The sequence below is a fragment of the Embleya sp. NPDC059213 genome (assembly GCF_042754445.1).
Taxonomy (GTDB): Bacteria; Actinomycetota; Actinomycetes; order Streptomycetales; family Streptomycetaceae; genus Embleya.
This window is the reverse complement of record NZ_JBHZAV010000051.1, coordinates 1-56,408: the sequence shown is the minus strand read 5'-3', so window position 1 is coordinate 56,408 and position 56,408 is coordinate 1. Positions and strand designations below refer to the sequence as shown.

General features: G+C 71.7%; 44 protein-coding genes. 25 read left to right on the top strand and 19 right to left on the bottom strand.

Going from position 1 to position 56,408, the window contains the following annotated elements:
• The first annotated feature begins 1,400 nt into the window (after positions 1-1,400).
• Positions 1,401-2,675, top strand: coding sequence for a hypothetical protein (locus ACFXMF_RS20510; protein ID WP_379988237.1), 1,275 nt, complete (start codon positions 1,401-1,403; stop codon positions 2,673-2,675).
• Positions 2,676-3,123: 448 nt separating this feature from the next.
• Here ACFXMF_RS20510 and ACFXMF_RS20505 read toward each other — a convergent pair whose 3' ends face one another.
• Both ACFXMF_RS20505 and ACFXMF_RS20500 read right to left on the bottom strand, forming a co-directional pair.
• On the bottom strand, positions 3,124-4,485 hold the full coding sequence (locus ACFXMF_RS20505) for a HAMP domain-containing protein (RefSeq protein ID WP_360309591.1): 1,362 nt from the start codon (positions 4,483-4,485) through the stop codon (positions 3,124-3,126).
• A 164-nt stretch (positions 4,486-4,649) separates the two neighbouring features.
• Positions 4,650-5,327, bottom strand: a complete 678-nt coding sequence (locus tag ACFXMF_RS20500) for a response regulator transcription factor (protein ID WP_360309589.1) — start codon at positions 5,325-5,327, stop codon at positions 4,650-4,652.
• A gap of 85 nt (positions 5,328-5,412) precedes the next feature.
• Here ACFXMF_RS20500 and ACFXMF_RS20495 point away from each other — a divergent pair, with 85 nt between their 5' ends.
• Positions 5,413-6,000 carry a hypothetical protein gene (locus ACFXMF_RS20495; protein ID WP_360309587.1) on the top strand — a complete coding sequence of 196 codons (588 nt, stop codon included), beginning with the start codon at positions 5,413-5,415 and terminating at the stop codon, positions 5,998-6,000.
• A gap of 32 nt (positions 6,001-6,032) precedes the next feature.
• Here ACFXMF_RS20495 and ACFXMF_RS20490 read toward each other — a convergent pair whose 3' ends face one another.
• From ACFXMF_RS20490 to ACFXMF_RS20475, 4 genes are read right to left on the bottom strand one after another with little or no spacing between them, the layout of a single operon-like run.
• Positions 6,033-6,707: a hypothetical protein gene (locus ACFXMF_RS20490; RefSeq protein WP_360309585.1), complete on the bottom strand. Its 675-nt coding sequence runs from the start codon at positions 6,705-6,707 to the stop codon at positions 6,033-6,035.
• A 55-nt stretch (positions 6,708-6,762) separates the two neighbouring features.
• Positions 6,763-7,452, bottom strand: a complete 690-nt coding sequence (locus tag ACFXMF_RS20485; RefSeq protein ID WP_379988238.1) for a lactate utilization protein C — start codon at positions 7,450-7,452, stop codon at positions 6,763-6,765.
• Positions 7,449-8,993 (bottom strand): lactate utilization protein B, encoded by a 1,545-nt coding sequence (locus ACFXMF_RS20480; RefSeq protein ID WP_379988239.1) that lies wholly within the window; start codon positions 8,991-8,993, stop codon positions 7,449-7,451. The genes ACFXMF_RS20485 and ACFXMF_RS20480 overlap by 4 nt, the downstream gene beginning before the upstream one ends.
• Positions 8,990-9,730: a (Fe-S)-binding protein gene (locus ACFXMF_RS20475; RefSeq protein WP_360309579.1), complete on the bottom strand. Its 741-nt coding sequence runs from the start codon at positions 9,728-9,730 to the stop codon at positions 8,990-8,992. The genes ACFXMF_RS20480 and ACFXMF_RS20475 overlap by 4 nt, the downstream gene beginning before the upstream one ends.
• A gap of 199 nt (positions 9,731-9,929) precedes the next feature.
• On the opposite strand from ACFXMF_RS20475, the gene ACFXMF_RS20470 reads away from it, so the two are divergent.
• Positions 9,930-10,649, top strand: coding sequence for a FadR/GntR family transcriptional regulator (locus tag ACFXMF_RS20470; protein ID WP_360309577.1), 720 nt, complete (start codon positions 9,930-9,932; stop codon positions 10,647-10,649).
• A gap of 188 nt (positions 10,650-10,837) precedes the next feature.
• Positions 10,838-12,025, top strand: a complete 1,188-nt coding sequence (locus tag ACFXMF_RS20465; protein WP_360309575.1) for a phytanoyl-CoA dioxygenase family protein — start codon at positions 10,838-10,840, stop codon at positions 12,023-12,025.
• 30 nt (positions 12,026-12,055) lie between these two features.
• Here the strand turns inward: ACFXMF_RS20465 and ACFXMF_RS20460 are convergent, their stop codons facing one another.
• Positions 12,056-12,460 carry an STAS domain-containing protein gene (locus ACFXMF_RS20460; protein ID WP_360309573.1) on the bottom strand — a complete coding sequence of 135 codons (405 nt, stop codon included), beginning with the start codon at positions 12,458-12,460 and terminating at the stop codon, positions 12,056-12,058.
• A gap of 281 nt (positions 12,461-12,741) precedes the next feature.
• Here ACFXMF_RS20460 and ACFXMF_RS20455 point away from each other — a divergent pair, with 281 nt between their 5' ends.
• On the top strand, positions 12,742-14,475 hold the full coding sequence (locus tag ACFXMF_RS20455; RefSeq protein ID WP_379988240.1) for a SpoIIE family protein phosphatase: 1,734 nt from the start codon (positions 12,742-12,744) through the stop codon (positions 14,473-14,475).
• Positions 14,472-15,467: a cobalamin-dependent protein gene (locus ACFXMF_RS20450; protein ID WP_360309569.1), complete on the top strand. Its 996-nt coding sequence runs from the start codon at positions 14,472-14,474 to the stop codon at positions 15,465-15,467. Before ACFXMF_RS20455 ends, ACFXMF_RS20450 begins: the two co-directional genes overlap by 4 nt.
• 26 nt (positions 15,468-15,493) lie before the next feature.
• Here ACFXMF_RS20450 and ACFXMF_RS20445 read toward each other — a convergent pair whose 3' ends face one another.
• Both ACFXMF_RS20445 and ACFXMF_RS20440 read right to left on the bottom strand, forming a co-directional pair.
• The gene (locus ACFXMF_RS20445) at positions 15,494-16,756 is read right to left on the bottom strand and encodes a phytanoyl-CoA dioxygenase family protein (protein WP_360309567.1); all 1,263 of its coding nucleotides are present in this window, start codon (positions 16,754-16,756) and stop codon (positions 15,494-15,496) included.
• Positions 16,757-16,868: 112 nt separating this feature from the next.
• Positions 16,869-20,369, bottom strand: coding sequence for a BTAD domain-containing putative transcriptional regulator (locus tag ACFXMF_RS20440; protein ID WP_360309565.1), 3,501 nt, complete (start codon positions 20,367-20,369; stop codon positions 16,869-16,871).
• A gap of 326 nt (positions 20,370-20,695) precedes the next feature.
• On the opposite strand from ACFXMF_RS20440, the gene ACFXMF_RS20435 reads away from it, so the two are divergent.
• The 3 genes from ACFXMF_RS20435 (at position 20,696) to ACFXMF_RS20425 (ending at position 22,988) form a co-directional block, all read left to right on the top strand.
• Positions 20,696-21,574 (top strand): alpha/beta hydrolase, encoded by an 879-nt coding sequence (locus tag ACFXMF_RS20435; RefSeq protein WP_379988241.1) that lies wholly within the window; start codon positions 20,696-20,698, stop codon positions 21,572-21,574.
• A gap of 63 nt (positions 21,575-21,637) precedes the next feature.
• Positions 21,638-22,312: a peptidyl-tRNA hydrolase gene (locus ACFXMF_RS20430; protein ID WP_379988243.1), complete on the top strand. Its 675-nt coding sequence runs from the start codon at positions 21,638-21,640 to the stop codon at positions 22,310-22,312.
• Between the two features lie 295 nt (positions 22,313-22,607).
• Positions 22,608-22,988, top strand: coding sequence for an STAS domain-containing protein (locus ACFXMF_RS20425; protein ID WP_360309559.1), 381 nt, complete (start codon positions 22,608-22,610; stop codon positions 22,986-22,988).
• A gap of 41 nt (positions 22,989-23,029) precedes the next feature.
• Here ACFXMF_RS20425 and ACFXMF_RS20420 read toward each other — a convergent pair whose 3' ends face one another.
• Together ACFXMF_RS20420 and ACFXMF_RS20415 are read right to left on the bottom strand one after the other, a co-directional pair.
• Complete coding sequence (locus tag ACFXMF_RS20420; RefSeq protein ID WP_360309557.1) at positions 23,030-24,127, bottom strand: hypothetical protein; 1,098 nt, start codon at positions 24,125-24,127, stop codon at positions 23,030-23,032.
• A 106-nt stretch (positions 24,128-24,233) separates the two neighbouring features.
• A complete protein-coding gene (locus ACFXMF_RS20415) occupies positions 24,234-24,722 on the bottom strand; it encodes a hypothetical protein (RefSeq protein WP_379988244.1) in 489 nt (162 codons plus the stop codon).
• Positions 24,723-24,833: 111 nt separating this feature from the next.
• Between ACFXMF_RS20415 and ACFXMF_RS20410 the strand changes: the two genes are divergently transcribed.
• The 4 genes from ACFXMF_RS20410 to pssA all read left to right on the top strand — a co-directional run bounded on the left by ACFXMF_RS20410 (position 24,834) and on the right by pssA (position 28,807).
• Complete coding sequence (locus ACFXMF_RS20410; protein WP_379988246.1) at positions 24,834-24,992, top strand: hypothetical protein; 159 nt, start codon at positions 24,834-24,836, stop codon at positions 24,990-24,992.
• A 218-nt stretch (positions 24,993-25,210) separates the two neighbouring features.
• Positions 25,211-26,911 carry an amidohydrolase family protein gene (locus tag ACFXMF_RS20405; protein ID WP_379988247.1) on the top strand — a complete coding sequence of 567 codons (1,701 nt, stop codon included), beginning with the start codon at positions 25,211-25,213 and terminating at the stop codon, positions 26,909-26,911.
• A gap of 395 nt (positions 26,912-27,306) precedes the next feature.
• The gene (locus ACFXMF_RS20400; protein ID WP_360309602.1) at positions 27,307-27,972 is read left to right on the top strand and encodes a phosphatidylserine decarboxylase; all 666 of its coding nucleotides are present in this window, start codon (positions 27,307-27,309) and stop codon (positions 27,970-27,972) included.
• Positions 27,959-28,807, top strand: a complete 849-nt coding sequence (gene pssA, locus ACFXMF_RS20395) for a CDP-diacylglycerol--serine O-phosphatidyltransferase (protein WP_360309551.1) — start codon at positions 27,959-27,961, stop codon at positions 28,805-28,807. Before ACFXMF_RS20400 ends, pssA begins: the two co-directional genes overlap by 14 nt.
• Positions 28,808-28,886: 79 nt before the next feature.
• Here pssA and ACFXMF_RS20390 read toward each other — a convergent pair whose 3' ends face one another.
• Positions 28,887-31,142, bottom strand: a complete 2,256-nt coding sequence (locus ACFXMF_RS20390; protein WP_379988248.1) for an ATP-dependent RecD-like DNA helicase — start codon at positions 31,140-31,142, stop codon at positions 28,887-28,889.
• 161 nt (positions 31,143-31,303) lie between these two features.
• On the opposite strand from ACFXMF_RS20390, the gene ACFXMF_RS20385 reads away from it, so the two are divergent.
• From ACFXMF_RS20385 to ACFXMF_RS20375, 3 genes are all read left to right on the top strand, one after another.
• Positions 31,304-31,732: an SRPBCC family protein gene (locus ACFXMF_RS20385; protein ID WP_360309549.1), complete on the top strand. Its 429-nt coding sequence runs from the start codon at positions 31,304-31,306 to the stop codon at positions 31,730-31,732.
• A gap of 184 nt (positions 31,733-31,916) precedes the next feature.
• A complete protein-coding gene (locus ACFXMF_RS20380; RefSeq protein WP_360309547.1) occupies positions 31,917-33,254 on the top strand; it encodes a pitrilysin family protein in 1,338 nt (445 codons plus the stop codon).
• Positions 33,251-34,618, top strand: a complete 1,368-nt coding sequence (locus tag ACFXMF_RS20375; protein ID WP_360309545.1) for a pitrilysin family protein — start codon at positions 33,251-33,253, stop codon at positions 34,616-34,618. The genes ACFXMF_RS20380 and ACFXMF_RS20375 overlap by 4 nt, the downstream gene beginning before the upstream one ends.
• A gap of 22 nt (positions 34,619-34,640) precedes the next feature.
• Here the strand turns inward: ACFXMF_RS20375 and ACFXMF_RS20370 are convergent, their stop codons facing one another.
• Together ACFXMF_RS20370 and ACFXMF_RS20365 are read right to left on the bottom strand one after the other, a co-directional pair.
• Entirely contained in the window at positions 34,641-35,309 is a 669-nt protein-coding gene (locus ACFXMF_RS20370) for a hypothetical protein (RefSeq protein ID WP_360309543.1), read from the bottom strand.
• Positions 35,310-35,386: 77 nt separating this feature from the next.
• A complete protein-coding gene (locus tag ACFXMF_RS20365) occupies positions 35,387-35,812 on the bottom strand; it encodes an ankyrin repeat domain-containing protein (RefSeq protein ID WP_360309541.1) in 426 nt (141 codons plus the stop codon).
• A gap of 167 nt (positions 35,813-35,979) precedes the next feature.
• Here ACFXMF_RS20365 and ACFXMF_RS20360 point away from each other — a divergent pair, with 167 nt between their 5' ends.
• Both ACFXMF_RS20360 and ACFXMF_RS20355 read left to right on the top strand, forming a co-directional pair.
• Positions 35,980-36,852: an arylamine N-acetyltransferase gene (locus ACFXMF_RS20360; RefSeq protein ID WP_379988249.1), complete on the top strand. Its 873-nt coding sequence runs from the start codon at positions 35,980-35,982 to the stop codon at positions 36,850-36,852.
• Between the two features lie 3 nt (positions 36,853-36,855).
• The gene (locus ACFXMF_RS20355) at positions 36,856-37,527 is read left to right on the top strand and encodes an O-methyltransferase (protein ID WP_360309537.1); all 672 of its coding nucleotides are present in this window, start codon (positions 36,856-36,858) and stop codon (positions 37,525-37,527) included.
• A 63-nt stretch (positions 37,528-37,590) separates the two neighbouring features.
• Here ACFXMF_RS20355 and ACFXMF_RS20350 read toward each other — a convergent pair whose 3' ends face one another.
• Both ACFXMF_RS20350 and ACFXMF_RS20345 read right to left on the bottom strand, forming a co-directional pair.
• Positions 37,591-40,386: a DUF6493 family protein gene (locus ACFXMF_RS20350; protein ID WP_379988250.1), complete on the bottom strand. Its 2,796-nt coding sequence runs from the start codon at positions 40,384-40,386 to the stop codon at positions 37,591-37,593.
• Entirely contained in the window at positions 40,383-41,780 is a 1,398-nt protein-coding gene (locus tag ACFXMF_RS20345) for an SWIM zinc finger family protein (RefSeq protein ID WP_360309533.1), read from the bottom strand. Before ACFXMF_RS20345 ends, ACFXMF_RS20350 begins: the two co-directional genes overlap by 4 nt.
• 485 nt (positions 41,781-42,265) lie before the next feature.
• On the opposite strand from ACFXMF_RS20345, the gene ACFXMF_RS20340 reads away from it, so the two are divergent.
• Entirely contained in the window at positions 42,266-43,132 is an 867-nt protein-coding gene (locus ACFXMF_RS20340; RefSeq protein ID WP_360309531.1) for a helix-turn-helix transcriptional regulator, read from the top strand.
• Between the two features lie 51 nt (positions 43,133-43,183).
• On the opposite strand, the gene ACFXMF_RS20335 is transcribed toward ACFXMF_RS20340, so the two are convergent.
• The 3 genes from ACFXMF_RS20335 to ACFXMF_RS20325 form a co-directional block, all read right to left on the bottom strand.
• Positions 43,184-43,420 (bottom strand): DUF397 domain-containing protein, encoded by a 237-nt coding sequence (locus ACFXMF_RS20335; RefSeq protein ID WP_360309529.1) that lies wholly within the window; start codon positions 43,418-43,420, stop codon positions 43,184-43,186.
• A gap of 418 nt (positions 43,421-43,838) precedes the next feature.
• Positions 43,839-44,273, bottom strand: a complete 435-nt coding sequence (locus tag ACFXMF_RS20330) for an ATP-binding protein (RefSeq protein ID WP_360309527.1) — start codon at positions 44,271-44,273, stop codon at positions 43,839-43,841.
• Between the two features lie 406 nt (positions 44,274-44,679).
• Complete coding sequence (locus ACFXMF_RS20325; RefSeq protein ID WP_379988252.1) at positions 44,680-45,750, bottom strand: hypothetical protein; 1,071 nt, start codon at positions 45,748-45,750, stop codon at positions 44,680-44,682.
• A gap of 211 nt (positions 45,751-45,961) precedes the next feature.
• On the opposite strand from ACFXMF_RS20325, the gene ACFXMF_RS20320 reads away from it, so the two are divergent.
• The 6 genes from ACFXMF_RS20320 to ACFXMF_RS20295 all read left to right on the top strand — a co-directional run bounded on the left by ACFXMF_RS20320 (position 45,962) and on the right by ACFXMF_RS20295 (position 56,384).
• Complete coding sequence (locus ACFXMF_RS20320) at positions 45,962-47,059, top strand: acyl-CoA dehydrogenase family protein (protein WP_360309523.1); 1,098 nt, start codon at positions 45,962-45,964, stop codon at positions 47,057-47,059.
• Entirely contained in the window at positions 47,059-48,216 is a 1,158-nt protein-coding gene (locus ACFXMF_RS20315; RefSeq protein ID WP_360309521.1) for an acyl-CoA dehydrogenase family protein, read from the top strand. Before ACFXMF_RS20320 ends, ACFXMF_RS20315 begins: the two co-directional genes overlap by 1 nt.
• Before the next feature lie 159 nt (positions 48,217-48,375).
• Positions 48,376-50,838, top strand: coding sequence for a serine/threonine-protein kinase (locus ACFXMF_RS20310; RefSeq protein ID WP_380020708.1), 2,463 nt, complete (start codon positions 48,376-48,378; stop codon positions 50,836-50,838).
• Between the two features lie 190 nt (positions 50,839-51,028).
• Positions 51,029-52,624, top strand: a complete 1,596-nt coding sequence (locus ACFXMF_RS20305; RefSeq protein WP_379992360.1) for an ABC transporter substrate-binding protein — start codon at positions 51,029-51,031, stop codon at positions 52,622-52,624.
• Between the two features lie 230 nt (positions 52,625-52,854).
• Positions 52,855-54,018, top strand: coding sequence for an FAD-binding oxidoreductase (locus ACFXMF_RS20300; RefSeq protein ID WP_379992361.1), 1,164 nt, complete (start codon positions 52,855-52,857; stop codon positions 54,016-54,018).
• An 89-nt stretch (positions 54,019-54,107) separates the two neighbouring features.
• Positions 54,108-56,384, top strand: coding sequence for an FdhF/YdeP family oxidoreductase (locus ACFXMF_RS20295; RefSeq protein ID WP_379992362.1), 2,277 nt, complete (start codon positions 54,108-54,110; stop codon positions 56,382-56,384).
• The last annotated feature ends 24 nt before the right edge of the window (positions 56,385-56,408 follow it).

Sequence of the window (56,408 nt, the reverse complement as noted above, 5' to 3'; positions counted from 1 at the left end):
ACGAAGTCACGAGCGAGGGGCCACTTTTTTGTGGAGGAGCCTGCGACGGAACAAAAAAGTGGTGCCTCGCGAGCCGGCGCCGAAGGCGCCCAATAAAAAGCAGCGCTGCATCGCCGAAAGCCCCCCACCCGCTCACTCAGCTCACGACCCCGGCCGTCCCCCTGTTCCGCTCACGACCCCGGGCCGCCGTGCTCGCTGCGCTCGCGACCCGCGCCGTCCCGCCGGTTCGATTCGCGACCCAGGCCACCATGCTCGCTGCGCTCGCGACCCAGGCCGTCCCACCGGTTCCGTGCGCAACCGGGTCGCCGTGCTCGCTGCGCTCACGACCCAGGCCAACTCCACCGCCGCCCCCGCAACCCCAGCCACCCGGACCCGCCACCCCCGCGACCCGCCGAAAGCCCAAGCACCGCCCCGCGCCGGCGCCCGTGCCGCAGCCGCATTCGGCCCATAAAAAAGCCCGACCCGAGAGTTTTCGCTCTCGGGTCGGGATGCCGTCGTGCCCCGGGTGGGGGTGGGGACACGAGCGGCCGGGGATGCGAGATCCCCGAACGGCTACAGACCCTGGGGGGGATTGGGCTGCGCCTGGGCCATTCGGAAAGGGGGGAGTCCCGTTGGTTCCGAATGGACCGTCGTTCTGAAGGCTAGTGAAAACCGTGGCCGAAGAACACCTGTCGACCCGACCGGATTGGCCCCGAGACAAGGGTTTAAGGCCCACTTAAGGGTTGATCAAGGTCCACGTGTCCGGCGGCACACGAACAACTACTCACAGTGAGAAGATCCCTCGTCCAAGTGTCCGCCCCCACCCCGAGCCAACCGCGCATCGCAACGCATCCCACAACGCAACCCCACTCCAAACCAAACAACGAACCAGTCGTCAGCCCCCCAAACCGCCCCACACCCCTGCGCGTATTCCCATGCGGTTGATGAAGCAACTTCCGGGTGGTCGACCCATGAGACCGGTGCGTCCGGACCTGACGCTCGCCCCCGCCGTTGCGATGCGGCCGATCCGGCTGTGTCCAATAGCACCCGAAATCCCCTCCCCCACACAGACGTTGCGCCCGCCGTGAGACCGGCCGCAGAGACCGTTATCGGCCAGGAGACGCCAGGACACGCCAGGACACGCCACACGACAATGCCGCATCACCCGAAGTCGGCACGCACGCCGTTCCCAAACGCGATCCCCGCAAGGCAGGACTGATCCTCGCCCTCGCCACGGCGCCCGTCACAAAACGCCGGCGCCACCACCACGCGAACTCCCATTTCCCCCAAGCCGGTTCCTCCGCCGAAACAACCCCACCCAAACAGCCCACCGGACCTCGCCCCCAGGACAGAACCGAAGGACTGAAGCAGGGCAAATATCACGCGACAGCCAAGCCCCTCATCCGGCAGGGTTCCGCCCGATGAGCGACAACAAGAACAACGACAAGGACAACGAGGGCAACGACAAGAACGACAACAACGACAACAAGAACAACGAAATGTTCTACGCCCCCCACAAATCCCTCCAAGGGCTGCTGCAACGAGGACGGGGCCTGGGCGCCATACAGGCGCGGCAAAGCCCCTCGGCAGCCGCGCCGTTCGTGTGCGACGGGATCCGTCGGGACTGGGCCTGGGACGGACTCGTCGACGAACGTGCCCTGTACCTGGCGCGGTCGGTCCAAGAGCTGGAGTTGTCGCCGGCACCGATCGTGAAGCATCTCGCGGGTTCCGAGGACGAGTGCTCCCGGGCAGCCGATGTGTTGGTCCTGCTCGCTCTCGGCGGATCGCACGAGGCCCGGGAGGGACTGCGGGCCCACATCCGGGAAGGCGCCCACTGGGTACCCGTACTGGAGTCCGTCGCGGACCACTGGCCGGACACCTGGTGGGAGGACCTGGCCGAGGTCGCGCGAACCCGCATCGGCCGGGAACCGGAGCCGCCGTGGCGAACCGAGCCGTGGGCCGGGTTCGGAGTCGTGGTCCGGCGGCCCGATCCACGACCGGCTCCGCACGATCTCGGCGGACATACCGACGGCGAGCTGCTCGACCTGCTGACCCTCGCCCCGCCCGGGGACCGCATCCGGGTCGACGCCCTGCACGAACTGTGCCGCCGCGACCCGACGGAAGCCCTGATCCCCCTCGTACCCTCGCTCGCCACCCCGGACGGTCGCCGTCCCCTCCCGCAGCTCACCCGGGCCGTCGAACACCTCGGCGCCCTGGCCGTACCGGCGGCGCGCGACTGGGCGGGCGACGAGCGCGAATGGCTCGCCCGCCTCGGCCGTAACGTCCTCGCCGACCAGGCCGTCCCCGAGGCGCTGCCGGTCCTACTGGCCGAACTCGCGCAACAACGGCGGACCCACACCTGGTGCGGCCCCGAGGCCACGGCACGGCAACTGGCCCGCTTCGGGCCGGAAGCCGCCGAGGCGGTGGCCGACCTGCGCCGGCTCTGGCTGCACACCCCGCACTCCTACGCGCGGCCCGCCTACCTGGAAGCGCTCGCCGCCATCGACGCGAGCGGCTTGGAGCACGCCCACACCGAATCCCTCTGGGACTGCCAGGAACAGGCCCGACTCCTCGGCATCGCCCACGCACCCGACAACCCCACAACCCGAAAGCGCATCGCGGAACTACGCGACGACCCGATGGAAGCTCCCGAAGTCCGAGCCGCCGCCGCTGCGGCCCGGCCGGCCACTGCCTGAACCCGTCGCAGAAGCCTGTTTCGACAGGTGTCGGGTTCGTCTCGCGCAGCAGCGACGGTGCACGTCGAGGAGGTGGTTCCGATCGTCGTCCACGGGTCGGTCGAAGGTGAACGTGGTGCCGGAGGACTGCTCCTCGCGGGACTTCGAGAGCGCGACCATGGTCGTGAACGGATCGGGCACGGCATCGAGCTTGGCGAGCCTCCCCGCCCGGAACGTGTCATGGAGCGGTTCGACGAACGTGCCCGGATGACGGCGAGGGCGTCGTGGCGGCCCGGGTGTGGCAGCAACGCGCGGTACGCGGCGACCGGCATCAAAGGGTCCGCCGCAGGTGGTGTCGGGACAGCCCAGCGTCGATCAAATGCGCGTTGATAACAGCCACTCCCCCGTCCCGACCGTCGACGATCACCCCACCATCGACATGCTCCGCCCCCTCACCCCGCCCCGTCCGTCACCCCACCCCCAACCGTCGCCGGCCGCGTCCGCCCTTGCCCGCTCGGCGGCTGCGGCGCACGATCGCCTCCGTGCGGCCGGCGCCGAGTCGTACGCTGATCTCCGCGCCGCCCAGCACCGAGCGGCCCACGCCGACCTCGCCGCCGGTGGCCTCCGCGAGGCGTCGGACGATGTCCAGGCCCAGTCCCGTTGAGCCCTCGCCGCCGTGCCCGTGGCCGCGCCGCAGCGCGCTCTCCGGGTCGGCGATGCCCGGGCCGCCGTCGGCCACGAGCAGGATCACCGCGTCCCGACCCGAGTGCAGGGTGACCGAGAACGGCACGCCCTCCTCGGTGTGCCGGAAGACGTTGCCCAGCATCGCGTCGAGCCCGGCCGCCAGGTCGCCCCGGGGCACCGGGACCCGTACCGGCTGGTCCGCGCCCACCAGTTGCCACGGGCGCACCTCGTCCTCGGCCAGTGCCGACCAGAAGTCCATCCGGTCACGCACCACTTCGGCCGCGTCGCAACCCACCGCCTCGATGCTCGTGCTCGATCGCCGTGCCGTGCGGATCAGTTCGTCGACCTCACGCTCCAACTGCGCCACCGCGTTCCGGGTCTGTTCGGCCACCGGGTCCTCGCCCAGCGCCGCCGCGTTCAGCCGTAGCGCGGTCAGGGGCGTGCGCAGTCGATGCGACAGGTCGGCAGCCATCTCCCGCTCGTTGGCCAGCAGTTGCTCCACCCGATCGGCCATCGTGTTGAACGATGTGGCGGCCTCCTGGAGTTCGGACGGGCCCTGCGGCGCAATCCTGGCCGCCAGGTCGCCGGTCCCCAACGCGCGGGCCGCCGAAGCCAGGCCCCGCGCCGAGCGCACCACCTGCGCGCCGAGCCGGTCGGCGACCACCACGGAGCCGCCGACCAGGACCACCGCCACGCCGGTGAGCACCATCCACGCGGTATCGACGCCGTGCTCCAGGTCGCCGTCCGGCACGTACACCTCGATCACGGTGATCCGCCCCTGGTCCAGCAGCAGCGGCTGCAACAACGCCCAGCCGCCGCCCGCCCGGACCCGGAACGACCGGGCCGACCCGCGCGCGGTGGCCACGCTCTGCTCGCTCGCCCGCGGCCGCCCCAGCACCGAACCGTCCGGCAGGTGGATCGCGATCCGACCACTCGAACCGGCCGGCACACTCGCGATCGCCGGCTCCAGCGTCGCCCGATCGGTGGTGATCACCAGCGCCGGCTGCAGCGCGGCGGCCTGCCGCTCGGCGTCGGTGAAGGTACGGTCCGCGGCGATCTCCCGGATCACCAGGACCAGCGGGATCAAAAACGCCAGGGCAACCATCGTGGTGACCGCCAACGAGACCCGCACCAGCGTGCCGCGCACCCCCTTGGGCGCCCGCGGCCGCTTGCCGTCCCGGCCTGCCGAAGCCGGCGTCCGTCCCCCGGAAGCCTGCGCCCGACCCGCCGCACGCGGATCCGGCGCTCCGTCGCCACCCGTACCGCCTGCGCCCGACCCCTCCCCACCCGCCGCGGTCCCCGCGCCCGCCCTCACGCCGGCGGCTCCAGTTTCACCCCGACACCCCGCACCGTGTGCAGATACCTCGGCTCCCGCGCCTTCTCACCGAGCTTGCGCCGCAGCCAGGACAGGTGCACGTCGATGGTCTGGTCGTCACCGTACGACTGACCCCACACCTCGGCGAGGATCTCCCGCCGCGGCACCACCGTCCCGGCCCGCGCCGCCAGGAACGCCAGCAGGTCGAACTCGCGCCGGGTCAACTCCAACTCCCGGCCGTCCAGTTGTGCCTCCCGGCGCCTGGTGTCGATCAGCAGGCCGCCGACGGTGAACACCTCCGGCGTGGTCCGCCCGCGCGCACGGCGCAGCACCGCCGACATGCGCGCGCCCAGGTGTTCGCCGGAGAACGGCTTCGTCACGTAGTCGTCGGCCCCCGCGTTGAGCAGCCGGACCACCTCGGCCTCGTCGTCCCGGGCGGTCGCGATGATCACCGGGACGTCGGATATGCCGCGCAACATCTTCAACGCCTCGGAGCCGTCCAGATCCGGCAGACCGAGGTCCAGAATGACCACATCGAAAGGGTATTGGGCGACTTCGCGCAATGCTTCGAGAGCCGTTCCGACGCTCCGAACGGCGTGTGAGGACGACGTCAGATAGCGGATCAGCGCCGAACGTACGAATTGGTCGTCCTCGACCACGAGCACCTGTGCCATGGTTCGGAACCGTACCCGTACTCTTCGATCCGGCCGGCCCGGGAGGGGAACATCGGGCCGGATCAGCGGCTGGAGGCCAGAGCACGTGCGCAGAACCGTCACCTCGATCGCGGTATGGCTCGTGGTCAGCGCGATGGCCGTCGCGCTGGCCTGGTGGGGCGTGCGCAGCGTGTTGCGCGACACCGTGTTCGAGCCGCCTCGGGCTCCGACGCTGGCCGCCGGGGACGAACCGCCACCGGTGACGAGTTCTCGGCCACCGACGCCGCTCGCGCCGTCGACGCCGGTCGCGCCGCCGACGAGCGAGGCACCCGACCTGATCTCCGCGGTCAACCGCACGCCGGCGCCGACCACGGCGTCCGCGTCGGCGCCCGCGTCCTCCGCCCCGCCGACGCCGAAGAGCCCGCCGACGTCGGTGGTACCGCCGGCCCAGCTTCGGGAGGACCCGCCGGCTCCGGCCGTGCAGAGTTTCGAAGTACGGGGCGGGCGGGCGTCGTTCCGGTACTCGGCCACGAGCGCGACGCTGATCGCCGCAACCCCGAACCCCGGCTGGGCGGTGAAGGTGTGGCCCGGGGACAGGTGGATCCGGGTGGACTTCACCGCCAACCACCGCACCTCGTCGGTGTTCGTGGTCTGGAACGGACACCAGCCGATCGCGTCGACCTACGAGGACTGAGCGGGTCGCCGCCGGGCCCTCGACCCGAACGACTACAGGTCTTCCAGCACCTCGGCCGCCGTCGACCGCAGGCCCCGGGCGGCCCGGGTCGCGGTGTTGTACGCCTCGTCGCCGCGCCCGTCGGTGAACGCGTTGGCCGCCTGGATCAGGCCCTGGGCGCCCTTGAGCACGTCGACCGCCGCCGCGAGCAGCGCCTCGCCGCGTGCGTCCCGGCCGGCCTCGTCCGCCAGTTGGGCGAGTTGCCGGGTGAGCACGGTCAGCCGCATGTCCACCCCGCGGGCACCGGACAGCGGGGCCGGTCGCGGATCACGCACGCTCGGCAGGCCCTGACGCGAGGTCGGCGCACCGTCCGGCGTCCCGCACAGCGGACACGACTCGCCGAGCGCGAGCAGACCACGCTCGGGGTGCCGGGGGCACGGCGCCGAGCGCGGGCGCGCGTCCGCCGCGTCCCGGGCCCGGCCGCGCCGCCGCCGGTTCTCGCAGAACAGGCACTTGTCCCGGGCATCCTCGTCGACCGGGCCGTACGGGTGTTCGTTGCACAGCGTGGTCGGCGTGGGAGCGGCCAGCCGGCCCAGGATCACGCGCGTGTTCGCCAGTTGCTCGGCGATCGCGTCGTACGCCTCGGGCGGGCTGGTGTTGCTCAGGAGGTCGACCATCTCCATCAGGTTCTTGGTCGACAGGACGAGTGCCTTCGTATCGGGTGCCACGCCTATGGACTGTAAATGATCGGCGGGACATCACCACACCTGAACCGGTGCGGCATCACCGCACGATCAGCACCTCCAGGGTCCTCGGCCCGTGTACCCCCTCGACCCGGTTCAGCTCGATGTCGCTGGTCGCGGACGGGCCGGAGATCCAGGTCAGCGGCCGGCCGGGGAGCAGTCGCTCCAGTGCCTGCGGTACGGACGCGACCACGTCCCGGGCGCGGACCACGCACAGGTGCCAGTCCGGGACCAGGGTCAACGCCCGGCGCCCCTGTCCCGGTCCCGCGTCGAGCACGATCGTGCCGGTCTCGGCGATCGCGACGGCGGCGGCGGTGAGGACACCGTCGGCGGTGTCCAGCTCGGCGACGGTGAGGTGGGGGGCGGGCTGCTCCGGCCTGTTATTAGTAGGATCATCGGACGATTCGTCGATCGGCCCGTACACCCAGCCGTCCGGCACGCACGTCCCGGGCGCGAGCCCCGCGACCCACTCCGCCGGCAGCCCCGCCGGTGTCACCAGCCGACGTGCCCCGCGCCGTTCGACCGCCTGTGCGATCGCGTCCGCGAGTTCGCTCCCGGTGACCTCGTGCACGACGGCCCGATAGTCGCGCAGGTGTTCGGCGAACAGTTCGAGCACGCCCTCGACCACATGCGCCCGTGCGTAGTCGCGCGGAACCGGGAAGACCTCGTCGCGCGGCACGTCCGTCAGCGCCCGCCGTACCCGGTTCAGGATCACCTCGCGCGAATTCATCGGCTCTCCCCCTCGATCTCGTTCGCTTCGGTGCGCGCGGCCGCAGGCCCCGGATCCCCCGGGCCCATGTCCGCCTGCGGCGCACCCCCGGGCCCGCTGCGCTCCCGCACCCACCAGTCCCGGAACGACTCCGCCGGCACCGCCGGGATCGACCGACTGTCCGTCCAGGCCGCGCCCGGGCCCGGGGCCCGCTTGGGGATCAACTTGCGCGAGCGCGCCGCGACCCGCTGTACCCGGCGCAGTCGCCCGGGATCGTCGAGCACCCACTCGGCCGCCCGCATCGCCGTCCGCTCGGCCCGATGACCGCCGCCCTCGACCACCTGTTCGCGCAGATGCACCAGCACCTCGGGGATGTCGATCGCGACCGGGCACACCTCGTAGCACGCGCCGCACAGCGAGGAGGCGTACGGCAGCGACGCGGTCTGCGCGTCCACCTTCGCGGTCGCGATGCCGCCCAACTGCGGCACCAGGATCGCGCCGATCGGCCCGGGATACACCGACCCGTACGCGTGTCCGCCGGTGCGTTCGTACACCGGGCACACATTCAGACAGGCCGAGCAGCGGATGCAACGCAGCGCCTGCCGACCGGTACTGTCCGCCAGCACGTCGGTGCGGCCGTTGTCGAGCAGGATCAGGTGGAAGTCCTGCGGGCCGTCGCCGGGGGTGATGCCGGTCCACATCGAGGTGTAGGGGTTCATCCGCTCGCCGGTCGAACTGCGCGGCAGCAGTTGCAGGAACACCTCCAGGTCGGCCCAGGTCGGCACGACCTTCTCGATGCCGACCACCGAGATCAGCGTGTCCGGCAGGGTCAGGCACATCCGCCCGTTGCCCTCCGACTCGACCACCACGAGCGTGCCGGTCTCGGCGACCACGAAATTGGCGCCGGAGACCGCGACCTTCGCGGACAGGAAACGCTCGCGCAGGTGCCGACGCGCGGCCTCGGCCAGCGCGGCCGGCTCGTCGGTCAGACCGGCCGGTGCCGGCACGCCCCATTCGCCCATCTCGCGAACGAAGATCTCCCGGATCTCGGACCGGTTGCGGTGGATCGCGGGCACCAGGATGTGCGAGGGCAGATCCTCGCCCAACTGCACGATCAACTCGGCCAGGTCGGTCTCGTAGGCCCGGATGCCCTCGGCGGCGAGCGCCTCGTTGAGGCCGATCTCCTGGGTGACCATCGACTTGACCTTGACCACCTCGGTCTCGCCGGTGGCCCGGACCAGGTCCGCGACGATGCGATTCGCCTCGGCGGCGTCGGCGGCCCAGTGCACGGTGCCGCCGGCGGCGGTGACCGCGGCCTCGACCGCGAGCAGGTGTTCGTCGAGGCGGCGCAGCGTGCGGTCCTTGATCGCCGCGCCCGCCGCGCGCAGTTCGGCCCAGTCCGCGAGTTCGTCCACCACCAGGGCCCGCTTGTCCCGGATGGTGTGGGTGGCCTTGCGCAGGTTGTGCCGCAGTTGCGCGTCGCCGACGGCGGCCCGCGCGGCCTGCGGGAACGGGGGCATGCCGACGAAGGTGGCGCCGGTCGGCGGGACGGCCTTGCTCATGCCGGCTCCTTCTCGGTGGAGGCGAGGATTTCCGCGAGGTGCAGGACCCGCATCCCGGTGCGCTGACGGTCCATCAGGCCACCGATGTGCATCAGGCACGAGTTGTCCGCCGCGCACAACACCTCGGCGCCGGTGCCTGCGGCGTGCCGGACCTTGTCGGCGCCCATCGCGGTGGACACGTCCGGGTTCTTGACCGCGAAGGTGCCGCCGAAGCCGCAACACTCCTCCTCGCCGGGCAGGCCGAGCAGTTCCAGACCGCGCACCTCGCGCAGCAGTGCGGTCGGACGGTCGCCGAGCTTCATCAGGCGACGCGAGTGGCAGGTGGGGTGGTAGGCGACCTTGTGCGGGAAGTACGCGCCGACGTCGGTGACGCCGAGCACGTCGACGATGAACTCGGTGAGGTCGTACACCTTCGGGACCACCGCCGCGACGTCGGCCGCGAGGGTGGCGTCCCGGGCCCGGGCGGCGGCGCGCGGGTGGTTGTCGCGGATCATCGCGCCGCACGACCCGGAGGGGGTGACCACCGCGTCGTAGCCGGCGAAGGTGTCCGCGAACCGGCGCACCATCGGCTCGATCCGCGGGCCGTAGCCGGTGTTCCAGTGCATCTGTCCGCAGCAGGTCTGGGCGAGCGGGAAATCGACCTCGCAACCCAGGCGCTCCAGGAGGCGGACGACGGCCTGGCCGGTGCGGGGGTACAGGGTGTCGTTGAGGCAGGTGATGAACAGCCCGACGCGCATGCGGGCGGCCTCCTTGCGGTGGTGGGATCGGGGGTGGGGTTGATCGGGGGTCGCGGGGTGGGGTCGGGGCGGGTTGTGGGTGGTTCGAACTGGCATGCGTGTGGTCAGACCACAGTGTGGTCACACGGTATGGGCATGTCATGCTGTGCCACAAGACGTGGGTGTCGGCCCGCGACCTGGATCGCTCCGAGGAGCTTTTGTGAACGACGGCCCGGACTGGCGCCCGGTCAAGCGGGTGCGCGCCTTCGAGGAGGTCGTCGCGCAGATCGAGGAGCAGATCTCGACCGGCCGGCTGCGCGCGGGCGACAAGCTTCCGGGCGAGCGCGCTCTGGCCGCCGCACTCGGGGTCAGCCGCCCGTCGGTGCGCGAGGCGATGCGGGTCCTGGAGGCGATGGGCGTCCTGGTCGCGAACACCGGCAGCGGCCCCGAGGCGGGCGCCATCCTGGCCGGTTCGGCGGGGCCGGCGCTGACCGGTGTGCTGGGACTGCACCTGGGCCTGGCCAACTTCGCGGTGGACGACGTCGTGGAGACCCGGTTGTTGATCGAGTCCTGGGCGGTCGAGGCCGCCGCCCGGCACGCGAGCGAGGCCGACCTCGACCGGCTGCGCACGATCGTGGCCGCGATGGACGCGCCGGATCTGTCGGCGGAGCAATTCAACGAGCAGGACACCGAGTTCCACACCGCGATCGCGGAGTTGTCCGGCAACGCGCTGGTCGCCACGTTCATGCGCGCGCTGCGCGACACGGTACGTCGACACCAACAACGCGCGGTTGCCGAACTGGGACCGGACACCGGCGCGTTGCGTGCGGACCACCACGCGATCCTGGCGGCGATCGAGGCCCGAGACCCCGCCGCGGCAGCGGCGGCGGTGGTCGCACACCTGCGTCGGGCCTACCCGGGAGTGGGGCGGTTGGCGTGAGGGACGGGTCGCGGGGCCGCGCGGGTCGGGGTGTTGCCGCGCACCGGGGATGAAATTTCGCTGACGGGGCGTCATGTCGCTTGTGGGGCAAGGTGATCCGGGGTGGGGGAAACCTTGGGGCGGGGTGGTGACTCGGTGCGGTTGCGCGGCATACTGCGCGGCAACGTACAGCGCAGGAGGTCGCGAGGATGCTCGGGCACGACCGGATCGACGCGGAGACGTACCATCGGGACATCGTCCCTGGATTGCTCATCGGTGAGGCCGGGAAGCGGGCTGCGGCGGGGTTGGCGGGTCTCGAACCGCTCGGGCTGCGGGTCGGCGAGGGGGCGTGGACGTATCGGGCGCACGACTCGCGGTTGCGAGTCGTGGAGGGCGTCGATGCGGACGCCACGTGCGTGGTGCGGTTGTCCCCCGACGCGTGGACCGACCTGGTCACCCTGTTGCGGACCGCCGCCGCGCTCGCGATCGCGGGCGACGTGGCCACCGAACGAGGCGGTGTGCACGAACTGTTCCGCTGGGAGCCGGTGTTGCGGGCGCTCTATCAGGGGATCGAGATCTATCTGCCGCACGGCACACAGGTGTTCGACCGACACGGTCGATCGGTGGACACGGCCGCCGAACTGACGCTCGATCACTCGGATCGCGAACTCGCCGACCACTTCGAGGCGACCGGGGTGATGCGGGTGCGCGGAGTCTTCTCCGCCGCCGAGATCGCCGTGTTCGAAGCCGAGGTGGATCGACTGGCCGCCGAGGCGCGGCCGGACGACGACCGGTCCTGGTGGGCACAGCGCGAGAGCGGCGAGCAGGTGTTGTGCCGGATCGTCTACGCGAGCGAGCGGTCGGCGCCGATCGGTGCGCTGGCCCACGATCCGCGGCTGGTTCGACTGGCCACGTTGATCCACGAGGACCTCGCGGCGTCCACCGACCGGATGGAGGGCATCTCGGTCCTGCTCAAGCCGCCCGGTCGGCTCAAGGGCCTGGCCAACATCCCGTGGCACACCGACTGCGGGCTCGGCGGCCATCACATCATGTGCCCGTCGGTGGCGATCGGCATCCAACTCACCGGCTCCTGCGCGGAGAACGGCTACCTGGAGGCGATTCCGGGCTCCCAGGGCCGCACCTGCCCGCAGCCCGGCGCCGCCGACCTGGCCGAATTGCCGCACCTGACCGTGCCCACCGAGCCGGGCGACGTGACGGTGCACATGACCGACGTACTGCACGCCTCCCCCGCGCCCTCGGGCGAGGGCGGGCGCCGCACGATGTATGTCACCTTCCATCCACCGACCCTGTTCGAGCACGTCGGGCCGGGCGAGGCGATCAACGACCTGATCCGCAGTCGCAGCGCGAGTGAACTGGAGGCCGGGCTGGGGCGTTGAGCCCGACGGCCGGGGTCGGGGCGGCCCGCCTCAGCGCTGCGGCACGGCGGGAAGCGCGGCGGATTCCACGGATTCCACGCTGAGAATGCGGTCCAAATGGGTGATCCGCAGCACCCGCGCGGGCTGCGGTCCGACGCCGCACACCACGGTGTCGCCGTCGCGGTCGCGCAGGCGGCGGTAGCCGTAGACCAGACTGCCCAGGCCGGACGAGTCGATGAACGGCACGCCCGAGAGGTCGATCCGCAGGCTGCGCGCGCCCTCGTCGACGAGGCGGTCCACCGCCTGCCGGAACACCGGCGCCGCCGTCATGTCCATGTCCCCCTGCACGGAGACGATGCCGCCGAGGTCGGATTCCATCGTGGTGTGCACGACGCACGGCCTGGCGGAGAACGATGTGTGATCGACGTCGTCCGGTGGGAGATCGTCAAGGCTCATGTGGAGCACTCCACCTGGTCAAGTGTCGGCTCGGTCGCGCGCCGCGCGGCCGCTCGGTACGGTTCGCACGTCTCGGGATGAATCTCCACATCCCTCCCGGAAACGACAGGACCGCATCGGCACACTACTCGTCGCGTCGGCCCGTCGTGGACCGTCTTCCCCTATAGGTGTGATTCCCGCGGAACCCACACCCGGGCGACGTTCGCGGTCGTACCGTGAAGGTTGCGCGAGCGCCGGCCCGAGCCGGCTCGAAACGCACGGACGCAAGGGATTCCGTAGCCATGACCGGACAACGCCCCTCCGGCGACGAGCGGGGCAACAGCAACACCCGGGAGCCGGCCGCCGAGGGGCGGACCAATGGCTTCAAACCGCCACGTGTCCCGGACGAGCCCGCGCCGCCCACGTGGTCGCTCGGCGAGGTGCTCGACCAGAGCGACACCGGCGTGGTCGTCTTCACGCCCGAAGGCACCGTGTGCTACCTCAACGCGGCAGCCGCGCGGTTGCTGCCGGACTGCACCGTGGGCACGGCCGAACCGATGTTGCCCGCGACCGGGACCGGTTGGCAGGGCGAGGTCTTCGAGCGGCGCATGCGCGGCCGGCGGGCGGTGCTGGGCGGCGGCCACTACGTGTGGTACGTACAGGACACCACTCCCGAACGCCGGCGCGAGGACGCGCTGTTGGCCGAGCGCAGGCGCAAGGTCTTCCTCGCCGAGGCGGGCCGCCTGTTGTCCGCGACCACCCACCCGCGCCGGCTCACCGATCTGGTGATCACGCTGCCGGCCCGCGAACTGGCCGACTGGGTGGCGCTGTCGGTGCCGAGCATGGAGGACGGCCGGCTGCGCACCACCTACGCGCCCGCCACCGGCCGCCCGATCGGCCGGGTGACCAGCGGCCTGGGTGCCGCGTGGACCGCGCCGGCGGGCGTCGGCCGGGTGTTGCGCACCCGACGGCAGGAGTTGCACCCGCTGATGGACCGGGCGTTGCTCACCCGACTGGTGCCGGACGAGGCGGTCGCGGATCTGGTCGCGGTGGACGCCCGCTGCGCGCTGGTGGTTCCGGTACCCACCGACGACGACGCGCCCTCCGTACTGACGTTCGTGCGCTCGGCGACCTCGGACCCGTTCACCGAGGAGGAGATCGCGCTCGCCGTCGACTACGCCGAGCGGGTGGGGGTCGCGCTGCGCACCTCGCGGCTCTACGTCGAACAGGACCGGCGGACCATGCTGTTGGCCCAGGCGCTGGTGCCCGGTCCGCTGCCGGAGGTGCCCGGCGCGCGGATCGCCGCGCGCTACCGGCCCGTCTCGCTGACCGACGGCCTCGGCGGCGACTTCTACGCCGTGCACCCGACCCCCGTCGACGGCACCTGGGCGTTCTCGATCGGCGACGTGTGCGGACGCGGCACGCCGGTGGGCATGTTCAGTTCGCGGTCGCTGCTGATCCTGCGCACCGCGGCGAGCGCCGGCTGCGCCCCCGCGCATCGCATGGCGCTCCTGGACGCGGAGTTGACCCTGGGCGATCCCTCCCTCGTGCTCACCGCGATCACCGGTGACTGCTCCGTGCGTGCGGACGGTTCGGCGCTGGTCCGGCTGACCTGCGCCGGGCATCCGCCGCCGCTGTGGATGGATCCGGCGGGTCGGGTGCAGGCGATGGCGTTCACCGACCCGCTCGTCGCGGGCATCCCGGGCACCGTGTTCGGCGAACGGGAGTTGGCGCTGGCGCCGGGCTCGACGCTGCTCCTGTACAGCGACGGGGTCACCGAGGCGCGGGACGCGGACGGCGAGGCGTACGGCGTGCGGGCGTTGCGGCACGACCTGGCGTCCTGCGCGGGCATGCCCGTGGACGCGCTGGTGGCCCGCCTGGAGCAGCGGCTGATGGTGCACCTGGGCGACGCCCCGGTCGTGGACGACGTGGTCCTGCTGGCCATTCACATCCCGTACCGGGACGACGACGAGGCGCTGCCGATTCTGGTCGAGCCCGGCCGCCCGGTTTCCGACGAACACCCGGATGGCGCATGACGCACGTGGTCCCCGACGAACTCGACCTGTTCCTGGAACACATCGGACGGGCGGACGAGGTCGAGGCGCTGACCCTGGTCCGGAACCTGCTCGGCAAGGGGGTGCCCGGCGACCGGGTGTTGACCGACCTGGTGATCCCGGCGCTGCACACGGTGGGCGAGCGGTGGGCGACCGGCGAATGGACCGTGGCGCGCGAACACGGCGCCTCGCACGTCACCGGTCGGGTGGTGCACCTGATCGCGGACGCGACCCCGCAGCCGCGGGCGGCGGCCCGGGTCGTGGTGTGCTGCGCACAGGGCGACTGGCACGGGCTGGCGTCCACCATCCTGGCCGCGCTGTTGCGGGTGCGCGGCATCGAGGCGATGGTCCTGCCACCGGGCACCGGCGCCGGCGAACTGGCCCGCGTGTTGCCCGACGCGGAGGCGGATTCGGTCGCGATCGGCTGCATGGTCTCCACCGCGCTGCCGGGCGCGCGGGCGATGGTCGAGGTGGCCCGGCGGGTGGGCGTGCCGGTCCTGGTCGGCGGCCCGGGCTTCGGTCCGGACGGCCGGTGGGCGGGCGTGGTCGGCGCGAACGGCTGGGCCCGGGACGCCCGGGAGGCCGCCGACGTGCTGGCGGGCCCGGACTGGCCCACGATCACCACCCCGGCCCCTCGGCTGCGCCACCTCCCGGACGCCGGTTACGACGGCGTCGGTCTGCTGCGCGCCCCGCTGGTCGCGGCGGGCATGGCGGCGCTGGTCCCGATCGAGGGCGAGCACTCGGACACCACGATGCGGGACGGGCTGGTGAGCGCCGTCGACGCGCTCGCGGTCTCGCTCTTCCTGGACGACCAGGTGCTCTTCGACGACTTCACCCGCTGGTTCGCCGACGTGCTGGGTCACCGTCAGGTCTCCCGGGAGGCACTCGCCGCGGCCTACCGTGCCTTCGCCGCCCGCCTGACCCACGTCCCGCGAGCGGGCGCGACCCTGACGGCGGCGCGAGCGGCGCTTTGAGGCGCCCGGTGCGGGCCCCGCGTCGCCTACATGCGGGACATGGTCAGCAGATCCCCGCTGCCGTAGCCCGGGATCACCTGCTCGTAGGTTTCGTAGGGGTTGGTCACGTCGAAGATGCGGGGGTTGTCGAACTGCACGTAGAGCGTGCGGCGGCGGGACGGGCCGGACGCCGCCGGGCCCGCGTGCAGGCCGCAGCCCATGTGCACGGTCACATCGCCCGGTTCGGTGGTGATGCCGACCACCGGCAGTTCGGCCCACTGGGCCGGGGTGTACCGCTCGTGCGCGACCGTGCCCCACGAGCCGGCCAGCGCGTAGAGCTGGGAGCTGTCCTGGCTCACCGCGTCCAACCGGATCCCCACGTGCACGCGCGGACAGGTGACCGGACAACCGCCGAGGGCACAGTCCTTGTGCCAGGGCAGGTCCGGGATGGACAGCGGTTCGGGCGAGGTGCCGAACTCCTTGAGTACGGCGATCTGTCCGGAGTCGCGGTCGGTCACCGCGACCACGTCCTGACCGGCCAGCCCGCACAACATGCGCACGGTCGGGTCGTCGGCCAGCGCGGCGATCCGCGGCGAGCGCATGCCCAGGTAGGTCAACCGGTAGGGCGCGCGCAATCCGCCGGGGCCGTCCGCCCACAACGATCCCCGGTCGCCCTCGCGACACAGGCCCCGGATCCGGTCCACCTCGCCCGCCAACTCCTCGACCCGGTCCGCCTCCAAGACCTGACGCACCACCAGATAGCCGGTGGAGCGCAGGAAATGCGCCATTTCGTCGGGGTCGTCGTGGGTGGTGAAGTCACGATGCAGGTCGATCGGGCGATCCGCGAGGTCGCGCAGGTCCAGCGCCGCGGGGTGGTAGATCGGCGTGCCGGAGTACATGCAGCGGATCGCCGGCTCCCAGACGTCCCAGTCGGCGAACCCCCCGCGCACGAACCGCACCGCGTGCGACTCGACCAGGCCCCGGCTGGTGCGCAGTTCGTAGAGGTAGTCCTGCCAGGCACCGGATTCGAGCTCGACCACCAATTCGGCGTCCGCGGTGACCCCGGGCACGATCCGCACCTCGCCGCAGTCCTCGACATAGCTGTACGCCTGACCGTTGGGCATGCACAGCGCGATCGGGGCCCGGCCGGCCACGTCCCAGGCGACCCGTTCGCCCAGCCCGCCCTCCAGCCGACGCGGCAACTCCACCCGATGGAACGATTCGAAGCACACCACCGGCCAACCCAACACACTGAACGTGCCACGTTCGGCGTCGTGCGCCACCGCCGATCCGGCGCCCGCAATCCCCATTGCCCCGTCCTCCCCGTTCCGCACCCGATACACCGACCGGGTCGTCACCAACGGTAGGCAAACAGCGTCAGAACAGCGTCAGAGCAGCGCGAAAGCGCAAGGTGACAGCCAGTCAGCGAAGCGAGGAGACGCCGGTGTCCAGCGGCTCGCCGAGCAGACGCACAGCGTCCCCGAGCGTGCGCTCGGCGTGTCCGGGCAACCCCAACTCCAGACACCGGGCGTAGGCGGCCTCGAACTGCCCACGAGCCGCGGCCCCGTCGCCGACCAGCGCGGCCAGACCGCCGAGCACCCGGCGCACCGGGCCGAGCGAGGAGCCGGTCCAGTCCAGGTGGTCAGCGTACGGGGTCAGCGCCTCGCTCACGAGCAGACCGCGCTCCACATCGCCCAGTTCGATCGCGACCTCGCCCAGCCGCATCAGCGAGCCGGTCCACAGCAGGTCGACCGGGATCGTCGCGAAGCCCGGCACGCACAACGCGTGGAACTCCTCGCGCGCCGACTTGGGGTCCGTCGACGCGGAGGCCGTCCAGCACGCCTGAACCCGCCACCAGGACACGTCCCGCGACCAGTCCGCGGCCACCGCGGCGCGCCGCGCCATCATGCCCAACCGGCCCTGTTCCCAGCGCACCGCCAGGATCTGCGCCAGGTTGAACGAGCGCACCGCCTCGCGCGGCAGCCCCGATCGCCGGGCCAGCCGCAGCGCGTCGGCCAGGGCGTCCCCCGCACGCGCGGTCCGCCCGCGCAGCAGTTCCAGGCCGCAGCGGTAGATCAGCACCTCCCAGGTGAACCATGGATGCCGCAACCGCCGGGCCACCCGCTGCGCCTGCGCGTACTCGCGTTCGGCCGCCGGGATCGCGCCCTGTACCACCAGGTCGTATGCCTGGTTCAAGTGGCTGCGAAACAGCGACTCCTGATCACCGGTCAGCCCGGAGAGCACGGTCAGCTCGCTGCTCATCCGCAGTCGCTCGTCGACCAGATCCGGACCGGACGCGGCCAGGTGGTGCGCCTCCAGGCCCTGCGCCAGCGCATCGTGCGAGCCCGATTCACGGGCCGCGTCCAACGCCTCGTAGAGCATGGTCAGCCGCGCCTCGCGGTCGTGCCCGAAGGTCAGCGCCACCGCGAGCGCGGCCAGCAGCAGCGAGCGCAGCGCGATGTCCGCGGGCAGGGCCGAGGCGATCGGCAGCGCCGCCAGCGCCTCGCGCAACAGCGCGACCAACTCCAGGTCCACGCCCACCTGGTAGACCTGCCCCAGGCGCACCATGGCCAGGGCGACCCGGCCCAGCCGGCGCGAGTCGGACAACGCCCGGGCCTCCTCGGCGGCCCGGCGCAGCACCTCCCGGCAGCGCCGGTCGCCGCACCGGTCCAGCGCCGCACCACGGGAGAGCAGCAGGTCGCAGCGGGTCTCCGGGGCGGGGTCGGTCACCATCGGCAGCACCTCCAGGGCCTGCCGGTAGTGCTCGGCGGCGACCTCGAACGCGCCGCCGTCGCGCGCCTCGTCGCCCGCCCGCCAGGCGTAGTCCAGCGCGCGGCGCGCCTCGCCGAATCGGCAGGCCAAGCGGAAGTGGTGGGCCAGTTCCGGCAGATGCGCGTCCCGGTCGCCGCGTGCCTCCAGGGCCAGGCCGACCTTGCGGTGCAGTTGCAGCCGGCGGGCGGTGGGCAGTTCCTGGTAGAGCGTGGAGCGCACCAGCGCGTGGACGAAGGTGAAGCGGCCCGGGCGATCGGTCTCCTCGGCCCGCACCACATGGGCCCGCTCGGCGTCGTCGAGGGCGTCCACGACGGTGTCGAACCCGCCCGGGTGCACGGCGGCGACCAGGTCGATGTCGAAGGCGGGGCCGACCACGGCGGCCACGGTGAGCGCCTCCAGGGTGGACTGCGGCAGGCCCAGCAGCCGCTGGCGCAGCACGTTGCGCACCCGGCGCGGGACGTCCGCGGGCACGCTCTTGCCCAGTGCCGACCAGTCGCTGACGTCCGCCCACTGGCGCAGCAGTTCGGTGGCCAGCAGTGGATTGCCGTCGCTGAGTTCGCGCAGGACGTGCGCCCGGACGCCCTCCGCGCGCGGCGGCAGCGGGCCGGCCAGCACGTGCGCGAGTTCGACCAGGGCCGCCACATCCAGGCCGCCCAGCGGTACGTGCACCGGGTGCAGGTCGCGGTAGAGGTCGGCGATCAGTTTGGTCATCGGGTGCACCGAGCCGAGCGCGGTGTCGCGGTAGGCGATCACCAGCACCGCCCGGGTGCCGACCAGGGCCCGGGCCACGTGGCGCAACATCAGCATGGTCGAGGTCGAGGACCAGTGCACGTCGTCGAGCAGCAGGACCAGATCGCCCTTGCCGGCCGCGTGCCGAAACACCCCGGCCACCGCCTCGAACAGCCGGTAGCGCTCGGTGTTCGAGTCGGGTGGGCCCTGAGGCTGGGTCAGGCCGGCCGGTGTCAGGGGCAGTTCGGGCAGCAGGCGGTGCAACTCGCCGCCCAGGTCGCCGACCCGCTCGCGCAACTCGTCGGCCGCGACGTCGGCGAGATGCGCGCGCAGCATGGTCACGAAGGGTTGGAACGGTGCCGCCACACCCTCGTCGCTACGGCCGGTGAGCACCAGCGCGTCGCGGCCGGCGCGGGTGGCGAATTCGCTCAACAGGAAGGATTTGCCGATCCCGGCGTCGCCGCTGACCAGCACCACCCGCGAGCCGACCTCGGCCCCGGTGGATTCCTCCAGCAGGCGCAGTTCCGCCGAGCGCCCCACGATCGGACCGGGCGCGCCGTGCGGGAACACGTCGTGCGCCGAGCGGGTGGGTTCCGGGGCGGGCGGGGCGTCGCCGCCGGGTGCGGGCGAGGCGAAGCGCGCGGCGGGCGCGGGCACCGGCAGCGGTTGCGGGGTGGCGTCGCCGAGCAGGCGCAGGAAGGCGGATTCGGTCTCCGGGGAGGGGCCCACCCCCAACTCGGTGGCCAGCAGGCGCCGACAACGTTCGTACGCGCGCAGCGCCGCCGCCCGGTCGCCGCCGGCCGCGTGTGCGGTCATCAGCAGACGGTGGCTGCTCTCCCGGAACGGATCCAGGTCGACGAGTTGGCCCGCGCGAGTCACCGCCGCGTCGGCCCGGCCCAGGTGCAATTCGGTGGTCACCGACACGGCGAGGGCGCGCAGCCGGGCCGAGCGCCAGCGGGTGCGCCGCTCGTTGACCCAGTCGCCGTCCTGGCCGGGCAAAAACGGCAGGGCGAGGATCTCGTGCGCGTCGTGTGCCCGCGATCGGGCCTGGGCGAAGGCGCCGTGCACGGCGAGCGCCTCGGCCTCGATCAGCGCGCTCTCGGCCGCCTCCACGTCGACCTCGGTGCCCTCGGGCAGGGACAACACGTAACAGCCGGCCCGGTGTCGCAGCACCGAGGAGGCGTCGTATCCGGCCTGACCCAGGAAGCCGCGCACCCGACTGAGCACCCCGCGCAGCGCGCCCTCCCACGACTTGGGGGCCTGCTCGGGCCACAGCAGGGCGGCCAACTCCTCGCGCGGCACCGGATGCCTGCGCCCCAGCGCCAGCGCGGCGAACACGAGTTGGGCCTGCGGGCCGCCGAGGAGATCCTCCGCGGCGCGGCCCGCGGGGCCGTCTACGCAGACATGGCCGAGAACACGCACCCGGACCACCATGTGACGGACCCCCCTCCTGCTGTCGTCTTCGCGACAACCGATTCCCCGGCACCGGTCCGGGAGCGGTTCGAAGGACCCCGCGCGCCACATGGTACGAACCGAACGCTTCGACCGGCGGCCAATTGCGCCGGCCCCATGTCACAACCCGGCCAATCACTTGATCCCCACTCGGGTTTCCCGAAGGCTGTCGGCCGCGCCGCACCATCGGGTACGGACTCGGACGGCATCCCGTCACGGGCGTGGAGCACGCGCCGTCGGGGCAGCCGTCAGGTGGACATCGGGCGTGTGGGCACTCGGGGTTGGGAGGGGCACGGATGAGCCTGGATGGTTGGAATCTACCGCCGGTACGCGAGGGACGGGCCGCGTCGGACGAACTGGACGCGCGGCGGCGCGGCACCGCGGCGTATCGCCAGGAACCCGAACCCGGCGTGACGGTGCGTCAGGAGCTGGCGGGCGGTGTGCCGTGCACGTTCCTGGAGGTGCCGGACCCGGCGCTGACGCTGCTGTACCTGCACGGCGGCGGCTACCGGATGGGCGACGCCTCGGGCTGGTTGGGCATCGCTTCGCGGATCGCGCTGGCCGCGCGGGCCCGGGTGGTGGTGGCCGAATACCGCCTCGCGCCGGAGGCGCCGTATCCGGCCGCGCTGCACGACGTGGCGAACGTGTACAACACGATCGTGGCGGCGAGCGAGGACGCGGATCCGGCCCCGTTCGTGGGCGGCGACTCGGCCGGCGGCGGGCTGGCGGCGGCGCTGACGGTGGCGGCCCGCGGCGCCCGGGTGCCGTTGCCGTCCGGGTTGGTGCTGCTGTCGCCGTGGCTGGACCTGACCGTGACCAAGCCCACGTACGACTCGAACGCGGCCACCGACCAGCTGATCTCGAAGAAGTCGATGCGCGAGGCCGCCGAGATCTATCTGCAACTGCACGACCCGGGCGATCCGTTGGCGTCGCCGCTGTTCGCCGACCTGTCCGGCCTGCCGCCGGTGCTGCTGCTGGCCTCCTGCCACGAGGCCCTGCTCGGCGACGCCACCGCGTTCGCCGCCCGGGCCGCCGCGGCGGGGGTCGCGGTCCAGGCCCACCTGGTCCCCGACGTCCCGCACGCCTGGCCCGCGATCGACCCGACCATGCCCGAATCCCAGGAAGCCATCGGCGCGATCGCCCGCTTCCTGACCACCAACGCCCTGCCGGCCTAGAAACGAGCGCGGCCTCGGGGCGCCGCCACCCGACCCCCGAGGCCCCGCGGCCACGAACAAGGCATGATCGACCCCGTGAGCACCATCGAATACGTCCTCCCCCTCGTGGCGCACATCGAGAAGGACGACCCGCCGGCCCGCACCGACGCCCTGGAGGCCGCCGCGCGCGCGGTCCTGGTCCTGTTGGCCGACCCGAGGTCCACCGACCCCGAGGGGGAATGGCACGACGTCGTCGAGGCGTGGCAGGGCCACCGCATCCGCAAGGTGGTCCGGCGGGCCCGCGGCGGTGAGTGGCGGCGGGCGAACACCCTGCCGGGCATCACGGTGGCCCACCGCACGGCGGAGGTTCGGGTGTACCCGCCGATTCCGCTCGACGGATGGCCCAAGGACCTGGCCAAGTTGCAGGTCTCGGGCACCGACCTGCAGGAGCCGACCGCGCCGCCGGCCGCCGCGTCCGGTCAGCCCGTGTTGTGGCTGAACCCGACGCTGGAGATGACCGCCGGCAAGGCCATGGCACAGGTGGGGCACGGCAGTCACCTCGCCTGGCTGGGCATGGGCCCGGCCGGGCGCAAGGAGTGGGCGGAGCGTGACTTCGATCTCGCGGTCCGCGTCGCCGAACCCGCCGCGTGGCCCGCGTTGACCACGAGCGGTCGGCCGGTCGTGCGCGACGCGGGTTTCACCGAGGTCGCGCCGGGTTCGTGCACCGTGGTCGCGGATGTGCCGTGGGCGATCCGCTGAGCGGGTGACGTTGTGTCATCGCGTGGGTCGACGGGGCGGAACAGGCTACTCCGGGGCGGCTTTCGGCGATCCGTGTACGCTGCAAACGAGATCCGTACGTGACCGGATCGTCACTGCTCCGGTTCCCGGGGCCCACTACGGTAGGTCACAGGCCGGGCCCACCACCCGGCTCCCGAGCCACGTGTCCAGGGCCTCCCCGGATCCGTCGGCGCATCCGATGGGGGACGGGGCGCCGATCGTTGCGGGCATCCTGCGTCGGGGCTCAGGACACCATGGGCGAGGGGACTGCCGGCGCGTGACTCTTCAGGTGATCAAGGACGATCTCCAGGGCTGGACCGTGCTGCACGTGCTCGGGGAGGTCGACTACGCGGTCGTGCCCGAGCTGCGCGAACACGTCAGACGCGCGGTCGCCGACGGCGACCACCGGATCGTCCTCGAACTCACCGAGGTGGAATTCCTCGACTCCACCGGCATCGGCACCCTGGTCGCCGCCCGTCGCCTGCTCCGCTCCACCGGGGGCACGCTGCGCCTGGTCATGCCCAGCAACAACGATCACCACGTCAACCGCGTCTTCACCGCCCTGGGCCTGCGCCGCCTCTTCGACGTGCACCCGGACCTGACCGAGGCCCTGTGCGAGGACACCCCGACGGACGAGGACCTCGGCGCCACCGGTTGACCGGTGGGCGAGCCCCGCCGGACCACCCGAGCGTGCGAATCTCAGCGTGGGGTGCGCTTGGTGACCTTGCCCTGGGCGTCCGCTTCGAGGGTGGCTTTGCCCTGCGGGTCGGTGACGGTGACGCGGATGGTCAGGGTGGCGGTCTTGGCGTCGGGCTCGAAGGTGATCCGCCACGAGGTGGGGTCGGGGATGCCGAGCTTGGTTCGCGCCTCGCGCACGAGGGCGGGGAGCCGCTCGTAGGGGATGGCGTTCAGGTCGATCACCGCGCCGGGTTGCGGCGGGGTGCCCAGCACGCCGCGCACGGCCATCAGGTTTGCGTCGATGCTGAGTTCGCTGGCATTGCTCGTGTGCATCCCGGTGATCAGCGAATCGGCGGCGCGCCGCATCTCGCCGGCTTCGAGCATCGACCCCGTCGACGTCCCGGAGACCGTCGAGGTCGACGTGGTGCGACTCTCGGTGGTCGTCGTCGAGGACGACGAGGTGGCCGACTCGGTGGGGCGGTCGTCCTCGGTGAACAGGTCCGCGCGAAAGAGCAGGACCACGACCGCGCCGCCGAGCAGCAGGCCCAGCGTGGCGAGCAGGCAGAACGCGCCCTCGCCGTCCTTCGGACCGGTCAGCAGCGCGGACTCGGGGGCCGAGTCCACCGATTCGTTCGCCGCCCGGCGGGCCCACTCCTCGGTCGGCTTGGTGACGATGGTGACGTCCCACGGTGCGTCCGGGCGGTACTCGACCACGACCACGCCGCGCGGCCGATAGTCGGGTATGTCCACCAGGTTGATGTGCTGGTTGAACTCGACCCGGTATGCCGATCGCTCGTCCGGCGCCACGGTCAGCACGAACTCGACGGGGATGTCCGCCGATTCGCCGCCGATGGCGCGGCGGCTCTCGATCACGGCCAGCGCGAGCCGCGCCGGGACGCGCGGATTGCGCGCGCGACGAAAGCGCCCCGCGACGCCCACGACGACGACGTTGAGCACGAAGAGCCCGACGCCGATCGCGACCACGGACCAGCGTTCGAGGACGGCCCCGACCACGCAGCAGGCCAGCGAGACGCCGATCACGCCCCCGGACAGAAATCCGCCCACCGCGGCCTTGAACCGCACTGCGGCGGGGTTCCTGCGGGTTTCGATGATCGCCATGGCGGCGATTGTGCCGGGCCCGGATGGACGGCGAAAGGCGGCCGGGCGAAATGCGGATCCCGCTTCCCCGGACGTGGGGAGATCCCCCGAATCGGCCGTACTCGGGTCAGTGCCGGACCGCCTGGCCGATCTCGGCCTTGCTCGGGTCGGTCAGCTTGCGGTTGCTCTTCGCGGTGCCCTTGGCCTGCTTGCCCGCCTCGACCTTGTCGATGTTCAGCACGACCGTGTCCAGCAACTTGCCGCCGGCGTCGCGGAACTCGACCGAGAGCGTGTAATCGGCGGTCTTGGTGGTCTTGTTGTCGACGGTGACCTCGGCGGTGGTGCGATCGCCGTCGGCCCGGATCGGACCGACCGTCGCGTCGGCCGTCGCGTCGAGACCACCCTTGATCTCGGCCAGTTTCGAGGCCGCCGCCGCGCTCGCCGAGGACAGCGCGTCCTTCGCCTTCGCGCCGGCCGAGGACAGCGCCGACCCGATCGCCGTGGGCACCGAGTCCGCGTTGCCGCCGTCGTTGTCGTCGCCGCACGCCGCCGAGGTCAGCATCAGCGCGGCGGCGATCGACAACGCGCCGACGGTACGGCCGTACTTGCTCGCCATGTTCGTTGCTCCTCGCGTGGGGCCGCCGGGCGCGGCGGCGCCCGTGTACCACCAGCACCGCTGTCCGCGCGCCCGGTCGGCTAAACGCCCTGCTCGCCCGTTGGGCCGTCGGTGGGACCCCTGCGCCGGACGAGCCGCGACCAGGGCGTCGGCACCGACGTGATCGCCGCCGTACCGGCCCTGATCGACCGTCAGGTGGCGGCCGGGCAGGGCAGGGACGCCTTCGCCCGGATCTTCGAGAGCATCCGCCGCCCGGTCGACGCCGCCTGAACCCACGACCGCGACCGAGCCCGGTGCCGCCCCCGACCGTGCGCCGGGATCGGGCTTCGTCGCGTCCGAGGCGGCCCACCCCTTGAATAGTTCACCAGGTTAAGTTACAACACGTAACGTAAATCCCGAGGAGCGCACCCGGCCCCGAGACTCGCCGTCGGATCGCCCTGCCCGCGTCGGCATCCGCGATCCGGCACAAGTAATAGGGAGAACAGCCCATGGCCGACCTGCTGGTACGCGGAGGCACCGTCGTGGACGGAACGGGGGCGGCCCCGATCCGGGCCGACGTCCGGGTCAGGGACGGAGTGATCGTCGAGGTCGGCCCCGACCTGGCCCCCGACGGCGGCACGGAGCGGGTCGTCGAGGCCGCCGGCGCCTTTGTCGCCCCCGGCTTCATCGAGGCGCACACCCACGTCGACGGCGCCATGTGGTGGAACCCGGACCTGGACCCGCTGCCCGCCTACGGCACCACCACGGTCGTCTTCGGCAACTGCGGCATGTCGGTGGCGCCGCTGCAGGAGAGCGCGCGCGGACCGGTGCTCGACCTGTTCTGCTTCCTGGAGGACCTCCCGCTCACCGCGTTCCAGGACAAGGTGCCGTGGACGTGGGAGCGCTGGCCCGAGTACAGCAGCGCGGTCAAGGGTCAGGCCGTCTCGGTCAACGTGGCCGGCTTCGTCGGACACCTGACCCTGCGCACCACGGTAATGGGCGCGGAGGCGTCCTGGTCGCGCGCGGCGACGGCCGAGGAGATCGCCGAGATGGCCACGCTGCTCGACGAGTCGTTGACTCATGGAGCAATTGGTTTGTCGACCAATGTGTTCGACAAGGATCGTTACCTCAAGCCGGTGCCGACCCGGCTGGCCGAGGACGCCGAGTTCGAGGCGCTCGCCGACGTGCTCGCCCGGCACCCCGGCGCGACGCTCCAGATGATCACCCGGTTCAACGAGCCGGAGAGCATCGACGCCGATGTGGAGCGATTCGCCCGAATCTGCAAGCCGCGCGGCATCCGCGCCCAGTGGACCGCGATCCCGTCCACCGTGCGGGAGGACTACCTGCGCGAACAGACGATCGCCCTGCATCGGCGGCTGCGCGCGGACGGCGTCGACTTTTGGCCCAATGTCCCGCATAAGCCGCTGGAGCCGTTCTTCAACTTCGAGCGCGCCCTCACCTTCCAGCGGGTCGCCGCGTGGAACCACTGGATCAACGGTCCGGCCGAGACCAAGCTCGCCACGCTCGCCGATCCGCAGTGGCGGGCGCAGGCCCGCGAGGACTGGGACAACCGGGTCTCGTCGTCGACATCTCGACTGGATCGCCCCGAGTCGCTGATCTTCGCGATCTCCGAGACCGGTCACGGCCCACTGGACATCTCGCTCAAGGAATACGCGGACCGGGAGGGTCTGCACATCTCCGACGCGTTGGCCACCTGGATCGGCAACAACGGCATCCTGTCCTGCCTGCGCGGCATCCCGGACGAGTTCGACGAGCCGGTCGTGGCCGGTCTGTTCAACGAGCCGCACACACTGACCAACATCAACGACTCCGGCGCGCACCTGCAGTTGTTCTGCGGCTCGGGCGAGAACGTCTACCTGCTCACCCGCTACGTGCGCGACACCGGCCTGATGACGGTCGAGGAGGCCGTGCACAACCTGACCGGCAAACTGGCCGGCTTCTTCGGCCTCAACGACCGCGGTGTGATCGCCCCGGGCCGGGCGGGCGACCTGGTGGTGTTCGCGCTCGACGAGATCGAGGTGCGGCCCGAGGAGAAGCGGTACGACAACCCGGACGGCTCGTGGCGCTTCACCCGCGGCCCGGCCGGCGTCCGGGCCACCATCGTGCGCGGCGTGCCCACGGTGCTGGACACCGAGCCCACCGGGGAGCGGCCGGGCACCATGGTGGGTCTGGTTTCGTCGCAGGACTGACGGAACGTCACATAAGCGCGTTTACCCTTGGGGTACGGCGGTGGGTCGACCGACCTACCGCCGTGTCACGTTTTTGTGACGATCCACCATAGGCACCGCCAAGGGATGCGAGTCGAAGGGACGCTACGGCCAACGTGATCGATGCCACGGACCGCGTACGGGGAGCGGAACGTGCGGCCTCTTCACAGCAGGCATGCGCGGAGGGCAACCTGGTGGACACGGGCAACCGGTTCCACGGCCGAAATAGACTCGAACAGCGTCCGAATTGCGCCGGTTCGAGGGAGACCGGCCCGCCGTGAGCGATCACCGCCGGAAGCGCGATGGCCCTCCGTCTAGGTAGCATCCGCCGAGTGCCGCCCGTTACCGACGGGCACGCCCCCCGACAAAGGTTCTCGATGAGTGACGATTCCCCCTCGCCGGCATCGGCGGGGTTCGCGCCGAGGCAACAGCCACGCCTGGCCAAGGGAGCTTCTCCCTGGCTCGTGCCGACGGCTGTGACCGGCGCGTTGACCGGCTTGGCCGCACTGCGCAACCGGCGCTGGGCCTTCGCGGCCGTGCCGACGCTGGCGCTGACCGGTGGCATGTTGTGGTTCTTCCGTGACCCGGAGCGCACCATCCCCGCCGACGGCGTGATCGCCTCGGCCGATGGCGTGGTCCAAAGCATCGACGCCTGGCCCGACGGCCGCACCCGCATCGCGACCTTCATGAGCCCGTTGAACGTGCACGTGAACCGTGCGCCGCTCGACGGCGTCGTGAAGTCCGTGGAGCACAAAGCCGGCGGGTTCGTCCCGGCATTCAACAAGGAGAGCGAGCACAACGAGCGGGTTGTGTGGATCTTCGACACCGCGATCGGCGACGTGGAGCTGATCCAGATCGCCGGCACCGTGGCGCGGCGCATCGTGCCGTACCTGGAGCCGGGTACCGAGGTGGCCTGCGGTGACCGGATCGGCCTGATCCGGTTCGGTTCGCGCGTGGACGTGTACCTGCCGCCGGGCGTGGAGCCCGCGGTGACCGTGGGACAGCGGACGACGGCGGGAGAGACACGTCTTGACCGGGACTGATTACGACGATACGGCCGACCTGGACGCTTCCGAGCTGAACCTTCTGGGCACCCCCGTCGAGGACGATCCGCAGGCGGCCCTGTCCGCGCGGATCTCGGTGGCGGACGTGCTCACGCTGGGCAACGCGGCCAGCGGGTTCATGGCGATCTACTTCCTCGCCTGTTCGGTGATGGCCGCGCGCGGTGGCGACGTGGGCGTCTCGGCCGAGCGCGGCATGGCCGCGGCCGTGGTGCTGATGCTGATCGGCGCGATGTGCGACCTGTGTGACGGCATGGTGGCGCGCAAGCTGCGGATGTCCTCGCTGGGCGCGCAACTGGACAACCTCGCGGACGTGATCACCTTCGGCGTCGCACCGGCGTTCTTCGTGGTCACGTGGGCGGCGGTGCCGATGAACACCGGGCAGGCGCCCGCCGCCGTCCTGGTGGCGCTGTCGGTGCTGATCGGCGGCGTGTTGCGGCTGGCCAGATTCGCGACCACGCCCGGACGCCCGGGGGTGTTCCAGGGCATGCCCATTCCGATGGCCGCGATGACGGTGGTCTCGATCGTGCTGCTGGACCTGCCGTTCACTCCGGCGGCGGTGCTGATCGTGGCCGTCTCCGGACTGATGGTGAGCCGGATCGAATACCCGAAGCCGCAGGGCAACATGGCGATCCTGGTGATGGCCGGCATCGGCCTGAGCATGAGCTGCCTGATCGCCTGGGCGGCCGACGCGCCGGGCAGCGAGTGGATGCTCAACATGGGCGCCACCACCCAGGTCACCCTGGCGCTGCTGGTGCCCGCGATGGCGATGGCCCGCAAGGGCGTCGAGCGCATCGGCCTGCGGATGATCCGCTAGCCCGGGCGCACCCCGCGTACCGAAACGCCGTCACCCACCGGGTGGCGGCGTTTCGCGTGCTCCGGCCGGCGCGGGCCGGCTACCGGAGCCGGTGCGCCAGTCCGGTGAAGCGTTTGCCCGCCGAGACGGTGCGCACCGCCTGGCCCAGCGCGCGCCGCGAACCGACCAGCACCACCAGGCGCTTGGCGCGGGTGATCGCCGTGTAGAGCAGATTGCGCTGGAGCATCATCCAGGCACCGGTGGTGACCGGGACCACCACGGCCGGATACTCGCTGCCCTGCGAGCGGTGGATGGTGACCGCGTACGCATGCGAGAGCTCGTCGAGTTCGGCGAAGTCGTAGTCGACCTCCTCGTCCTCCTCGGTGCGCACGACCAGCTTCTGTTCTTCGGGAGAGAGCGCGATCACCACGCCGCCGGTGCCGTTGAAGACGCCGTTCGCGCCCTTGTCGTAGTTGTTGCGGATCTGGGTGACCTTGTCGCCGACCCGGAAGGTGCGCCCGCCGAAGCGCTTCTCCGGCAGTCCCTCGCGGCCGGGTGTGAGCGCCTGCTGAAGCAGCAGGTTGAGCGCGCCGGCGCCGGCTGGGCCGCGGTGCATCGGGGCCAGCACCTGGATATCGCGGCGCGGGTCCAGGCCGAATTTGCGCGGGATGCGGCGGGCGACCACGTCGACGGTGAGGGTGGCCGCGTCCTCGGTCTCCTCCGCGGGAAAGAGGAAGAAGTCGTTCAGGCCGTCGGTGATCGGCGGGCGGCCCGCGTTGATCCGGTGCGCGTTGGTGACCACGCCGGACTGTTGCGCCTGGCGGAAGATCTGGGTCAGCCGCACCCTGGGCACCCGCTCGGCCGCGAGCAGGTCGCGCAACACCTCGCCGGCGCCCACGCTGGGCAACTGGTCCACGTCGCCGACGAAGAGCACATGGGCACCCGCGGGTATCGCCTTGATCAGCTTGTTGGCCAACAACAGGTCGAGCATCGACGCCTCGTCGACGACGACCAGATCCGCGTCCAGCGGCTTGTCCTGGTCGTAGGCCGCGGTGCCGCCGGGCTGGAGCTGGAGCAGGCGGTGCACGGTGGCCGCCTCGCAGCCGGTCAGCTCGGCGAGCCGCTTGGCCGCGCGGCCGGTGGGCGCGGCCAGGATCACCTTGGCCTCGCGCGCGCGGGCGAGTTCCACCACGGAGCGCACCGTGAAGCTCTTGCCGCAGCCGGGGCCGCCGGTGAGCACCGCGACCTTGGCGGTCAGCGCCAGTCGTACGGCCTGCTCCTGCTCGGGGGCCAGCGCGGTGCCGGTGCGGGCGCGCAGCCAGCCCAGGGCCCGGGTCCAGTCCAGTTCGGCGAACGCGGCCAGTCGGTCCTCCCGGGCGCCCAGCAGGGCACGCACCCGGCCGGCGAGGGAGAGTTCGGCGCGATGGAAGGGCACCAGGTAGACGGCCTGGACCGGATCGCCCTGGGTGCCCGAGACGGTGACCGGGCCGGGCAGTTCCTCGCACACCACCCCCTCCTCGGCGACCAGTTCGTTCAGGCAGGTCACCACGAGTTCGGAGGACACCTCCAGGATCTCGACCGCCTCGGCCACCAGGACCTCGGCGGGCAGGTAGCAGTGTCCGCTGTCGCTGCCCTCGGACAGCGTGTACTGGAGTCCGGCCTTGATCCGCTGCGGCGCGTCGTGCGGTATCCCCACGGCCTTGGCGATCGCGTCGGCGGTCTTGAAGCCGATCCCCCACACGTCGGCGGCCAACCGATACGGCTCGGTGCGCACCACGGTGATCGACGCGTCGCCGTATTCCTTGAAGATGCGCACCGCCGGCGACGTGGAGATGCCGATGCCCTGGAGGAAGACCATCACCTCCTTGATCGCCTTCTGTTCCTCCCACGCGGCGGCGATCAGCTTGGTGCGCTTGGGGCCCAGGCCCGGGACCTGGATGAGTCGGGTGGCGTCCTCGTCGATCACGTCCAGCGAGCGCACACCGAAGTGCTCGACGATCCGGTCGGCGGTCTTGGGGCCGATGCCCTTGATCAGCCCCGAGCCCAGGTAGCGCCGGATGCCCTGCACGGTGGCCGGCAGCACGGTGCTGAACGACTCCACCTGGAACTGTTTGCCGAACTGCGGGTGGCTGCCCCAGCGACCGTGCATCCGGATCGACTCGCCGGGTTGGGCGCCCAGCAGCGCGCCGACCACGGTGAGCAGTTCGGTGCCGTGTCGGCCGGTGTCCACTCGGGCGACGGTCCAGCCGTTCTCGTCGTTCTGGTAGGTGATGCGCTCCAGGACGGCTTCCAGAACGGCGCCTCCCCCGGCCCCGGTTTCGGCGCCGGGCGGCATTCCCGGCAGCGTGCCTGTCATGCCGCCCGACCCTAGCCAACCGCAGTGACAGCGGAACTAGAACATGTTCTCTTTTTGCTCGTCGACACCATTGACTGTGTCACATAACGGCGGTACGTTCCGGGGACTCCATGCTCCGAGCCGCAGGTTCACCGCAGCTCAAAAACCGTGAGGACACACGCATGCCCGTCATCAACGAGCAGGTCGAGATCGCTGCCGCCCCCGAGGCCGTGTGGGCCAAGCTGACCGACTACAGCGTCTTCGGCGAGTGGATGGTCCCGCACGTCGAGTTCCCGGGCGGCGCGCCGGAGAAGCTCGAGGCCGGCGTGACCTACGACGAGAAGATGAAGCTGATGGGCTTCCCGGCGGACATCAAGTGGACCATCAAGGACGTCGAGGCGGGCAAGTCGCTCTCGCTCGACGGCAAGGGCCCGATGGGCGTCATCATGACCGAGGTCTTCATCGTCGAGGCCGCCGGCGACGGTTCGGTGTTGCGGATCGAGTCCGAGGTCAAGGGCGGCGCGGTGCAGATGATGGCCGGCAAGGTCACCAAGGCCACCCAGGAAGCGCTGATCGAGTCGCTGGCCAAGTTCGCCGCACTCGTCAAGTAACCGCCTCGGCACCCACATACCCGTCGCCGCCCACCCGGCGACACCCCACACGACGACCATCCACCCGGTGTTCTTGCCCGGGCGGGTGGTCGTCGTGCGTACCGGGTCCGCCCACGCGTCTCGCGTTCGCCTGGAACAATGGCGATCCATCGTCGAGCGCCGCGACCCCCCGGAGGGACCTGACGTGCCGTCAACTTCCGCCCACTTCCCGTGGACCCTGCACCGGACCAGGCTCGACAACGGTCTGCGGGTGGTGGTCTGCCCCGATGCCACGGTGCCGCTCGCCGCGGTCAACCTCTGGTACGACGTGGGGTCACGGCACGAGGTGGAGGGCAAGCACGGCTTCGCCCACCTCTTCGAGCACCTCATGTTCGAGGGTTCGGCGCACGTGGAGAAGGGCGGCCACTTCGCCGCGATCGAGGGCTGCGGCGGCGACGGCATCAACGCCTCGACCAGTCCGGACCGCACCAACTACTACCAGACGGTGCCTTCGGGCCAGTTGGAACTGGCGCTGTGGCTGGAGGCCGACCGGATGGGCTCGCTCGGGTTGACCCAGGAGACCCTGGACAACCAGCGCGAGGTGGTCAAGAACGAGCGCCGGCAGCGCTACGACAACGTGCCCTACGGGACCTGGAGCGAGGAGATGATGGTCCTCGCCTACCCCGAGGGCCACCCCTACGCGACCTCCACGATCGGCTCGATGGCCGAGTTGGACGGCGCCGAACTCGCCGACTTCACCGCGTTCCACGAGACCTGGTACGCGCCGGACAACGCGGTGCTCACCGTGGTCGGCGACGTGCGGCCGGAGCAGGTGGTGGCGTTGGCCGAGAAGTACTTCGGCGGCATCGCCCCGCGCGGCTCCTTCACCCAGCCCACCCCCGCGCCGCTGCCGCCGCGCTTCGGGGCCGGCCGGCATCTGACGGTCCATCGGGACGTGCCCGCGCCGCGCCTGTTCCTGTGCCACCGCGCGCCGCGCTTCGGCACCCCGGACGCCGCCGCCGCGAGTGTGTTGGCGACCGCCGTCGGGCGCGGTCGGGGCAGCCGGTTGTACCGGGAGTTGGTCACCGCGCGCAATCTGGCCCAGGCGTCCGGCGCGTTCCTGTCCGCGTGGAACCACCTGCACTTCGAGTCGGTGCTGATGGGCTCGTGCGCGCCCAGCGAGGGCGTCGAGGCGCGGGAGGTGCTCGACGCCTATGTCGCGGTCTGCGACGAGGTCGCGCGCGAGGGGGTGACCGAGGCCGAACTCGACCGGGTCCGGGCGGTGTTGTCCGGCGAATGGCTGCGCGAGGTGGCCACCGCCGCCGGCCGGGCCGACGCGATCGGCCGGTTCACCACCCGCTTCGGCGACGCGGAGTCGATCCGCGACCACCTCGACGAGTTGCTCGCGGTCACCGTCGAGGACGTGCACCGGGTCGCCCGCGACCTGCTGCACCAGGACAACCGGATCGTGCTGGAGTTCCGCCCGCAAGCCGCCGAGGCCGACGCCGAGATCGACACCACCGAGCCGGAGGCCGCCGCATGAGCGAGCACATCGCCACCCGCCACACCCTGGTCGCCGAGCGACCCACCGGCGCGGCCCCGCGCCCGTACCGCTTCCCCGAGGTCCGCCGGGTCACGGTGGGCGGCGGCGAGGTGGTCGGCGCGCACGTGCCCGGACGCAGCCTGGCCTGGGTCAAGTTGGTGATGGAAAGCGGCGCGTTGCACGAGCCGGTGGGCCTGGACGGCCTGGCCCGGATCACCTGCTCGCTGCTCGACGAGGGCAGCCTGGACCGCGACGCGGACGCCTTCGGACTCGCCATCGAGGCACTGGGCGCGAACTGGCGGCTGGCCTGCGGCTGGGAGACCCAGGAGGTCGGCCTGGACCTGCCCGCCGATCGACTCGACGCGGGCCTGGCCCTGGTCGCCGAGGCGGTCCGGCGACCGGCCTTCGCCGACGGTGACGTCGAGCGTTTCCTCGCCGACCACGTGCGCTCGCTGAAGACCTCCTGGGCCCAGCCCGGCACCCGCGCCGGACTCGCCTTCCGGCGCGCCCTGTTCGGCCCGGACAACCGACTCGGCGGGCTGCTCGGCGGCACCCCCGACACCGCGCTCGCGCTGGACGCCGACGCGATCCGCGGCTTCCACGCCGACCGGATGACCGCGCCGGGCACCCTCGCGGTGGTCGGCGACCTGGACACGATCGACCTGGCCGCGCTGGGCCGTACCGTCTTCGCGGGCGCGACGGGCACCGCGACGCGGGCGAACCTCGCCGAGTTCGCCGGCGCCCCCTCGACCGGGCGCGTGATCGTGGTGGACCGTCCGGGCGCCGTGCAGTCGGTGTTGCGGATCGGGCACACCGCGCCGCCGCGCTCGACCCCGGACCTGATCCCGATCGAGTTGTTCGCCGACGTGCTGGGCGGCGCCTTCGGCTCGCGGCTCAACCACCTGCTGCGCGAGGTCAGGGGCTACACCTACGGCGCACACGCGAGCTTCGGCCACGGCCGCCGCTCCGGCTCGTTCACGGTCTCCGCGTCCGTGCACACCGAGGTGACCGCCGCCGCGGTCGTGGACACGATCGGCGAGATCCGCCGGATGCACGCCGACGGCGTCACGCCCGAGGAACTCGCGGCCACCCGCGCCCACTCGCTCGGCAGCATGCCGATCAACCTGCAAACGCCCGGCGGCATCGGCGGCCGACTGGTCGAGGCGATCGTGCACGGTCTCCCCGACGACCACGTCACCGCCGAATACGCGGAAATCCTGGCCACCGACCCGGACGCGGTCGACCGCGCCGCGCACACGCACCTGCGCCCCGACGAACTCGCCGTGGTCGTCGAGGGCGACGCCGACCGCATCGTCCCCGACCTACGGGCGGCGAACTTCGAGGTGCTGCTCTCCGACGTGTGACCCGGTCGCCCGCTCGACGACTTCACCCGCCGGCCAGGTAGACCTGCCGGTATCCGCTCCACACCGCCGGGCCCAAGTCCGCCGGTACGTGCGGGGGGAGCGGCCACATCGGGCCGCTCACCTCGCACAGGACCACATGCAGACCCTCGCCCGCGTCGAACCAGCGCAGCCCCACCGCCCCGGGCGCGCGCAGCAGTTCGGCGACGGCCTCCTCGTGCAGCCAACGCCCCATCGCCGCGCCCGAACCGTGCGCGGTCAGGTGCAGCAGCTTGTCGCCGGCCGGGAAGAGCCGGCTCGCCGATACGTTGGGCCAGCGGCGGATCTCCCGGCAGTCCAGCCGCAACGAGGTGACCGCGCCGCTCAGTTCGGGAGGCAGCGGGGTGCCGGCGGTGTCGTGCAGGTCGCCGCCGGCGGCGGCCTGGACCCCGAGGTGCTCGAGGTCGTAGACGGTCAGGTAGCGCGCCGCCGGCGGCCCGGCCTCGATCTCACCGTTGCCGAACGCACCGCACAACACGAAGCGGCGGGCCCGCCGGAATCCGGGCAGCCGCAGCAGATCGTCGTGGTGCCGGTCGCACCACGGCGAAAACGTGCCGTCGAGCGCCTCGGGCAGGTCCGATCGCAGGTGCAACAGACCCGCACCCGTGGGGAATCCGTCCAGGTCCAGACGCGGTATCGCGGGCTGATCGGACATGGTTTGCGCCTCCCCCGGAGCCCTCGCGCCCGGTTGTCCCTGGCGCAGGCGGGAACTGACGGAGGGTCATAGCTTTGTTACCCACCGGTCGCCGAAAGCATGTCCTCTTTGCCGAACATCCGGGCCGCCTCACGCGCGCTCGGCGTGCCCGCGTCCGGGTCGGCACCGGCACCCACGAGCGCCGCGACCACCGCGCGCTCGTTCTTGAACACCGCGCCCGCGAGCGGGGTCTGACCGCGGTCGTTGGCCCGGTCCGGGTCCGCGCCGCGGGCGAGCAACGCACCGACCGCGTCGGCGTGTCCGTGGTAGGCGGCGAGCATCAGCAACGTGTCGCCCCGGTCGTTGGCCAGGTTCACCGGCAGACCGGCGTCCACGTAGCGGCCGAGCGTCTCGGCGTCGCCGGTGCGCGCGGCCTCGAACAGCCGCCCGGCCAGCTCCGCGATCGCCTGCTCGTCCGGTGCGGACCCCTGTTCCGGCTGCTGCCCCGGCTGCTGCTCGCTCATGATCGACCTCCGAGAACGCGACGACGTACGGATCCGGCGGTCGAGCCGACCCCGACCCGACCGGATCCGAACCTATCGGGTGGCGCGCCGGGGCCGCGGCGCCGCCGGCCGCGGCGCGCGTGTGAGAATCGGTGCGATCGTGGCCCCGGATCCCAAGGAGACGGCTCGTGCGCCATCCGCACCACCTCGACCTCGACGCCTACTTCGCCCGCACCGGCTGGTCGGGCGAGCGGGCACCCACCTGGGCCACGCTGCGTTCGCTGCATCTGGCGCACGTGGTCGGCATCCCGTTCGAGAATGTCGAAGTCCTCCTGGGCGGAGTGCCCTCGCTGGAGCCGGCCGACCTGGAGGACAAGCTGGTCCGCCAGGGCCGGGGCGGCTACTGCTTCGAACACAACCTGCTCTTCGCCGACGTGCTGGAGGCACTGGGCTTCGGGGTCACCCGGCTGGCCGCGCGGGTGCGGATGGGCTCGGACGCGATCCGCCCGATGACGCACATGCTGCTCGCGGTCGAGGTGCCCGGCGAGGCGCACCCCTACATCGCCGACGTCGGCTTCGGCAGCGGCGGACTGCTGGAGCCGCTGCCGCTGCTGCCGGGCGTGGCCAGCCCGCAGGGGGCCTGGCGCTTCCGCCTGGTGCGCGAGGACGACCTGTGGCTGTTGCAGACCGTCTACGGCGAGGACGGCTGGTTCACCGTGTACGCGTTCACCCTGGAGCGCCGCGAGACGGTCGACTTCGAGGTGGCCAACTGGTACGTGGCGACGAATCCGCGCTCGCCGTTCCGCAATACGCTGCGCGTGCAGTGCAGCGGTCCGCATCGGCGGGCGTACATCGACGACCGGCGGTTGACCGTGGTGCACAGCAACGGGTCCCGGGAGGAACGCGAGTTGGCGGACGACCACGAGGTGCTTCGGCTCCTGGTCCGCGACTTCGGGTTGCTGCTGCCCTGGGACACCGCCTTCCCCGAGCCGTCCCAGTCATCCGGGCGCCGCGAAACCTCCCGGCCCCCCGAATCCGCCACGCGACCCGAGGAGAGCTGAGCCATGTCCTTCGACAAGCAGGTGCAGGTCACCGCCGAGCTGTACGACTACGTGCTGGACCACTCGCTCGCACCGGACGCGGTCCAGCGCGAGGTGATCGAACGCACCCGGCGAATGGGCCGGTTCGCCGGATTGCAGGTGCCGGCCGAGCAGGGCGCGCTGTTGACCCTGCTGTCGGGCGTGATCCGGCCCAAGGTCGCGGTCGAGGTCGGCACTTTCACCGGCTATTCGGCGCTGTGCATCGCCAAGGGCCTGGCCGAGGGCGGCCGGCTGCTGTGTTGCGACGTGTCCGAGGAGTGGACCGCGATCGCCCGCGAGGCGTGGCGCGAGGCGGGTGTGGCGGACCGGATCGACCTGCGGATCGCCCCGGCGCTGGAGACGCTGGACGCGCTGCCCTCGCACCCGCACATCGACCTGGTGTTCCTGGACGCGAACAAGGACGGCTACATCTCCTACTGGGAGGCGCTGATCCCCCGGATGCGTCCGAACGGTCTGCTGATCGTCGACAACGTGCTCTACGGCGGTCTGGTCCTCAAGCCGAACGGCGACCCGACGCCGGAGGCGGTGGCCGCGTTCAACGCCCACGTCAAGGCGGACCCGAGGGTCGAGCCGGTGATGCTTCCGGTCGCGGACGGCATCACCCTGGCCCGGGTGAAGGAGCTGGACGAACTGTGATCCGCCGGGCCGGACGAGTCGTGGTGACCCGTCCGGCCCGGCCGCTCGACCTGCCCTGCCCACTCAGCCGCGGTCGGCCAGGATCCGGCGCAGGCGTTTGGCCTCGGTGACCGCCCGGGAGGCGCCCTTCCGGTCGGCCAGCTCGTCCAGCCCCCGGATCGCCCCGGCCGGCCCGCCGCCGGCCGCGGCGGTCTCCGCGGCCACCGAAAGGGCGTCCGCGAGGCCGGTGCTCTTCGTCCCCGCGAGCAGATCGGGCAGGAAGCCGCTCAGCACGCCCCACACCGCCGCTCCCGCGCCCGCCCGGGCCGCGTCCCGCAACGAGGCGACCACCCGGGTGGTCTTCAGGCCCCGGGTCCGCACCGCCTCGCCGATGTCGCGGCCCAGCGCCGCGGTGTCCCACGCGTCGCCCCGGGCCGCCAGGGTCACCAGGGCGTCCACCGCGGCGGCGCGGTCCTCGGCCGCCCGGGCGCCGAGCGCGTAGGCCAGCGCGAGCGACATGCCCGGACCGAGCGGGCCGTGCGACTCGGCCAGGGCGGGCAGGATCTCCGCGCCTCGAGAACTCCCGTCGATCCCGCGCTGGGTACGGATCGCCAGGTGCGCGGCGATCGTGTCCCGATCCCGGGGCAGCAGCAGCGGCCAGCAGTGCATGTCCGGCTCGGTGTTCTCGGACCAACCGGCCCCGCGCGCGGCGGCCCCCGCGTCGGCCAGGTCGTACAGGACCGACGCGCTCTTGGGCAGCAGTTCGCGGTCGCCGGGGACGACCGTGGCCAGCGGGCCGTCGGAGTGCGCCCAGGTCCGGTCCCGGTAGGAGAACTCGCGGTGGATCCGGTCGAAGCGCCGGCGCCCGACGACTCCGGCCGGCGGCCCGCCCGCGGCCAGCACCGCGGCCACCCGCCGCCCGGCGGGCGAGGTGAGCCGGCCGGCCCGGGCGATCAGGTCGGGGTCGATGTCGGCGGGCAGCCGCAGCAGCGCCTGGTCGACGTCGCGACGCCACGGGGTGTGCTCGGACGCCTCCCACTGTTCCAGGCCCGCCACGAGGGCCCGGGGGTCCACGAAGCCGGTCGCGTCGGCGATCTCGGCCAGGTGCGGGCCGCTGTACGGCACCCGCAGCCGGGTGCCCACCTCGTACAGGCGCGCGAGCAGGAAGCGCTGCGCGGGTTCGAGTCGGTCCACGTCGACCTTGGATCCGGGGATCAGGTCGTGGTCGGAAGCCTCGGTGCCCTTGCCGAACAGGCTGCGGAACCAGCCCGTTCGGGAGCCGCCGTAGCCGGTGGCGGCGGCCACCAGCGCGCCGACCGCGCCCTGCACCTGATGGATGAACCAGTGCTGCTCGATGATGTGTGCGTGCCGTTCGGTGAGCGGCAGCAGCGCGGTGTGCAACGCCTCGCGGTCGCGGGCATGTTCGCGCAACATCGCGGAGACGATCCGCTCCACCGCGAGCGGATCGGTGGCCCGGCCGCGCGGGTTCACCCACGGGTTGGCGGTGCCGGCGAACAACACCGCGAGTTCCTCGACGAGTTCGTCGAGCGAGCCGATCGGCGGCGGCAGTTCGCGCACCGGCGGCGGCGCGAGCAGCGGCAGCGGATCCGGCTCGGCGACCACGCTCTCGCCGATCAGCGCCGCCGCGTCCGGGCGCAGTGCCTCGCCCAGCAGCGGCAGTTGTGCGCGCACCTCGTCGTACACGAGGGCGGCCTGATCCGCGGGCAGCTTGCCGACGTGCTTGGCGATCAGGATCAGCGCGCGCTCCTGGAGGTCGACGGCGGTCGAGCCGAACGCGGTGCAGGCACCGGCCAGCAGGGTGCCCGCGTGCTCGGGGTGACGCTTGATCGCCTGGCCGAGCCAGACGAGTTGGCCGCGGACCAGCTTCTTCTCGCTCCGGAACAACACCGCCCGGCTCGCCTCGGCGAGTCGTTCCGCGTCGAGTCGGCCCGCCGCGTCCAGTCGACGCAGCACCTCCTGGGCGGTCCCGGCCACCGGCGAGGGTGCGTCCGGGAGCAGGCGCAGGTAGGAGTCGACGCGGGCGGCGAGTTCGTCGTCGGTGGGCGCCATCGCGTCGTGCAAACGTATGAACGCCCTTGATGCGCCCAATCGTTCGCCGCGCAACAGGCGGGAGAGGCAGCCGTCCAGGACGGTGTCCCGCTCGATCACCTTCGCGTCGGCGAGTTCGGCCAGTGCCGCGCCCCAGCGCGACTGTCCGGCCTGCTGCCAGGAATCCTGGCTCTCCAGGCGTGCGCCGACCCCGTCGGCCTCGAACAGGGCGGGCAGCAGATCGGCGAAGTAGGGGTCCTCGCGCAACCGCTCGGCGAGCGTGTGCCCCTCCCCGATGCTCCCGCGCCCCACCTTGTCCAACCAGCGCACCACGAAGCCGGCCGTGGTCGGCGTGGGCAGGCCGCCGCCGCGCACCAGCGCGTCCACCACGTCCCAGTGGTTGCCCCAGGGTTCGACCGGCATCTTCGCAGCGAGCCGGTTCGCGATCTCCGGCAGCCAGGCCGGGTTGCGCTGGGCGAGCAGCGTGTAAACAGCGCGTTCGTCCCCGACGCCTCGGCCGGGCCAGGTCATGTCCTCGCGGGAGAGCCACTGGGCGATCCCGGCCGGCCCGCCCAGGCACGCGATGCCGGCGTAGCGCAACGAGCGCAGGCCGCGCGGGGTGTCCCGGAGCGCGCGGATCGCCTCCTTGTACTCCGGCAGCAGCTTGCGGCGTTCGGCCTCGGTGCGGCCGGCGAACAGGGCGATGATCGCCGTCGGGTCCTCGGTCCGTTCGTCCTGGTCGGGCAGGGCCGCCTGCACCTGCGCCCAGGTGAGCGGCGCCCGGGTCCCGGCGGGGGTCGTGCTCCCGGTGTTCGGTTCGGTCCCGGTCATCGGTTCGCCTCCTGCGCTGCGGGGGCCGTCGTGGTCGGGTCGCCGGCGGCCCGGCCGCGCACGATCTGCGTGGCGAGCAGATGCTTGCAGGGCCCGCGCCCGCCCCGGTACTCGGCCCACCACTGGCACGTGCAGCTCCCCGCTCCGGCGAGCCGCAGGCCGTAGGTGTTCTCGCCGCTGCGCACGGTGGCGCTCTCGCCGGTCCCGGTCAGCGTCACCGCTCCTGCGGCCACCAGGGCGTGCGCGTCCCGCAGGCGCGGGTTCATCCGCTCCACGCTGCCGGTGTCGTAGGGGAGTTCGCGGTGGTAGTAGGCCGCCTCGGCGACGTCGTAACCGATCCGACCGCCGGTGCCCAGCCGGACCAGCGCGGCCCGCACCCGGTCCGCGGCGAGTCCCGAGCGGGCGGCCAACTCGCCCACCTCGACCCGGGGTTCCCAGGCCAGCAGGGCCGAGATCAGGTCGGCGTCCGCGGCGCCGGAGTCGGCGGCCAGGCCGGTGAGCACCGCACCCTCGCCGGAGAAGCCCCGAGCCGGGTCCGGGGACAGGGTCAGGGTCAGTCGCATGCCCGGCAGTTCGATCTCCCACGCGGAGGACACCGCGCTGCTGCGCGCGTGCACGGCGGGCCCGTAGACGCGCAACGCCAGCGCGTGTCGCAACAACCGGGTCAGCGCCTGGAGTCGGTCCGGCCCCGGCAGGCACACCGCGCCCGGCAGCGGACGGGCGGTCAGCCGCAGCGAACGCCCGGCCGGAACCGCCCACAGCGGCTGCCGGGCGCCCCGGGGCAGCGCGCGCACGAACCGCACCGCCTCGCCCGCCGCGAGTTCGGCGCGCAGGTCGAACCCGGCCGAGATCACCTGGACTTCGGCGAATCCGCGCAGCCAGCGCTCGGGCAGCGGGACCTTCTTCTCCACGACCGGCCCGTCGAAGGTGGTGACGGTCACATCGTCGGGTCCGACCGCCAGGTGCAGTGGATCGGCGCCGCCGACCTTGGCCAACGCCTCGCGCAGCGGCGCGTTGACGTCCACGTTGGTGGTGCCGGTGCCGAACATCTCGCCGTCGATGCCGGCCGGCAGCACGTCCAGCCGGGCGTGCACGCCGCAACACGCGGAGAACGACTCGAAGCGCAGCCGGTCGCCGTTGCCGGTCACCACCGGATCGAGCAGACCCGGCCGCATCGGTTGGTAGTAGCGCGCCGCCGCGACGTCGGCGACCGCGAGCAGTCCGCCCGCCGCCGCCTCGGGCGCGGTCAGGAAGCCGTCGAAGAAGCGCGGGAAGGGGGTCAGGCCGTGCGAACCGAGGCCGCCGCAGGTTTGCAGCCCGAGCGAGCGTTCGCCGTCGACGGCGGCGAGCGTGGAGGACCGCAGATAGGTGAAGGAGTGCACCGGGGAGGACATGCGGAAAACGGTAGACACCCCGTCCGACAGCGGTAGTCGGCCCCGCCGGCCCCGGTTCGGCCGGTCCGCCGACCCTAACGGGTGGGCCTGCGCGGTTCTTTCGTGGCCGATTCGGGAACCTCGGCGCGCGGGCGGGCGACCCGGCGCGGGGCCGCCGCGGCGCACTCGTCCGGCAGTGGATACGACACGAGTCACGGATTGCGCGCGCAGCGTACCGATCGACTCGTTCGTTCGTCGGAAACATCCGGATTACCCGATAGTAGAGGGGGATTCGCGGTGCCGCGGCATCGATTAGGTGGTATCACCTGTGCGAGCATGGGCGGCTGGGGCCCGGGGTCCGAACATGAGCCGCGGAACTGCGGCACATGGACGACTCGGGTGGGTGGTGGCACATCGTCAAGAGAGTGCTGTTGTAACCATGATCCGAGGACGCGTGGCAACGCGCCGGCATACTATGCGCTGGTCCATTCAGCCGGAGGTAGCAGATGCCCGCAACGCAGCCGGGGAGCGGCTCGACGGTTCGCCGTATTCTCCTCGGTTCCCAGCTTCGCCGCCTGCGCGAAGCGAAGGGGATTACGCGGGAGGAGGCCGGTTACGAGATCCGTGCCTCCGAATCCAAGATCAGCCGAATGGAACTGGGGCGCGTCAGCTTCAAGGAGCGCGACGTGGCTGACCTCCTCACGATGTACGGAGTGGGCGACGAGACCGAGCGCGCGGCGCTGCTCGGCCTCGCGGCGGAGGCCAACGCCCAGGGCTGGTGGCACAACTACAACGACATCCTGCCGAGTTGGTTCCAGGTCTACGTGGGCCTGGAGGAGGCCGCGTCGGTGATCCGCACCTACGAGGTGCAGTTCGTGCCCGGCCTGCTCCAGACCCCGGACTACGCACGGGCCGTGGTAATCGCCGGTCAGCCCTCCGCGTCGGCGGCCGAGGTGGACCGCCGGGTGGGGCTGCGGATGCAGCGGCAGTCGATCCTTTACCGCGACAAGCCGCCCAGGTTGTGGGTCGTGCTGGACGAGGCGGCCCTGCGGCGCCCGATCGGCGGTCGGGACGTGATGCGCGATCAGGTCCGGCACCTGATCGAAATGGCCGCCCTGCCCAATGTCACGATCCAGATCATGCCGTTCCGGTTCGGTGCGCACGCGGCCGAGGGCGGCCCGTTCCTGTTGTTGCGGTTCCCGGAGAGCGACCTGCCGGACGTGGTCTACCTGGAACAGCTCACGAGCGCGCTCTATCTGGACAAACGCGACGAGGTCGACGCGTACACCGAGGTCATGGACCGGTTGAGCGTGGACGGCATGCCGCCCGACAAGAGTGTGGATCTGCTACAGCGGATCCTGAAGGAGAACTGACCCGGATCGACGTGTGTGGACCCACCCGGGCGGAGCGTCCCGGGCGGGCTTTCACGCGAGCAGGTTGTCGAAGTCCCCGTCCTTGGCCCCGAGGATGAGCGCCTCGATCTCGGCGCGCGTATAGATCAGCGCCGGTCCGTCGGGGTGACGCGAATTGCGGACCGCGACGTCGCCGTTCGGCAACGCCGCCATTTCGACGCAATTGCCCTGCGAGTTGCTCCGGCGACTCTTCTGCCAGGTGACCCCGTCGAGCGCGGTCGCCGATACCCCGTTGTGCGTTGCCTGCATGACGCTTCTCCTGGACCTCTCGCCGAGCGACCCGACGGCGGTCGCCCGCCCCCGGTTGCGGCACGTGTCGTTCCTTCGTCCCGGTCCGTCGCAATTTCTTCCAGAACCGGTCCGACTTACGCATGCACGTGCATCTGACCATGCATATGCAGCGTACAACGGTGATGATAGCGCAGCCCGACTTCACTCACACGGGAGGGCTCAGGCATTCCTCAAGGTTTCAAAGGAACCGTAAAAGCTGCTTAAGAGGCGGGGGACGAAACGGGCGTAAGAATGCAGAAAACCCGTCGAAGGATCGACGGGTAAACGCTTCACACCTTAATTCGGTTGCCGCTTCCGAATGTGAATTAGAACTCTCCACAAACCTGCAACGCCGGCATGGAACGCAATGCGTTCCGAAGACTGCAGAACGTGTGTGTCAGGCCGGTATCTCGAACATCGCCCAGACGACCTTTCCGGTGCGCCGGCCCATACCGTCCAGTGGGAACCAGCCCCACGAATCACTGAAACAGCCGACCAGATACAGACCCCGACCGGATTCCTCGTCCTCACCGCCGGCCTGGGTCTCCGGGAGGCTCTCACCGGGATCCTGAACCGCGCACATCACCCGCTCCCCCTTGCGCAACAGCGCGAGTTGGATGTTGTGCGCGACATCGGCGGCATCGTCGCGGCCGGCGCCGAGACCGTGACACAGCGCGTTGGTGACGAGCTCGGACACGACCAGCGCGAGGTCGTCCTCCAGGCATGCGGCCCCCCAACCGGCGAGCACCGACTGGGTGAAGTCCCGAGCGGCCTTGACCGACTCACGGCGGGCGGCGAGGGCTTGTATCGCGATATCGGATGTTGGGCCCATATCCCCGGCCAGAGGCTCCATCCACTGAAACGTCGACGTCCGGAACCCTGTGGGACTCGCGACGGTCATCCGTGCCTCCGAGCGGGTACTGGTCCCCGGCCTGTTGGGAACGCCGCCAGAGGACTCGCCTCACAGAGCGTCCATGCACATGCGCGTGCACATGCACACACTTCATTATGAGGATGCCGACCCCAACTGCAAGACCGGATGCACGTGCATCGACGATTTCTGCGTCTGCACCACGCCGATGCACGTGCATTTCGATCGATCAAGGTTCGCTTTACGTCCGGATCCCGGACATATCAGGGAACCGGTCTTTTCCTTCTTTTGGCCATACCTCGGGAATAATCCGGACAAGCTACGCGCACCGTGGTCGGCCGGCTGCCGACCGTGCACGTTCGAGCGGTCAGGCCGAGGCACCCGACGGCTGTCGGGGGGCCTGCCGGGTCGCGTCGGCCGAGCCGTTCCCGCGCCCTGTGAACTGAATCACCAGGGCCGCACCGGAGAGCAGGAAGACCGCCAGACCCGGACCGAGCAGCAGCCACGGCATGACCGAGACCTCGGTCTCCTCGTCCGGAATGCTGTCCGCGTCCTTGAAGGTGTCGACGTTCGCGCCGATGTTCTCCACCAGGGCGTTGAACTTGGCCAGGATGCGGTCCGTCTCGACCAGCCCCTTGCCGACCTTGGGGTACTGGGTGGACAACTCGGCGGTGAACTGCGGCAGCGGCTTGCGCAGCAGCGCGGCCATCGACGGCAGCGACTTGGTCTTCATCCCGGCCGCCATCTTGCCCAGCGTGTCCAGGTCGTTGTGCGCCTGCGCGTATCCGGCGTCGGTGAAGGTCGGGCGGAAGGCGGTGAACATCTTCTCGGACGCCTTGGTCTTGCCGATCACCCCGGTGGCGAAGGTGCCGATCACCATGCCCAGCCCGACCACGGCGGCCAGCGCCAGACACACCGTGCTCACCACGACCCGGTTGCCGACCAAGGAGAACAGCAGGCCGCCCGCGCCGACCACGAGCAACACGATGCCCGGGATCAGGTAGAGATAGGTGACCGCCGTATTGGGGGCGTCGGCCGTCGGAATTGCGTCGGCCTGGCGGAAGTTCGCGGCCTGCGCGTCCATGGTGCCCGCGAGCTTGTTGAACCGGGGCATGATCGTGGGCAGTTCCTTGAGGCCCTTGCCCACCTCGGGGGCGGTCACGCCCATCAGGTTGATCAGCGCCGGCGTCTCGATCCCGGCCTGCTTCGCCAGGCCCGGCAGTGTCTCCGCCTGGAGCTGGGCGAGCATCTCGTTCATCGTGACCAGATCGGTCCGGCTCTGCGCGATCGCGGCCGGGGTGAAGGCCGGGCGGAAGTCATTGGTCAGATTGTCGACAGCCTGCGTCTTCTTCGGCAGGCCGGCGGCCAGCGGGAAGATGATCAGGGCCGCACCCAGCAGGGCGATCAGCACCAGCGCCACGTGGCGGTATGCACGCACAGCGGGTTCTCCCTTCGCTTTCCGTTATTCCTCGGATCGTATGGGTGATCGCCGCGATCACCCCGGACCCGCACGGCGGAAAGCACCTGTTCTCGTTGTTTGTCACTCGGGCAGCCGATCTTCGCAAAGAGCAACCCGCCAGTCAGCTACCGGCAAGTAATGTCACGGGATCGAGATCTCCGGCACATCGCTCGCCCCGGCGGCCGATGCCATGGATCGGTCCACCACCAGGGGCTACCTTTGCGCCCGCCGGCTCGTGCGAGCGGCGAGGTGTGAACGGAGGTCGCCGGTGGATCTTGAACCGACGGAAGATCAAAAGGCGGTACGGGCCGTCTTTTCGCAGTTCTTCACGGACCGATGCCCCATTTCCGCGGTGCGCGCGGCCGAGCCGCTCGGATTCGCGGCGGACCTGTGGCGCCGGCTGGCGGCGATGGGTGCGCCCGGGATGGCGCTGCCCGAACGGGTCGGTGGCGGCGGAGCCGGCCGATCACACCTGATCCTGTTGCTGCACGAGGCCGGGCGGGTCTTGGCGCCGGTGCCGCTGAGCGGGCACCTGGCCGCGTCCCCGCTGCTGGTCGACACCCCCTGGGGTGCCAAGGCGGCCGAGGGCACCGTGATCGCGGCGCCCGCACTGCGACCGGCCGTGGACGGACTGGCCCGCCTGGTGCCCGGCGGCGCGGTCGCGCACGTCGTGGTGGCCCTGGACGAGGACGAGTTGGTCGCCGTGCGCGGCGAGCCCCCGATGACCGCGCCGGTCAACCACGCGTGCGCGCCGCTCGCCGACCGCTACGTGCGCGACGACCTGGGTGGTCGGGTCGTGCTGGCCACCGGCGAGGAGGCGGCGCGGCGCTTCGCGGCGTTGCGGCGCGAGTGGCAGTTGTATACGGCGGCCACGCTGGTCGGGTTGGCCGAGCGGGCGTTGGAGCTGGCGGTGGCGTACACGCTGGAGCGTGAGCAGTTCGGCAAACCGATCGGTGCGTTCCAGGCGGTCCAGCAGGGGTTGGCCGATCTGGTCGGGCCGCTGGACGGGATCCGGCTGCTGACCGCGCGGGCCGCGTGGGGTGCCGACGAGGGCGATCCGGCGGAGGCCGGCCGACTCGCGGTGATGGCCTACCTGGCGGCGACCGAGGCGGCCCGCGCCACGACGTATCGCGCGGTGCACTTCCACGGCGGCTACGGGGTGACCCTGGAATACGACATCCAGCTCTACTTCCGCCGCGCCCGGGGTTGGCCACTGGTCCTGGGCGACCCGGACGAGGAGTACCAGCGGTTGGCCGACGACCTCTTCGGACCTGTGGGGAGCATCTGATGGACTTTCGACCGAAGGAGTCGGTGGAGGAGTTCCGGCGCTGGATCCGGGAGTTCGTCGCGGCGCACCTGACCGAGGACATGGTCGAACGGGCTCGGCGCACCGGCACGTTCCACGACTGGGAGTTCCATCGCGCGCTCGCCGCGACCGGGGTGATCGCCGAGGGCATGGCCGGGCCCGGGCGCAGCACCGGCCGTGATCCGTTGGAGTTGTACGTCCTGTTCGACGAACTGGGACTGGCCGACGCGCCGTTCTTCGGGCTGGCCAACACGATGCTGGTGGCGGGCATCGTCGAGCAGATCGGCAGCGCGTTCCATCTGGCCGAGGTGTTGCCCCGGTTCCACCGCGGCGAGGCGATCGCGGCGCTGGGCTACAGCGAGCCGGGCTCGGGCTCGGACGTGGCCGCGGCGGCCACTCGCGCGGAGCGGGTGCTGGGCCATCCGGAGGACGAGCCGGTGTGGCTGGTCAACGGGCAGAAGATGTTCACCACGCTCGTGCACGAGGCCGGTTACGTGATCCTGCTGACTCGCACCGACCCGGAGGTGGCCAAGCATCGGGGGCTGACCATGTTCCTGGTGCCGATGGATCTGCCGGGCATCTCCTTCCAGCCGGTCGAGACGATGGGCGGAGACCGTACCAACATCACCTACTTCACCGACGTTCGGGTGCCCGATCGTTGGCGGCTGGGCGAGGTCGACGGCGGGTGGGGGGTGATGAAGGTGGCGCTGGCGTACGAGCGCGGGGTGTTCGGCAACATGAACCAGGGGGTGTCGCTGCTGCGGCGGTTCACCCGGTGGGCGGCCGAGACCGGGGCGATGGACGACACCGCGGTGCGCAAGCGGCTGGCCCGGATCGCGATCGACAACGAGATCACCGCGCTGTTGGCGCTGCGGCCGGCGCTGATCGCCAGTGCGGGCGGGTTGCCGACCACCGAGGGCTCGATCGCGAAGTTGTTCGCGAGCGAGGCGTACAACCGCGCCGCCGAGGCGTGCCTGGACATGGCCGGGCCCGAGGGCCTGCTCGGCGAGCCCGGGGACGCGTGGTTCGTCGACCACGCCGCGCGGGACGCCCCGGTGACCACGATCTACGGCGGGACCAGCGAGATCCAGCGCAACAACATCGCCGAACATCGATTGGGGCTGCCCCGGGCACGGTAATCGTGGCCCGCCGGCGGTGTGGTGTCCGGGCTCCACCGATATGACGGGCTCGGCCGACCGACTCGGATGGCGGGCGGCCGAACGGGTGGCCGGGGCGCGGGTCGCTTCATGGCAGACTTCGGCACCGTTCACACCGGTGAGCGAAACGGAGTTTCTGCCATGCGGCCGCTGCACGACGAGGACCCTTCGAGCGTTGGTGCCTACCGATTGGTGGGCCGGCTCGGCGAAGGGACCACGGCTCGGACCTATCTGGGGGCCGCGCCCGACGACACGCCCGTCGTCGTGCGGGTGATCCGGGCCGACCTCGGGCGTGATCCCGCCTTCCGGGCCCGTTTCGGCGAAGAGGTGGACGCCGCGCGGCGGTTGCCCGGCCTGGGTACGGCGATGATCCTGGACGCGGACACCACCGGACGTCAGCTCTGGTACGCCACCACCCACCTCCCGGGCCCGACCCTGGAGGAGACGGTGCGCCGGCACGGCCCGTTGCCCGGCCATTCGTTGCGGGTGCTCGCCGGTCGACTGGCGACCGCCCTGGGTGGGTTGCACGCGGTCGGGTTGCAGCACGGCCGGCTCGATCCGGCTTCGGTGCTGCTCGGCACGGACGGGCCGTGGTTGCCCGGGCTGGGGATCGCGCACGGGTCGGCCGGCTCGTCGGTGACCGCCGACGGCGTGGTGATCGGCACCGTGCTCGACTCCCCCGGTTTCCGTTCGCCGGAGCAGGTGCGGGATCTGCCGGTGGGTCCGGCCGCCGACGTGTTCTCGCTCGGGTCCGTACTGACGTTCGCCGCGACCGGCGGCGGCCCGTTCGACCGGGGCGGGGTGGGTTCGGTCGCCGATCGGGTCGCCGAGGGCGATCCCGAACTCGGCGACGTGCCCGCGTCGTTGCGCACCCTGATCGCCGCGTGCCTGGTCAAGGACCCCGCGCACCGACCCGCGCCGGAGGAGGTGGTCCGGGTCGCCGCGGGCACCCCGGGGCCGACCTGGCTGCCGGCGGCCTGCGCCGCGTGGGTGGCCGAGCGGGTGGCCAATCCGTGGGAGCCGCCGGAGCCGATGCCGGGCAGTGAGCCGTACGCGCCGGGCACCGTCCCGGCGCCGCCGCCGGGCAGCACGCCCGCGTCGGCGCCGGCGGCCGACGCCGAACCCGACTCGGCCCCGGCCCCGGCCCCGGCTCCCGAGGCCGCAACCCCGGTGGAACCGCCGGCCGCACCCGGGCCCGCCACGCCGGCCGCGCGCGCCGAATCCCCCTCCCGCGCACGTCGGTCCGGCGCCCGGGCCAAGTCCCGGCGCGGCTTCCTGGCGGTCGCCGCCGGCGCCGCGGTGCTCGGCGGCGTGGGCGCGGCCGTGGCGCTGAGCCGGGGCGGCGACTCGCCCAAGGCCGGGCCGAAGCCGAAGGCGCCGGTACCGCCGCCGAGCCCGACCGCGTCGACCGGCCCGAGCAGGCCCGCCTCGGTCCAGGAACTCACCGTCTGGACCACCGAGAACCTGGTGCCCGCCGCGCTGCTCGGCGACCTGGGCCTGGAGTTCGGGAAGAGCGGTTCCGGGGTCCGGCTGGGCAGTCGGCTCCAGTCCAAAGCCGGTTACACCCAGGCGCTGGAGCAGGCGTTGCGCGCGGGTCGCGGGCCGGACGTGTTCGAATTGGACCTGCTCTCCGTGGCCCGGTTCAAGGCGGCCGACCTGATCATGGACCTGACGCCGCATCAGAGCCGGTTCGACACCACCACGTGGTTCCCCGCCGTGCGCGCCTCGGTCACCTCCGCCGGCCGGATCATGGCGCTGCCGCTGGCGGCGAACGTGCCGGTGGTGCTGTACGACAAGGGGCTGTTCCAGGCCGCCCAGGTGGGGGTGCCCAGCGACCGGGTGACCTGGGTCGCGGACCTGGAGAAGTTGCGTCTGGCCAATGCGAGCAACGCCGACTATCGCGCGCTGTACGTGCCCGGCGGCGCGTGGCCGATCCTGGCCTCGTGCGTGTGGGAGGACGACGGCACGATCGCGGTCCAGGAGGGCGACGCGTGGCGCGGCACGCTCGACCTGCCCGGCTCGGTCGAGGGGGCCAGGTTCTTCCGCCACCTCCAGTCGTACGCGCCGGACGCGGTCGGCGTGGCCAACGACGACCCGGCGATCACCACCCGGGTGACCAAGGGCAACGTCGCGTCGGTGATCGCCGATTCGGCGCTGTACGACGCGGTGGTGGCGACGAATCCGGCGCTGCGCGCGGTGTTGGGCGCGTTCGCGATCCCGGGCCGGACGGCGGGCAAGCCGGCCGCCGTCGGGGTGCGCGGCACGGTGCTCGCGGTGTCGGCGGGGAGCCTGTTCAAGGAAGCCGCGATGGACCTGTTGGCGCTGATCGCCACCGAGCGTTGGCGTTCGCGGATCGCGACCGAGGGCCGACTGGTCCCGGTGCGCACCGGGTTGGACCGGGCGGTGCCGCCGGACAATCCGATGATCCCGGCCTCGATCGCCGCGTTGCCGGTGGGCGGGCGGGCGTATCCGGTCGCCCCCGGCTGGTCCGAGCGCCCGCTGGCCGAGTTGGCCAAGCAGACCCTGGCCGGCGCCGATCCGCTGGCCGCGGCGGCAGCGGCGAATCCGATCGTGGCTCGGGAGTTCGGCGTATCGCCGGGTTGACGCGGCCCCCGGGCCCGAAGTCGGTGGATCTCCCGACCGGGCCCGGGCCGGCCCCGCTCTAAGGTTTGGCGAACATCCGTATCCCGCCAACCGGAGGAGCCGCACAGTGCCGTCGTGGAACGACGACCCGCAGGTGTCATCGGAGGATGACGCATCGGCCGACCCACCCCCTCGGCCCACCCATGCGCCGATGGCCGTGCCACCACCCCCGCAGCCCGCCGGCGGGGCACCCGCGTACCACCCGGCCGGCCCGCCGCAGCAGCCGTACCCGGGCGGTGTGCCGCCACAGCCGTACCCCGGCGGTGCGGCACCGCAGTATCCGGCCGGCCCGCCGCAGTACCCGAACGTGCCGCCTCCGCCCGGCTGGGGGCCCACTCCCCCGCCGCCCGGCGACGGTTCCTCGCGGCGCAAGGTGATCGTGGCCGGTTCGGTCGCGGCGGTCGTCGCGGCCGGCGGCGGCGTCGCCGCGTGGCTGCTCACCCGGGGCGACGGCAAGACCGCGGCGCCCGGGCCCACGCCCGCCCCCACCACGCCGGGGCCGGTCCCCCCGCCGGCCCCGCCCAACCCGGAACCGCCCACCGGCGAGAGCGGCCCGTACACGCTCACGTTGTGGCTGGAAAAGTTGCTCACCCCGGGTGTCGACCAGGCGAAGACGAACACCGACCTGGCCGCCGCACTGCTCAAGGCCGATCCGTTCGGGACCGCCCGCACCGAGGTCCAGGACCTGATCGACAGGCGCAAGTTGGACACCGCGCTCGCCGCCGGCAACGGCCCGGACATCTTCCAGGCGCAGACCTTCGATCTGGCCGCTCGGGTGCGGCGTGGGGAACTGCTGGACCTGACGCCGTACGCGAGCCGACTGAACGTGGACGCCTGGCACCCGGCGGCCAGGGCCGCGTGCACGTTCGACGGCAAGCTGTACGCGCTGCCGATGGACGTCTACGCGCCGGTCGTGGTCTACGACAAGCGGCTGTGCGACCCGGCCGGGTTCACCGTGCCGCGCACCCGGGACGAGTGGATCACCCAGTTGGACAAGCTCAAGCGGCATCACGCGAGCGACCCGAAGTTCGAGGCGCTGCACCTGGTCGGCAAGGCGTGGCAGACGATCACCGCGTGCCTGTACGAGGACGGCTGCGAGATAGCCGTGCGCGAGGGTGAACGCTGGGCCGGGCGGCTGGGCAGCCCGGCCGGCCGTGCGGGCATCGACTTCTACCGGAAGCTCCAGGCGTATTCGACCGCGCCGAAGGACGTCGAGGAGTTCAAGGACCCGGCAGGCACGATCACCGCCGTGCTCGCGGGGGGCAAGGCGGCGATGATGATCCAGCCCGACTGGGTCTTCCCGGAACTGCTGCGCTCCTCCCCCGAGACGGCGCGCAACCTGGCCGCCTTCCCGATGCCCGGGAACAGTGCGGACAAGCCAGGGGCGGTCGGCGTGTGGGGCGGGGTGCTGGCGGTGTCGGCGAAGACCGCGCATCCGGCGGGCGCGGTGAACATGCTCCGGGTGCTGGCCTCGGCGACCTGGCAGGAGCGGTGGGCCACCGAGAACGAGACGGTGCCGGCCCTGGCCGAGGTGACCACCGCCGCGGGCCGCACCAACGTGATCCGACCGGCCACGTTGGCGGCGCTCAAGCAGGGCCGCCCCTACCCGCAGGCGCCCGGCTGGACGTCCGCGCCGCTCAAGGACTTCGCCGGGAACGTGTTGGCGAAGGGACTCGACCCGGAGGCAGCCGGGCGCAGCGCGGACGCGACGATCGCCGCCGGCTTCGACAAGGACACCCGGCTCTGATCGCCGGGTGGGTGACCCACCGTCCTTGTCACCCACACGGCGCAGGAAATCCTCAAGCGTAAGCCCGCCGCGGTTCGCCGCGGCGGGCTTCGCGCATTACCCACCCTCCGCGTTCGCACGGCCGCATACCGTCGGCTCACTTCCCCTTCGGGTGACCGGCGGTTTCCGGATTCGGCAGTACATGTCCCGCCGCCGGGTCGCTCTCCGAGCACACGAGGATGCGGTCCGTCATGTCCGGAAGTCCCGATCCCTCCCGGGCCGATCTGCTCCGCGGCAGCCTCACCGCCGTCGCCCCCGCCGCGCACGATCTGGTCTCGCACTTCTACGCCCTGCTGTTCCTGCGCCGGCCCGACCTGCGCGAGTTGTTCCCACCGGCCATGGACCTCCAGCGCGACCGACTGCTCGCGGCGCTGCTGCGGCTGGGCACCGGCGCCGACGAACCGCACGAGCTGCGCCGGTTTCTGCGCCGGTTGGGTCGCGACCATCGCAAGTACGGCGTCCTCGACGAGCACTACGACGCGGTCGGCTCCGCGCTGATCGGCGCACTGGCCCGCTACCTGGGCGGCCGCTGGACGCCCGAACTCCAGGCCGCCTGGCTGGAGGTCTACACGTGGGCGGCGGCGGTGATGATCGAGGCCGCCGCCGACGACGCCGAGGAGGCGCCGCCGTGGTGGGACGCGGTGATCACCGGCCACGAGCCGCGCGGGCGGGACATCGCGGTGATCACCGTGCAGCCGGATCAACCGCTGCCCTATCACCCGGGCCAGCACGTCACCGTGGAGACACCGTGGTGGCCGCGGGTGTGGCGGCATTACTCGATCGCCAACGCGCCGCGGGTGGACGGCCGGCTCGAACTGCACGTCCGCGCGGTGCCCGCCGGGTGGGTGAGCAACGCGCTGGTGCACCGGGCCCGGGTCGGCGACCACATTCGGCTCGGGCCCGCGCGCGGCGGCCTGGTGCTGCGCGGCGAGACGCTGCGGCGCACGTTGTGCGTCGCCTCCGGGACCGGTCTGGCGCCGATCAAGGCGCTGGTCCAGCACATGGCGCAGCGGCAGTTGGCCAACCGGGCGCATGTGTTCATCGGTGCGAAGTACGGGGCGGATCTGTACGACCTGACCGCGCTGGCCGCGATGGCGCAGATGTACCCGTGGCTGCACGTGATCCCGGCGGTCAGCCACGACCGCTCGTTCGCCGGCGACCACGGTGCGCTGCCCGACGTGTTGGCCCGGTACGGCCGCTGGCACGACCACGACGTGTTCGTCAGCGGGTCGGCGGCGATGGTCCGGGCCACCGCCCATCGGCTGACCGGCGAGCTGGGGGTGGCCCCGCAGCGGCTGCACACCGAGAGTCCGGACGCCATCGTGCCGGGGCCGCGGCTGCTCCAGGGCTGCTGAGCTGCGGACACGCCGGCGCGGGGGCGTAACGTACGGGGCAACAGGGTCGTGTCGAAGCGATCGGTTCGAGCAGCAGCAGGAGCGCCCGCATGGTCAGCAAGCCGCCCGTGGACGACGTCGGCGACGAGGGCCTCGTGGTCGGCCCGCCCAAGGAGTACGCGGCCGGGCTGCCCGCCGTGGCCTGGTCACTGCGCCACGCCGGTCGCCAGATGGGGGTCAAGCGCAGCCTGCTGACCCTGGTACGGGTCAACCAGAAGCAGGGCTTCGACTGTCCCGGGTGCGCGTGGCCCGAGCCGGACCATCGCAGCGTCGCCGAGTTCTGCGAGAACGGCGCGAAGGCGGTCGCCGAGGAGGCCACCGTGCGTCGAGTGGGCGCGGACTTCTTCGCCGCGCACCCGGTCGCCGAGTTGGCCGACAAGTCGGACTACTGGCTGGGCCAGCAGGGCCGGCTGACCGAGCCGATGTACCTCGCCGAGGGTGCCTCGCACTATGCGCCGATCTCCTGGGAGGACGCGTTCGGGGTGGTCGCCGAGGAGTTGGCGGCGCTGGATTCGCCGGATCGGGCGGCGTTCTACACGTCGGGTCGCACCAGCAACGAGGCCGCGTTCGTGTACCAGTTGTTCGTGCGCGCGTTCGGCACGAACAACCTGCCGGACTGCTCCAACATGTGCCACGAGTCGAGCGGTTCGGCGCTGACCCAGACGCTCGGGGTCGGCAAGGGCAGTGTGTCGCTGGAGGACCTGTATCAGGCCGACCTGATCTTCGTGGTCGGCCAGAACCCCGGCACCAACCACCCGCGGATGTTGTCCGCGCTGGAGAAGGCCAAGCAGGCGGGCGCCTCGATCGTGGCGGTCAACCCGTTGCCCGAGGCCGGGCTGCTGCGGTTCAAGAATCCGCAGAAGGTGTCCGGCATGCTCGGCTCGGGCACCTCGTTGACCGACGAGTTCGCGCAGATCCGGGTCAACGGCGACCTCGCGCTGTTCCGGGCGCTGAACCGACTGTTGCTCGAAGCCGAGGACGCCGCGCCGGGCACCGTCCTGGATCGGGCTTTCATCGACGAATACGCGCACGGCTTCGAGGAGTTCGCGGCGGATGTGCGGACCACGCCGTGGGCCGACGTGCTGGAGGCGACCGGGCTGGAGCGCGAACAGATCGAGCGCATCCATCGACGGGTGCTCGACTCGCGCCGGATCGTGGTGTGTTGGGCGATGGGCCTGACCCAGCACAAGAACTCGGTGCCGACCATCCGCGAGGTGGTCAACTTCCTGCTCCTGCGCGGCAACGTCGGCCGGCCGGGGGCCGGGGTGTGCCCGGTGCGCGGGCACAGCAACGTGCAGGGCGACCGGACGATGGGCATCTACGAGAAGCCCTCGGCGGCGTTCTTGGACGCGTTGGCGAAGGAGTTCGACTTCGAGCCGCCGCGCGAGCACGGGCACGACGTGGTGGACGCGATCCGGGCGATGCGCGACGGCGCGGTCGAGGTGTTCGTCGCGGTGGGCGGCAACTTCGTCTCGGCGACGCCGGACACCGCGGCGACCGAGGCCGCGTTGCGGGCCACCCGGCTGACCGTCCAGGTGTCCACCAAGCTCAATCGTTCGCACGCGGTCACCGGCCGGCGGGCGTTGATCCTGCCCACGCTGGGGCGCACCGAGCAGGACCAGTTCGTCACCGTCGAGGACTCGATGAGCGCGGTGCACATGTCGCGCGGCAAGCTGCCGCCGGCCTCGCCGCACCTGCGCTCCGAGGTGGCGATCGTCTGCGGGCTCGCCGAGCGGGTGCTGGGTGATCGGGTATCGGTGCCCTGGCGCGAGTTCGCGCGCGACTACGACCTGATCCGGGATCGCATCGAGCGGGTGATCCCGGGGTTCACCGACTTCAATCGGCGGGTGCGCGAGCCCGGCGGTTTCGTCCTGCCGCACGGACCGCGCGACGCGCGCACGTTCCCGACCACGACCGGCAAGGCGAACTTCTCCCGCAACGACCTCGCGGTGCTGCGGGTGCCCGCAGGTCGGCTGATCCTGCAGACGGTGCGCTCGCACGACCAGTACAACACCACGATCTACGGCCTGGACGACCGTTATCGCGGGATCAAGCAGGGCCGCCGGGTGGTCTTCGTCAACCCGACCGACCTGGCCGAACTGGGGATCGCGGGCGGCGCGTCGGTCGACCTGGTCGGCGAGTGGAGCGACGGCGTCGAGCGCCGGGCGCCGGCGTTCAAGGTGGTGTCCTACGACACCGCGGCGGGTTGTTGTGCGGCCTACTTCCCGGAGACCAACGTGCTGGTGCCGCTGGACAGCACGGCGGACGAAAGCAACACGCCGACCTCGAAGTCGATCGTGGTCCGCCTGGAGCCGCACGCGCACTGACCCGGCGGCGGCCGGGTTTCGCCT

Bases quoted from the DNA above. Each gene is read 5' to 3' on its own strand.
- ACFXMF_RS20510 (WP_379988237.1), top strand. From the start codon at position 1,401: ATGAGCGACAACAAGAACAACGACAAGGACAACGAGGGCAACGACAAG.
- ACFXMF_RS20500 (WP_360309589.1), bottom strand. From the start codon at position 5,327: ATGGCACAGGTGCTCGTGGTCGAGGACGACCAATTCGTACGTTCGGCG.
- ACFXMF_RS20485 (WP_379988238.1), bottom strand. From the start codon at position 7,452: ATGAATTCGCGCGAGGTGATCCTGAACCGGGTACGGCGGGCGCTGACG.
- ACFXMF_RS20480 (WP_379988239.1), bottom strand. From the start codon at position 8,993: ATGAGCAAGGCCGTCCCGCCGACCGGCGCCACCTTCGTCGGCATGCCC.
- ACFXMF_RS20475 (WP_360309579.1), bottom strand. From the start codon at position 9,730: ATGCGCGTCGGGCTGTTCATCACCTGCCTCAACGACACCCTGTACCCC.
- ACFXMF_RS20465 (WP_360309575.1), top strand. From the start codon at position 10,838: ATGCTCGGGCACGACCGGATCGACGCGGAGACGTACCATCGGGACATC.
- ACFXMF_RS20460 (WP_360309573.1), bottom strand. From the start codon at position 12,460: ATGAGCCTTGACGATCTCCCACCGGACGACGTCGATCACACATCGTTC.
- ACFXMF_RS20455 (WP_379988240.1), top strand. From the start codon at position 12,742: ATGACCGGACAACGCCCCTCCGGCGACGAGCGGGGCAACAGCAACACC.
- ACFXMF_RS20450 (WP_360309569.1), top strand. From the start codon at position 14,472: ATGACGCACGTGGTCCCCGACGAACTCGACCTGTTCCTGGAACACATC.
- ACFXMF_RS20445 (WP_360309567.1), bottom strand. From the start codon at position 16,756: ATGGGGATTGCGGGCGCCGGATCGGCGGTGGCGCACGACGCCGAACGT.
- ACFXMF_RS20435 (WP_379988241.1), top strand. From the start codon at position 20,696: ATGAGCCTGGATGGTTGGAATCTACCGCCGGTACGCGAGGGACGGGCC.
- ACFXMF_RS20430 (WP_379988243.1), top strand. From the start codon at position 21,638: ATGATCGACCCCGTGAGCACCATCGAATACGTCCTCCCCCTCGTGGCG.
- ACFXMF_RS20420 (WP_360309557.1), bottom strand. From the start codon at position 24,127: ATGGCGATCATCGAAACCCGCAGGAACCCCGCCGCAGTGCGGTTCAAG.
- ACFXMF_RS20415 (WP_379988244.1), bottom strand. From the start codon at position 24,722: ATGGCGAGCAAGTACGGCCGTACCGTCGGCGCGTTGTCGATCGCCGCC.
- ACFXMF_RS20405 (WP_379988247.1), top strand. From the start codon at position 25,211: ATGGCCGACCTGCTGGTACGCGGAGGCACCGTCGTGGACGGAACGGGG.
- ACFXMF_RS20400 (WP_360309602.1), top strand. From the start codon at position 27,307: ATGAGTGACGATTCCCCCTCGCCGGCATCGGCGGGGTTCGCGCCGAGG.
- ACFXMF_RS20390 (WP_379988248.1), bottom strand. From the start codon at position 31,142: ATGACAGGCACGCTGCCGGGAATGCCGCCCGGCGCCGAAACCGGGGCC.
- ACFXMF_RS20385 (WP_360309549.1), top strand. From the start codon at position 31,304: ATGCCCGTCATCAACGAGCAGGTCGAGATCGCTGCCGCCCCCGAGGCC.
- ACFXMF_RS20375 (WP_360309545.1), top strand. From the start codon at position 33,251: ATGAGCGAGCACATCGCCACCCGCCACACCCTGGTCGCCGAGCGACCC.
- ACFXMF_RS20370 (WP_360309543.1), bottom strand. From the start codon at position 35,309: ATGTCCGATCAGCCCGCGATACCGCGTCTGGACCTGGACGGATTCCCC.
- ACFXMF_RS20365 (WP_360309541.1), bottom strand. From the start codon at position 35,812: ATGAGCGAGCAGCAGCCGGGGCAGCAGCCGGAACAGGGGTCCGCACCG.
- ACFXMF_RS20355 (WP_360309537.1), top strand. From the start codon at position 36,856: ATGTCCTTCGACAAGCAGGTGCAGGTCACCGCCGAGCTGTACGACTAC.
- ACFXMF_RS20350 (WP_379988250.1), bottom strand. From the start codon at position 40,386: ATGACCGGGACCGAACCGAACACCGGGAGCACGACCCCCGCCGGGACC.
- ACFXMF_RS20345 (WP_360309533.1), bottom strand. From the start codon at position 41,780: ATGTCCTCCCCGGTGCACTCCTTCACCTATCTGCGGTCCTCCACGCTC.
- ACFXMF_RS20340 (WP_360309531.1), top strand. From the start codon at position 42,266: ATGCCCGCAACGCAGCCGGGGAGCGGCTCGACGGTTCGCCGTATTCTC.
- ACFXMF_RS20335 (WP_360309529.1), bottom strand. From the start codon at position 43,420: ATGCAGGCAACGCACAACGGGGTATCGGCGACCGCGCTCGACGGGGTC.
- ACFXMF_RS20330 (WP_360309527.1), bottom strand. From the start codon at position 44,273: ATGGGCCCAACATCCGATATCGCGATACAAGCCCTCGCCGCCCGCCGT.
- ACFXMF_RS20320 (WP_360309523.1), top strand. From the start codon at position 45,962: ATGGATCGGTCCACCACCAGGGGCTACCTTTGCGCCCGCCGGCTCGTG.
- ACFXMF_RS20315 (WP_360309521.1), top strand. From the start codon at position 47,059: ATGGACTTTCGACCGAAGGAGTCGGTGGAGGAGTTCCGGCGCTGGATC.
- ACFXMF_RS20310 (WP_380020708.1), top strand. From the start codon at position 48,376: ATGCGGCCGCTGCACGACGAGGACCCTTCGAGCGTTGGTGCCTACCGA.
- ACFXMF_RS20305 (WP_379992360.1), top strand. From the start codon at position 51,029: ATGGCCGTGCCACCACCCCCGCAGCCCGCCGGCGGGGCACCCGCGTAC.
- ACFXMF_RS20300 (WP_379992361.1), top strand. From the start codon at position 52,855: ATGTCCGGAAGTCCCGATCCCTCCCGGGCCGATCTGCTCCGCGGCAGC.
- ACFXMF_RS20295 (WP_379992362.1), top strand. From the start codon at position 54,108: ATGGTCAGCAAGCCGCCCGTGGACGACGTCGGCGACGAGGGCCTCGTG.